Here is a 47,062-nt window from a genome sequence, read left to right as displayed (position 1 = left end):
CTGTCATGGGGGTCCCCCCTGGCCCTTAAGGCCTTGGGGGAGTTTGAGGACGAGCGCCCTTAAGGCGCGAACGGGGTCTGGGGCGGAGCCCCAGCAGCCACGGACCGCAGCCGAACGACAACCCCCGGAGGCCACGCGGCGGAGCCGCAGAGTGTCACAGCGGGAAGGGGCGGGGTGGGGCCTCCCGGGGTCTGGGGCGGAGCCCCAAGCGTGGCCCGCTCCCCCGCCCCCGCCCGCCCGCTACCGTGCAGGGTCCATGACGCCCCGCACGAACCCGGAGGTGTAAGGATGACCCTCTCCAGACGCACCCTGCTCGCCGGCACGCTCGCGACGGGAACACTCACCTCCCCCACCCCCGCCGAACCCCGGCTCCGCACCGGCTTCGCCCGCCTGGCGGCGGACGGCTACACCGCCCTCGACGGCCAGAAGGTGGGCGTCGTCACCAACCCCACGGGCGTCACCCAGGACGTACGCCACATCGTGGACGTCATGCACGCCGACCCCCGCGTACACCTGAGCGCCGTCTTCGGCCCCGAGCACGGCTTCCGGGGAACAGCCCAGGCCGGCGGCTCCGAGGGCCGCTACGACGACCCGGCGACCGGGCTCCCCGTGTACGACACGTACACCAAGAGCGGACAGCCTCTCGCCGACATCTTCACCGCCTCCGCCGTGGACACGATCGTCTTCGACATCCAGGACGTCGGCGCGCGCTTCTACACCTACATCTGGACGCTCTACGACTGCATGGAGGCGGCCGCGCTCGCCGGCAAGCGGTTCGTGGTCCTGGACCGGCCCAACCCGGTGACCGGCCGTGCGGCGTACGGCCCCGTCCTCGACCCGGCGTTCGCCACCTTCGTGGGGCGGCAGCCGATCGCGCAGGCACACGGCATGACGGCCGCCGAGCTGGCCCGCCTCTTCAACGGCCAATTCCTGGGCGGCAAGGTGCGGTTGACCACCGTGGCCATGACGGGCTGGCGGCGATCGGCCTTCTTCGACGCCACAGCGCTCCCCTGGGTGCCGCCCAGCCCCAACATGCCCACCCCGGACACCGCTCTCGTCTACTCCGGCACCTGCCTGTTCGAGGGCACCAACCTGTCGGAGGGGCGCGGCACCACGCGGCCGTTCGAGCTGCTCGGCGCGGAGGGGATCGACGGCGAGTGGGCGGCCGCGCTCAATGAGCTCGCCCTGCCCGGCGTCCGTTTCCGCGAGGCGTACTTCGCTCCGACCTTCTCCAAGTTCCAGGGGAAGACGGTCGGAGGGGTTCAACTCCACGTCCACGAGCGGGAGTTGTTCGATCCGGTACGCACCGGGATCGCACTCCTCGTCACCGCCAAGCGGGTCTGGCGCGGCTTCGCCTGGCGTCCGGACAACTGGATCGACAAGCTCACGGGCTCGGCCCTGGTACGCACGATGATCGACGCGGGCGCCGGAGTGGACGAGGTCGTGGCCGCCTGGCAGCCGGGACTCGCGGCGTTCCGGACCGTACGCCGGAAGTACCTGATGTACGGCTGAGCCGAGGCCGCCCGGACCTCCTCATGTCACGCATATGGCCAGCTCCGCAGCGCGGCGGGACGATGGGTGGCGCTCAAAGTCGAGTGGACCGGAGGTCTGGCCATGACGGACATCGGAGTCGAGCCGTACCGGGAGATCACCTTCGACGCGGACGGCGACGCGGATCCCGCCGAGCGCACGGCCCTGACCGGCGTGGACGCCACGGATCTGGTGCTGTTCTGCCACGGCTGGAACAACACCCCGTCGGCGGCCCGGAACCTGTACCAGGCCTTCTTCGCGGCGTTCCCCGCGCTGCTCGCGGACTCACCCCAGGTGCGGCTCGGGTACGGGGGCGTGATCTGGCCGTCGATCCGCTTCACCGACGAGACCATCCCGAACTTTCCGCACACCGCGGCGGCCGCCGCCGGGCCCGGGCTCGACGACGCGACCGTAGCGGCGCTCAAGGGCTTCTTCCCCGGCCAGGACGCGACCGTCGACCGGATCGCCGCCCACCTCGCCGGGCAGCCCGACTCCGAGGAGGCGTTCAACGACTTCGGGCGGTTGACCCGCCAACTGGTGACGACGGCCGCCACGAGCGGGGCCGGGGCCGTCGGGGATCTGGCGGTGGAGGACGGCCCCGGCGCTTCGCCCGCGATCCTGACCGACGACATCCTGGCGCTGTGCCAGAAGTTCACGGCCGCGCTCGCCGACACCGGCATGGCCGTACAACCGGGGCCGCTCGGGCCCTCGTTCTCGATCGGCGGCTCGCTCAAGCACCTGTGGGACGGCGCGAAGGAGGTGCTGCGCCAGACGACCTACTACGAGATGAAGCGCCGGGCGGGCAAGGTGGGGCAGCTGGGACTCGGCCCGCTGATCGGTCAACTGGCCGGGTCACGGCCGGAGTTGCGTGTCCATCTCGTCGGGCACAGCCAGGGTGCGCGCGTGGTCGCGTTCGCACTGAAGGGGCTGCCCGCGGGCGCGCGCAATCTGAAGTCGGTGACGCTGCTCGAAGGGGCCTTCTCGCACTACGCCTTCGCCGAGCACCTGCCGGACGGCCTCGCGGGGGCGGGCGCGCTGAGCGACGCGCAGAGCCGGGTCGACGGCCCGGTCGTCTCCTGCTACTCGCATCTCGACACCGCTCTCGGCGTCATCTACCCGCTGGCCTCCGCGCTGTCCGGGGACTACGCGAGCGCGCTGCCGGGCCTCGACAAGCGGTGGTGGGCGATCGGCCACGACGGCATCCAGGCCGTCAGCCCCTGCACCACGCTGACGCTGGCCGAGGCGCTGCGCGACGGGGTGCCGGACTCGGGGTGCGTCAGCGTCGACGCGGCCGCCGTGGTGAAGGACGGCGGGCCGCCGTCGGGCGCGCACAGCGACATCTGCCACGAGGAGCTCGCCCGGGTGGTGCTGGCCGCGGGCCGCATCGTCAGGACCTGAGAGCCGGCGTCCGAACCCCGCCCGGGTGCGGGCGGGGTTCGGACACAGGTCTTGGCCCGCGGCCGTTCGCGTCCTAGCGGTGGCTGGGGAATTCGACGACCTGCTGGTACGTGGGCCGGTTCTGCCAGTTGATCGCGGACTGGGTGATGCCGCCGAGCGGACGCTGCACGATGCTGTCGGCGCACCACTGGTCGCCGGCCCCGCATCCGGCGTCGCCGGGGTAGACCTGGGCCGGGGTCTTGGCGGCGGCCTGCTTGAGCGTGCCGAGCAGGCTGTCGCGGCAGGCGGTCAGTTTGCCGTCGCCGCAGTAGGCGCGGGCCAGCGGCCCCCGCACCGGCTCACCGAGGACCGTACGCAGATCCTTGTCGGCGTAGCTCCACCAGCCGTACTGGAAGGCGGACCCGGCGTGCGAGCCGGTCGGGCCGTGCCCGGCCGAGGGTGCTTCGTCGATGCCGAGGTTGGTGGTGAGGGCCTTGTAGAGCGGGTCGCCGAGCCCGGGGCGGAACTCGGCCTCGACGAGCAGCGGCCACCAGGCGTCCATCAGGCGCACCGCGTCGGGATGGGTGTAGGTGTGCGAGCCCTGCGAGGTCTCGCGGCGCTGGCTGCCGTCGGTCTGCCAGGCCTCCAACTGCTGGACTGCCGTCACCAGTTGGGGATCGGTGACGGGTGAGCTGCGCAGCACCTTGAGGAGCTCGGGCAGGACGTCCTCGCCGCGCAGGTCGGTGACGGCGGCCTGGGCCATGGCCCGGGTGAGCGAGGAGCGGGTGACGCCGCCCTGGGCGACCAGCGCCTTCACGCGGTCGTCGAGGAGGTTGGCGCGGTGCACGGAGCCGTCGCCGAACCCGGCCGTGGAGTAGTCCTTGGCCTGCTTGTTGTTCCAGGAGACGTAGTAGTCCTGGCCGATCGACTGGGGGTGCTGGGCGGGCGGAGTGTAGGTGGCCGTGTTGTAGGCCGGGTCGAAGCCCTGCCACTCGTAGGCCCGGTCCGCCTTGACGGGCAGCGAGGGGTCGACGTTCGGGTTGCGGACCGGGTTCAGGCCGCTGTTGTAGTAGGCGGCGGTGCGGGAGTCCGCGTAGAACCAGTTGAAGGTGTAGTCGACGTGCTGTGCCGCCTCCTGGAAGGTCTTGGCGTCCTTCACGTAGGAGGGGTCGTTCATCATCTGGAAGCCGATGATCGAATCGGCGTCGTGGCGGTAAGTGGAGCGCAGCGAGGTGTAGGCCACGGGCTTGCCGCCGACGGTGGCGCGGGCGGTGACGATGCCGTAGTTGGTGCGCCACACCTGCATCCGGTAGGAGCCGGCCGCCGTGTTGTCGGCGACGGTCGGCTTCCAGGAGTTGGTCTTCTCCAGCTTCTCCATCGGGGTGCACACGCCCCGGAAGAGGTAGTGGGTGGCGTCCTGGCAGAGTTCCACGGCGTACGTGTCCATGATGTCCTGGCCCGCCGAGGTGGCCGACCAGGCGTAGTCCTGGCCGCGGCCGAGCTGGACGTACATCCCGACTCCGGCGAAGGAGGCACCCCGGGCGCTGATGCCGGGGCCCTGGATCTCCTGGAGCATCAGCAACTGTGGCGCGAAATAGCCGGTTTGGGGACCGAACACCGCTACAGGGCTGCCGCTCGCGGTGTGCGAGCCGGACACCAGGAGGGCGTTGGACATGCCGCGCGGCTTGCCGAGGTCGACGCCGGGCAGCACGCCGTTGTCGTACACGCCCTTCAACGGCTTGAGCTTCTGGGGAACTTTCACGTCCGCCTTGGCATTGGTGTTCGCCGAGCCGGTGCGGTCGTAGACGAGCTGTTCGGGGACGACCGTGCCGGGGTCGGGCATCGCGGCACCCTGGGCGTCGGCGGGCTTGCCCGCGTACGGGAAGCTGGTGCCGTCGTGGACGGTGAGCACGGACTCCGGGTCGTTGCGCTCACGGAAGGACTCCCAGACCTTGGTGCCCTCGGCCACGCCGTACTTGGCCTGCGCGGCCTGGAGCGACAGCGCGGCCTGCACCTCGCCGCCCCCGCCGCCGCCGAAGAGCCCGCCCACCACGGAGGCGAGCGCGATCAGGTCGGTGAGCTTGAAGGGCTGGATCTCCCCGACGTTCGTAATGGCGTCGATCTTGCCGGTGAGGACGTACTCGCCGGGGAAGTAGCGGCCGTCCTTGGACTTCTTGGCGTAGGCGTTGATGCCGTCGACGTACGCCTGGGCGTCCGCCATGGCCTGCTCGCCACGGGCGCCGTTGGCGGTACGGATGCGGTCGACCTGCGCCTGGAGATCGGCTTCGGTGTACGGGGCCTGCGGCCAGAACTCCTGCTCAAGTCCCTGGTTGGCGAGGGCGCCGCCCGCGAAGGAGGTGAGCTCGCCGCGCCCGATGTGGCGGAAGAGGTCCATGAGCCAGAGCCGGTCCTGCCCCGCCGCGTACCCGGCGCCGTACTCGGTCCCGTACCGCGTGGTGCCCTTGATGTGCGGCACGCCCGTCGCCTTGTCGCGGGTGATGGTGACGTCGGGGCGGGGCGAAGTCGTCGACTCGGCCTGTCCGTTGGGGACTCCGAAGGAGGCGTCGTTGAAGAAGCTGTTGAGCTTGTCGTCGGTGAGCGAGGACTGACCGGCCACCAGGGCGTCGTACTTGCCGAGCTCGTCGTCGCTGTGCGCGGGGTGGGTCCCGAACGCCTTGTTCGCGAGGATCTCGACGAGGGTGGCGTTGCCGTTGGCGCCGGGCGGCAGGATGTCGGAGCACTGCCCCTGGCAGTGGTCGCCGTCCGCGGGCTCGGCCGCACCGGCCGGGACCGCGGGGCCGAGCAGGGCGGCGGACAGGGCGATGACGGTGGCGGCGCAGGCGGCGGCTCTGCCGCGTCCGATGCCCGTCAGGAGCCGAAGCCTGCCGGGTTTCCCGGCTGTTGTGAATGCTGACGTGAATGCTGTTGTGCGTGCTGTTGTGAGCCTTGCGGTGCGTCGTCGCATGCGCGCTCCTAGTGGGGGCCGATGCGCGGGAGGCTACTTGGGGTAACACCGCACCGTAAGGTGAACATGCGTCACCTTCTCCGAATCCCCACACGCCCGCCCGACGGGCTCCGCGATCACGGCGGGCCAACGAGGCATGACCGGCGCCGACCCCGGAAGCTGTCCCTTTCGGCCTCCGTCGGCATGCGTATTCCTTCCGGGCTCCGCAGGGTTATGTGGGGCGGGCGAATTCAGGCCGTGCCGATGGTGCCCAAGTGCCCATGGGGGCCAAACCGGTTGAAGGGATTCCGGATGTGGTCACGGGTCGAATCCATTGCCCGCCTCGGCACTTCCCCGGCACCGCCACAGCCTGGCCTCTTCGGCCGTTCCAGCAGGTCGGCGGGGGAGCGGTCCATACGGGCCAGGTTCTGAGGAGTTCATGAGAATCGGATTCCAACGGTTGGGACAGGGTAGGCGAATCCCCCGTAATGGACGCCATCGGAATTTCGATGGAGCCGGATCGCCTTCGGGCACGTCCATTCCTCGACGCCGAAGTACGAGCGACGGAGGTGGCAGGGCCATGGCTGGTTTCCGCAGTCTGGCGAGACAGGTGCGCGACCCGAGGAACGACCTCGCGTTGCGGCGCTATTCGCTGCGCAAGTGTCTGGAGCGGTTCGCCCCCTACGGGCATCGGGCGACCTGGGACCATCTGTGCGGCAGGCACCGCATCGGGCCCGAGGACCGGGCACCCGATCCGGCGCGGCTGGTGGCCGCACTGGAGGAGCTGGAGGCGGCCAGGGCCGTCTGGCTCGCCTACGAAGTGGAGTTCGCGGAGCGCAGGAAGCGCGAGAAGCACGCTGGGCTGCGACGCCCGGGCTCCTTCGACGACTGGCACCGGCGCACCTGGGGCGGTTTCGGGGTGGCCTGGTGCGACGATCCGACGACACATCCCACCGAGCCGCTGGCCGAGGTGCTCGGCCGCATGATCGCGGCCCTGCGGGCCGCGCCCGGCACGGTGTGCCCGGTGTGCGGGGGGAGCCGGCTGGTGTGGAGCCAGGATCTGACCCACGAGCCGTGGTTCGGGCCGGTCTGCTCGGGCTGCGGGATTTTGGTGCCGCGCCCGGTGCTGACCTCCGAGGCGGTGGCACGGGCCAAGGCGGCACGGCGCGGAGAACTGGCATCGGTGGCGTGAGCGGCGCGGGGGCGAGCCGACTCTCCCCCGCGTTGCCAGTGGGCCTTTCGTCGTCGTCAGTGGGCCTTTCGTCGGCGGTTCGGCAGGGGAGCCCACGTTGTCAGTGCACTCTGGCACCATCGAAGACATGATCCAGGTCTGCCTCAACGGCGTACGAAGTGCGAAGGACGGTGCGGCGGTGCCGCTGTCCCCGGCCGCCCTCGCGGAGTCCGCGGCAGCGGCGGTGGCTGCCGGTGCGGCCGAGGTCCATGTCCATCCCAAGTCACCCTGCGGAAGCGATTCTCTCTCACCGCACGTGGTGGGCCCGGCACTTGAGGCGATACGGGCGGCGGTGTCGGTGCCGGTCGGGGTGACCACGGGCGCCTGGGCGGAGCCGGATCCGGCCCGCCGGGTGGAGCGCGTCCGGTCCTGGACGGTGCTGCCCGACTACGCGTCGGTCAACTGGCACGAGGACGGCGCCGACGAGGTGGCGGCCGCCCTGCTCGATCGGGGCGTCGACATCGAGGCGGGCATCTGGTCCGACACTCCCGCCGCCCACCGCTTTCTCAACTCCCCCTACTCATCAAGGGTGTTGCGCATCCTCGCCGAGGTGATCGGCACGTCCACGGAAGCCGCCGAACCGACGGCCCACGCCCTGCTCGCCGAGCTGGGCACCGCACACGGCAGGCCCATACTCCTGCACAGCCATGACGGCGGCACCTGGCCGGTGCTGCGCCTTGCACGCAGGCTGGGGCTCGACACCCGAATAGGCCTGGAGGACGTACTGGTCCTCCCGGACGGCGAACGGGCCGAGTCCAACGCCCAGTTGGTGCGGGCGGCGCTGGACTGTTCGTAAGGGGGGCAGGCCGGTCAGCCGGTGCGCTCAGCCCTTGCGCTCGGCGAGCAGCCGGGAGCCGGTCAGGCTGTCGCCGAAGACATCGTCCGGGTTGGACAGCACGCAGTTGTCCAGGGACAGACAGCCGCAGCCGATGCAGTCCGTGAGGTGATCGCGCAGGCGGCCCAACTGCGCGATGCGCCGGTCGAGTTCGGCGCGCCAGTTCTCGGACAGGCGGGCCCAGTCCTCTTTCGTCGGGGTGCGCTCCTCGGGGAGTTCGGCCAGGGCGTCCCGGATCGTGGCCAGCGGGATGCCGACGCGCTGCGCGGCCCGGATGAAGGCGACGCGGCGCAGGGTGTCCCGGCAGTAGCGGCGCTGGTTGCCGGAGGTCCGGCGGCTGGTGATCAGGCCCTTGGACTCGTAGAAGTGCAGGGCGGACACGGCGGCCCCGCTGCGCGCGGACAGCTGCCCGACCGTGAGCTCGTGGATCTTCTCTGGAATCTGCGGCACCCCTCGAACCCTACTGGCCCGCACCAGGGCACCGCCCAGGTCCCCGGGCTCCGGGGAGGGGGGCTCCGGGGAGGCGGGAGGGGCGGGGCCGCGGCCCGGGTCTCCGCCTCCGCACGTCGTTGACAGGACCGGCGGCCCCAACCATGCTGAGCTAGCTGAGCAAGCGCTTGTACATCGCTTGCGCATGCGCTTTTTCATGACTGCGAGAGCGTCGCGAGAGGCAGGGACCAGGGACATGGCAGAGCCGAGGATCTTCACATCCGCCGAGGAGCTGAAGGCCGGTGTGGGCGAGCAGCTCGGGCACAGCGACTGGCTGGAGATCGACCAGAAGCGGATCGACCTGTTCGCCGACGCCACCGGCGACCACCAGTGGATCCACGTCGACCCGGAGCGGGCCGCGGCCGGCCCCTTCGGGACGACCATCGCGCACGGCTATCTCACCCTTTCGCTGCTGCCGACGCTGGTCCCGCAGGTGCTGCGCGTCGAGGGCATGAAGATGGGCATCAACTACGGCACCAACAAGGTCCGCTTCCCCGCCCCCGTCCCGGTCGGCTCGCGGCTGCGTGCCACGGCCGTCCTCACGGAGGTCGTGGAGGCGGGCGGCGGCGTGCAGGTGACGGCCAAGGTCACCGTCGAGCGCGAGGGCGGCGACAAGCCGGTGTGCGTGGCGGAGTCGGTCTCGCGCTACTTCTTCTGAGCCCGGCCGGCACGCGAGCCCGGCCGGACTTTCGAACCCGGCCGGGCTTCTGGACCCAGCCGGTCGTCCGAGCCCGGCGAATCCTTCCGAGCCCCGTAGCCCCCCGAGTCCGGCCGGGCTTTCGAACCCGGCCGGGACGGGGCCCGCTACTTCTGGACCCCCACCATCCGCAGAACGAGGTCGGCGTACAGCGCGCCGACCTCGTCGGGGGTGCGGCGGCCTTCGGTGTTGAACCAGCGGGCCACGTCGATGCAGAGCGACAGCACGGCGAGCGTGGTGCCCGGCACGTCCGGCACGTCGAACTCCCCCGCCGCCACGCCCTCGTTGAGGATGCGGCGCACCGCGGCGTCGCTCCGCCTGCGCAGTCCCACGATCTCGGTACGGTGCTCGGCGCCGAGCGCGTCGAGTTCGTACTGGACCACGCGGGCCGTCATGTGGTGCCCCGCGTGCCAGCGTACGAAGGAGCGCACCGCCGCGGAGAGCCGCTCGGCGGCGCTGCCTTCACCCTCGGCCGCGGACTGGAGGATCTCCAGGGCCTTGTCGTGGCCGATCCGGCTGATCCGGTGGAGCAGCTCTTCCTTGGTCTTGTAGTGGATGTAGAGCGCGGCCGGGCTCATGCCGGCCCGGCCCGCGATGTCCCGGGTGGTGGTGGCGTGGTAGCCGCGCTCGGCGAAGGCCTCGACGGCGGCGACGAGCAGCCTCCTGGCAGCCTCGGGCGTGACCTCGCCCCACGGCTTCTCCTCGCCGCCGGCCGTCTCCTCAGTCACGTCAGCCGTGCCCATCGCTCGCCCCTTCCGTCCGTCCGCACTTCCGTTCAGCGGGACGAACACCATACCCCGAGGGTGAGCAAGCGCTTAGGGCCTGTCCGGCGGATCTGGTCGCCGTCGCGCTCGGACGCAGGCCCGGACGGGGTTCAGACACAGGCTCTAAAGCTTCTGGAACGGGTCGTGTTCGGCCATGAGCTTCTCCAGGCGGGCCTGGTCCACGCGGCTGACGATCTGGCCGGCCTCCTGCCGGTCCCTGATCACCTTGGCCAGGGTGAAGGCGGACGTGACGAGGTAGAGGACCGCGATGCCGAGGAAGGCCCGCACCCAGGCGTCCGCCTGGAGGCGGAGGATGCCGATCGCGGTGGCGACGAGCGCGATCGAGAAGGCGGCGACGGCCTGCCCGTAGTACGCCGCGGTGTTCTGCTGCTTGACCGGTGTCTCACTCATGGCGCACAGCATGGAGCGGATGTGGCGCGCACCACATCCGCTCTCGTACTCAGTACGTACTCAGACAGCCAGGGGCTCAGAAGGCCGAAACCCCGGTCTCCGCGCGGCCGATGATCAGTTTCTGGATCTGGCTCGTGCCCTCGTACAGGGTCATCACGCGGGCGTCGCGCAGCAGCTTTCCGACCGGGTACTCGTCGATGTAGCCGTAGCCGCCGAAGACCTGGAGGGCGTTGTTGGCGGAGCGCACCGCCGCCTCGGAGGCGAACAGCTTCGCCTTGGACGCGGCGGTCGCGAACTCCTCGCCCCGGTCGATCAGGTCGGCGACCCGCCAGGTCAGCAGCCGGGCGGCGTCCACGTCCACCGAGATGTCGCTGATCAGCTCCTGCACGAGCTGGTAGTGGGCGATCGACTTGCCGAACTGCTCGCGTTCACCCGCGTACTTGACGGCCGCATCGAGGGCCGCCTGCGCGATGCCTACGCAGCCGGCCGCGACCGACATCCGCCCCTTGGCGAGCGCCGACATCGCTATGGAGAAGCCCTTGCCCTCGGGGCCGAGCAGCGCGTCGGCCGGGACCCGTACGTCGTCGAGCACCAGCTCGGCCGTGGCCTGGCCGCGCAGGCCGAGCTTGCCGTGGACGGTGCGGCGGGTCAGGCCAGGGGTGTCGGTGGGGACCAGGAAGGCGGAGATGCCACGGTGGCCCGGGGTGTCGTTGGTGCGGGCGAAGAGCAGCACCACATCGGCCCAGGTGCCGTTGGTGATGAACATTTTCGCGCCGTTGATCACGTAGTCGCCGCAAGTATCGTCCCGGACGGCCTTCGTGGTGAGGTTCCCCGCGTCCGAGCCCGTGCCCGGCTCGGTGAGCCCGAAGCAGCCGATCGCGTCGCCGGAGGTGAGCCGGGGCAGCCAGGCGCGCTTCTGCTCCTCGCCGCCCCAGGACGCGATCGTCTTGGCAACCAGGCCGAGCGAGACCGAGACGATGCCGCGGACCGAGGAGTCGCCGCGGCCGAGCTCCTCGGTGACCAGGCAGTAGGCGAGGTGGTCGCCGCCCGAGCCGCCGTACTCCTCGTCGATCGTGAGCCCGAGGAAGCCGAGGGCACCGAGTTTCTTCACGATCGACTTGTCGACGCTCTCGGAGCGGTCCCACTCGACGACGTGCGGGGTGATCTCGCGGCCGACGAATTCCTCGGCTAGCTGCCGGACGGCGGCCTGCTCCTCGCTCAGCTCCAGGTTCATTTTTCCCCTGCACCCCAGATTTAATTACCACTGCTAGTTTTTGGTTGGCAGGCCCTACTATGTGCCGCATGGCCCGACCGCGCAAGCCCCTCCTGAGCACCGACCGCATCGTCACCGCGGCGAGCGCGCTCGTGGACGCGGAGGGCCTGGCGGCCGTGTCGACCCGCCGTCTCGCCGCCGAGCTGGGGGTCAGCGGGCCCTCGCTCTACAACCACTTCCGCACCAAGGACGAGATCCTGGAGGCCGTCGCGGACGCCACCTCCGCGCAGGTCGACCTGTCGATGTTCGACGCGGACGACGACCGGGACTGGCGTACGTCCCTGCACGACTGGGCGCTCGCCTACCGCGCGGTCCTCACCCGCCACCCCAACATCGTTCCGGTCCTCGCCCAGGGGCCCGGCCGGCGCCCGGCGGGGCTGCGGCTCGCGGACGCGGTGTTCGGCGCGATGGTCGCGGCGGGCTGGCCGCCCGCCCAGGCGACCCGGATCGGCGCGCTGATGCGGTACTTCATCATGGGCTCGGCGCTGGGCTCCTTCGCCCGCGGCTTCGTGGACGACGAGGCGGCGTACGACCCGGCCGACTACCCGCACCTGGGCCAGGCGCACCTGCTCGCCGAGCGGCAGGAGAAGATCGACGAGGGCGCCTTCGAAACGGGCCTCCAGGCGCTGCTCGACGGGCTCTCGATCCAGTACGGGGCGCTGCCTCCCGAAGTCCCGCTCCCCTCCTGACCATTCGGGAGGTCCGAGCCCCCGCGCGAAAACTCGGTCGGAGCCGGGCCGCCCCTCGCCTACTGTGCATGACCATGACGAACCTCTCCCCCGAGCGCCGCTCCGCTCGGCTCGCCCTGGCCGCGGTCGCGGTCTCCGTCGTGCTGTGGGCCTCGGCCTTCGTGTCGATCCGGAGCGCGGGCGAGGCCTACTCCCCCGGCGCGCTCGCCCTCGGCCGCCTGCTCGCCGGGGCGCTCGTACTCGGCGTCTTCCTGCTCGTACGCCGCGAAGGGCTGCCGCCGCGCGCCGCCTGGCCGGGCATCCTGGCGTCCGGTTTTCTGTGGTTCGCCTGCTACATGGTGGCCCTCAACTGGGGCGAGCGGCAGGTGGACGCCGGTACCGCCGCGATGATCGTGAACATCGGGCCCATCCTCATGGCCCTGCTCGCCTCGCGCTTCCTCGGCGAGGCGCTGCCGCCGCGGCTGATCGCCGGGATGGCCGTCTCGTTCGCGGGCGCGATCGCGGTGGGGCTCTCGATGTCGGGCGACGGGCACGCCTCGGTGCTCGGCGTGGTGCTGTGCCTGCTCGCGGCGGCGACCTACGCGGCCGGCGTCGTCCTGCAGAAGCCGGCCCTGCGGCACGGCAGCCCGCTCCAAGTCACCTTCTTCAGCTGCCTGGTGGGGGCGGTGGCCTGCCTGCCGTTCGGCGGGCAGCTGATCTCGGACGCCTCGCACGCGCCGCTCCCAGCCACGCTCAACATGGTCTACCTGGGCGTGTTCCCGACCGCGCTCGCCTTCACGACCTGGGCGTTCGCACTGGCCCGTACGTCCGCGAGCCGCATGGGCGCGACGACGTACGTGGTACCTGCGATGGTCGTGCTCATGTCCTGGGCGGTGCTCGACGAGGTGCCGGCCGCGCTCACGCTGGTCGGCGGCGCGATCTGCCTCGCGGGGGTGGCCGTCTCGCGGTCCCGGCCACGGGCCGCCGGGGGCGGGGTCACTGTGGCGTCCGGGCCCACTTCCTCGGCCGAGGGTGAGCTGTCCGGGCCCACGCCCGAGGATGCGGGCGAGCCCAACCCTGGTGAGCGGGTCAACTGATCGCTCCCGCACGCCAGTTGGCCGGGTGCGGGCCGTCCGTGGCTGGTCGCGCAGTTCCCCGCGCCCCTATCAGTACTGGGGAACCCAGCTCCCGGGAGCGGGCCAACTGACAGCTTCCGCCGGTTCGTTGTCGACAGCGGGCCGCGCTGGGCTGGTCACAGCCCCGCGCCCCTGTCGGCACTGGGGCGCGAGGCCCGCCCAGAAGGCGGCCAGCACGCTTCACGAGGCCGCTGGGCCAGCCCTGCCAGGGGCGCGGGGAACTGCGCGACCAGCCCCCACCGGCCCGCGATGAAACACACCCACTCCCGCGGAGCGCCTCGCAGATCTAGAACACCACCAGCGCCCGACCCCCCTTCCCCGCCAGCATGTTGTCGAAGGCCGCCGGGATGCCGTCCAGGGCGATGCGTTCGGACACCAGCGCGTTGAGGTCCAGGCGGCCGGTGCGGATGTGGTCGGCCAGGACCGGGACGTCGGTCGCCGGGTCGGAGTTGCCGTACACGCAGCCCGCGAGCGTGCGGCCCCAGTGGAAGATCTCCAGCGCGTTGAAGGTGACCTGCTGGTCCTTGCCGCCGATGCCGACGACGGTGGTGCGGCCGCCGCGCCGGGTCGACTCCCAGGCGGTACGGATGGTCACGGCGCGGCCGACGCACTCGACGGCCACATCCGTGCCCTGACCGCCCGTGAGCTTGCGGATGTCCTTGGCCGTGGTCTCCGAGGCGATGACGAAGTCGGTCGCGCCGGCCTGGCGTGCCAGCTCCTCCTTGTCCGGGGAGACGTCGACGGCGATGATCCGCGCGGCGCCCGCGATCCGGGCCGACTGGAGGGTGGCCAGGCCCACGCCGCCCGCGCCGAACACCGCGACGGTCTCGCCCGCCCGCACCTTCGCAGAGTGGTGGATCGCCCCGTACCCGGTGAGGACCGCGCAGCCGAGCAGCGCCGCCTCGGTGAGCGGGATGCCCTCGGGGAGCGGGATCAGGCAGTTCTCGGCGACGACGGTCTCCTCGGCGAACGCGGCGACGTTCAGGCCCGGGTGCAGCTCGGTGCCGTCGGCGGTGCGCGCGTACACGGAGGCCGCGCCGTTGAGCGCGTTGACGCACAGCCACACCTCGCCGAGCGAGCAGGGGTGACAACTCCCGCAGGACGGTGCCCAGTTGAGGACGACCTCGTCACCGGGGGCCACCGACGCGACCCCCTCGCCGACGGAGACGACGGTGCCCGCGCCCTCGTGGCCGAGGACCGCCGGGACCGGGACCCGCATGGTGCCGTTGGTGAGCGAGAGGTCGGAGTGGCAGACCCCGGCGGCGGCCAGGCGGACCCGTACCTGGCCGGGGCCCGGCTCGGGCAGGTCGATGTCGGTGATCTCCAGCGGAGAGCCGACGGCGGGCAGTACGGCGGCGCGAACCATGACGGGCGTTACTCCTGAACGATCGGAAGGACGAGGGGAAGAACGAGGGGAAGAGCGGCGGGAAGAAGAGAACCGCTGCGGACGCGGGCTCGGAAGCCGGCCCAGAAGCGGGCTCAGAACTGGAGCGACTTCGTCTGGAGGTACTCGGTCAGGCCGTGCACGCCGAGTTCGCGGCCCACGCCCGACTGCTTGTAACCCCCGAAGGGGGCAAGGGGGTTGAAGCGGCCGCCGTTGATGTCCACCTGGCCGGTGTCCATGCGGCGCGCGAAGGCCACGGCCTCCGCCTCGTCACCCGCCCAGACCGCGCCCGCCAGGCCGTACACGGTGCCGTTGGCGATCCGCAGGGCGTCGTCCTCGTCCACGTACTTGATGATCGAGACGACCGGGCCGAAGATCTCCTCCTGGGCGACGGTCATCTCGGGGGTGACGTCCGCGAAGATCGTCGGCGTGACGTAGTAGCCCTGCTCCAGGGGTGCTTCGGGGCCGCCCGCGACGATGCGCGCGCCCTCCTGCACGCCCTTCTCGATGTAGCCGCGCACGCGCGCCAGTTGCTTGGCGTTGACGAGCGGGCCGACGCGGTCGCCCACGGTGTACTTGGCGGCGGCGGCCGAGGCCAGCTCGACCGCCTCGTCGTACTGGTCGGCGTGGACCAGCATCCGTGTCCAGGCGCTGCACGTCTGGCCGGAGTTGCCCATCACGTTGGCCACTCCGACGCCCACGGCCTTGGCGAGGTCGGCGGAGGGCAGGATGACGTTGGCGGACTTGCCGCCCAGCTCCAGGGCGACGCGCTTGACTGCGGCGCCCGCCGTGGCGCCGATCGTCTTTCCGACGGCCGTCGAGCCGGTGAAGGAGACCAGGTCGACTCCTTCGTGCTCGGCGAGCGCCTGGCCCGCGACCGGGCCGAGGCCGGTGACCAGGTTGAACACACCGGCGGGCAGGCCGGCTTCGTGCACCGCCTCGGCGAAGAGCTGCGCGGTCAGGGGCGTGTCCTCGGCGGGCTTGAGGACGACCGTGCAGCCCGCCGCCAGCGCGGGAGCCACCTTGTTGACGATCTGGTGCAGCGGATAGTTCCAGGGCGTGATCGCGCCCACGACCCCGACCGGCTCCTGGTAGACCGTGGAGTTCCCGATCTTCTCCTCGAAGGCGTACGTGGCGGCCAGTTCGGCGTACGACCCGGCGACGGCGATCGGCAGGCCCGTGTGCACGGCCTGCGCGAAGGCCGGCGGTGCGCCCAGTTCCGCGCTGATGGTCGCGGCGATCTCGTCCTTGCGGGCGACCAGGCGGTCCCGCAGCGCCGCGAGCCCGGCCGCGCGCTCGGCCGGCGGGGTAGCGGCCCAGGCCGGGAGTGCCGCGCGGGCGGCGTGTACCGCGCTGTCGACGTCCTCGGCCGTGCCCGCCGGGACATGGGCGATGACCTGCTCGTCGACCGGGTTCACCACCGCGATGGCGTCCTGGCCGGCGGCAGCTCGCCACTCGCCGCCGATGTACATCCCGTCGTGGGCGTTCATGTCATTCCTCCCGAGCCGAGGCAGTGTCGTACGCCGCTCAAACTAGCGCCGTTAGTTTTTGGGCGCCAGGGGCGCCCGGCGCGACCGGTGGCCCGGGCGCCCGTGGCGGTCACCGCCGCCATCCTCCTGGTCCCGGGCAACACCGCGCCAGGCACCCCCTTCGGCCACGACGGCCCCGCCCACCACGAACGCCGGTGCGGCACGCAGAACGTGCCGCACCGGCGGAGTCGGCCGAAAGGGAGCCGAAAGGGAGGGGTCAGATGATGCCGAACAGGATGCCCGACCCGAGGACCACCAGGCAGGTGAGCGCCGCCCACTTCACGGTGAACCGGGTGTGGTCGCCGAACTCGACCTTGGCCATGCCGACCAGGACGTACACCGCGGGAACGAGCGGGCTCGACATGTGCAGGGCCTGGCCGACGAGCGAGGCACGGGCGATCTCAAGCGGGGAGACCCCGTGCGCGGCGCCGGCCTCGGCGAGGACGGGCAGGACGCCGAAGTAGAAGCCGTCGTTCGACATGAAGTAGGTGAGCGGCAGGCTGAGCAGCCCGGTGACCAGGCCCATCTGCGAGCCCATGCTGTCCGGCACCACGCCGACCAGCCAGTCGGCCATGTGCTTGACCATGCCGGTGCCGTTGAGTACGCCCGTGAAGACGGCGGCCGCGAAGACCATGCCGGAGACGTTGACGACATTGTCGGCGTGGGCGGCGATACGGGCCTTCTGGTCCGGGATGCGCGGGAAGTTCACGGTCAGCGCGAGGGCCGCGCCGATCAGGAAGAGGACCGGGATCGGCAGCCACTCCATGATCATGGAGGTGAGCAGCGCGACGGTGAGCAGCGCGTTGAACCAGTACAGCTTGGGCCGCAGGGTCTCCCGGGCGGAGTCGAGCCCCTGGAAGTCGTCGCCGTCGGGGGCGTCCGTCCCGGCGCCGCCGCCACTCGCCTTGCTCGCAGCGTCGACCGAGCCCGAGCCGGAGCCCGACTCCGCGCCACCGGCCCCGACCAGGACGGTCTCCGACTCCGGCTCCAGGACCTTGTCGAGGGACAGGTAGCCGACGCGCCCCCGCTCGCGCATGCCGAGCACGTACGACAGGACGAAGACGGCGACCAGGCCGACCGCGAGGGCGGGGATCATCGGCACGAAGATGTCGGAGGCGTCCAGCTTGAGCGCGGTCGCGGCGCGGGCGGTCGGGCCGCCCCAGGGGAGCGTGTTCATGACGCCGTTGGCGGTGGCCGCGACGCCCGTCATCACGACGAGGCTCATGCCGAGCCGCTTGTAGAGCGGGTACATCGCCGAGACGGTGATCATGAAGGTGGTGGAGCCGTCGCCGTCGAGCGAGACGATCGCGGCGAGCACCGCGGTGCCGACGACCACGCGCATCGGGTCTGCTTTGCAGAAGCGCAGGATGCCCCGCACGATCGGGTCGAAGAGGCCCACGTCGATCATCACGCCGAAGTAGATGATCGCGAACATGAGCATCGCGGCGGTCGGCGCGAGCGAGCCGACGCCCTTGATGACGTAGTCGCCGAGATGGGCTCCCTTGCCGACGAAGACGCAGAAGAGAGCGGGGATCAGAACCAGCGCCGCGATCGGCGACATCTTCTTCAGCATGATCAGGACCAGGAAGGTCGCGATCATGCCGAAGCCGAGGATGGTCAGCATGGAGGACACCTAACGTTCACCCTTGAACTCCCACCAGGGGCTGGCGGTGCGGATGACGTTAGGTCGCCGTTTCAATCCTTAACAAGATGTTGACACCTGAGCAATACGAGCAAAACTCCAGGTCACGATAGGGGTACGAGTTCGACGGGGAAGCCGTTGAGCACGGACGTCCCCGACAGCGGGTCGAGCCGCGAGCCGTCGAGGAGCTGGTTGACGTTGACGCCGGGCCGCCCGGCGGCCACCGCGAGCCGGCTGCCGGGCCGGCTGTGGCCCCACCCGTGCGGCAGGCTCACGACGCCCTCACGCACGCTGTCGGTGATCTCCACCGGGGCCGCGACCTCGCCCCCGTCCGACTTGATCCGTACGTCGGTGCCGTCGGCGAGGCCGAGCCGGGCCGCGTCCTCGGGGTGGATCTGGAGGGTGCAGCGGTTGGAACCGCCGTTCAGGGCGGGGATGTTGTGCAGCCAGCTGTTGTTGGAGCGCAGGTGGCGCCGGCCGACCAGGACCAGGGAGGCGGGCCGTGCGTCGAGGGCGGCGCGCAGCCGGGGCAGGTCGGCGGCGATGGGCGCGGGCAGCAGCTCGATCCGCCCGCTGCGCGTCCTGAGCACCTGAGGGAGGCGGGGCTGAAGCGGTCCGAGGTCGATGCCGTGGGGCTGGGCGAGCACGCGGTCCAGGGTGAGTCCGTCCGGGTCGGCGCCGAAGCCGTCGCCGTACGGGCCGAGCCGGAGCATGAGGTCGAGGCGCCGCTCGGGGCCGTTGGTGCCGGTGAGCCGCCCGGCGAGTTCCCCCGCGTTCCGGCCGTGCACGGGGGAATGCGGGTCGGCGACGGCCTTGGCCAGCGTGCTGTCGACGACCATCGCGTCGACGGCGGCCGGGTCGGCGCCGTGCATGCCGGTCGCGGCGAGTACGAGGCGGGCGTGGATCTCGCACTCGTCCATGCGCCCTTCGGCGAGCGGCACGGCGGGCCGGGTGTAGCGGACCTGGTTGCGGACGGCGAAGCCGTTGAAGGCGAAGTCGAAGTGCGCGCTCTGGGAGGGCGGCGGCGGGGGCAGCACGACATCGGCGTGCAGCGACGTCTCGTTCAGGTACGGGTCGATGCTGACCATGAAGTCGAGCCCGGCAAGGGCCCGGTCGAGCCGGTCCCCGTCGGGCGCGGACAGGACCGGGTTGGCGGCGGAGGCGATGACCGCGCGGATCTGCTCGTCCCCCGGCGTCTCGATCTCCTCGGCGAGGGCCGCGAGCGGCAGTTCGGACTTCACCTCGGGGTGCCCGCCGACCCGGCTGTGCCAGCGCCCGAGCGCGAAGCCCTTGCCGGGGCCCGCCGGGCGGGGGGTGCGGTCGGTGGCGGAGAGCGGGAAGAGCGCGCCGCCCGGCCGGTCGAGGTTGCCGGTGAGGACGTTGAGTACGTCGACGAGCCAGCTGGCCAGCGTGCCGTGCTCGACGGTGCAGCTGCCGATCCGCCCGTATACGGCGGCGGTGGGTGCGGCGGCGAGTTCGCGGGCGATGACCCGGATGTCCTCCGGATCCACGTCGCATACGGGCCCGACGGCTTCGGGCGTGAACTCCCTTACGGCGTCGGCCACTTCGCCGAGACCTTCGAGGTGCACCTCGGCCCCGCCCGGCGCGGTGAGCTTCTCCTCGAAGAGCACCTGGGCGATCGAGGCGAGCAGCAGGGCGTCGGTGCCGGGCCGGATCGCGACGTGCCGGTCGGCGAGTTTCGCGGTACGGGTGCGGCGCGGGTCGACCACGGTGAGGGTGCCGCCGCGCCCCCGCATCGCCTTCAGCTTGCCCGGGAAGTCGGGGGCGGTGCACAGGCTCCCGTTGGACTCCAGCGGGTTGGCGCCGAGCAGCAGCAGGTGGTCGGTGCGGTCGAGGTCGGGCACCGGGATGGCGAACGGGTCGCCGAACAGGAGCCCGCTGGAGACGTGCTTGGGCATCTGGTCGAGGGTGCTCGCGGTGAAGAGGTTGCGGGTGCGCAGCGCGCCGAGCAGGACGGGCGGGTAGAGCGCGCCGGCCATGGTGTGGACGTTGGGGTTGCCGAGCACGACGCCGACCGCGTTCGGCCCGTACTGCTCGACTATGGGCCGCAGGCGGGCCGCGATCAGGTCGAAGGCCTCGCCCCAACTGGCCTCCTCCAGAACGCCGTTGCGGCGCACCAGGGGGCCGGTGAGCCGGTCGGGGTCGGCGTCGATCTCCCCGAAGGAGGCACCCTTGGGGCAGATGAACCCCTGGCTGAACACGTCGTCCGCGTCCCCCCGGGCGCCGGTGACCCGGGTGCCGTCGATGGTGAGGCTCAGCCCGCAGGTGGCTTCGCAGAGCGGACAGATACGCAGGGCGGTGCGGGACATTCGTCCTCCCAGGGCGGCGGCGCGCGGGCCCTTCGAGCATACCGACCGGTAGGCATGCCGGGGAGGGGTCGACCCGGGGCAGTCCAGGGTGCGACCGGAGTCAGTCCAGGGTGCGGGCGAGGTAGGCGTGCAGGAGCTGCCGGGTCTCCGCGACGATGCCCGGGTCTCCCTGCGGGTCCGTGCGGAAGGCGAGGCGCAGCGTGGCGTCGGCCGCCTCCACCGCGACCAGGATGACCCGGCGCAGATCGGCGTCCAGGGTGCGGCCGAACTGGGACGGGAGGAGTTCGGCGAGGCGGTCGGCGAGCAGGTGGTTGGCGTCGGAATCCGGGTCGGGCACCGGCTGGGGGCCGCCGAAGTCGACCAGGTTGAACCCGGGCACCGTCTGTTTCAGGACGAGGTACTCGTCAAGGACCGCGTCGACGGCGGCCCGCCAGTCGGCCGCGTCGATCGTTTCGAGCCGGGCGTTGATCATGCCTGCGTAGCGGTCGAGGTTGCGGGCGGCGAGCGCCTCGGCCATGGCGCGCTTGTTGCCGAAGAAGCGGTAGACGGACCCGATGGGCACGCCCGCGCGCTGGGCGACGGCCCTGGTCGAGAGGTCTTCGTAGCCGGTTTCGTCGAGGAGTTCGGCGCAGGCGTCGAGTATCCGGGACAGCCGCTCGGCGCTGCGCTGCTGCACGGGCGCCCGACGGAGGTTCGCGTGGAGATCAGGGGCAGGAGGCACGCGCCCATCATGCCCCGCCCGGCCGGTTTTCCCGTTGACGCGACCGCATCGTAATCCTACGGTTGAGCATAGGATTCCGGCACGGGAGCACACGGGAGCAGGAGAGCGGACGATGACGACACCTACCGGCGAACAGGCGAGGAAGATCGCGGAGGGCCTCGGCTACTCGTGCGGTTTCGGCAATGAGCACAGCTCGGAGGCCGTCCCCGGCGCCCTTCCGCACGGTCGCAACGCACCCCAGCGCGCCCCGCTCGGCCTGTACGCGGAGCAGCTGAGCGGATCCGCGTTCACCGAGCCGCGCGCCGACAACCGCCGCTCCTGGCTGTACCGGATCCGGCCATCGGCCGCGCACCCGCCGTTCACCCGCGCCGACAACGGCCGGCTCCGCTCGGCCCCCTTCACCGAGACTGTCCCCGACCCGAACCGGTTGCGCTGGAACCCGCTGCCCGCGCCCCCGGCGGACACCGACTGGCTGGCCGGTCTGTGGACGCTCGGCGGCAACGGCGACGTGGCCCAGCGCACCGGCATGGCCGTGCACCTCTATCACGCCAACTCCTCGATGAACACAAGGGTGTTCAGCGACGCCGACGGCGAGCTGCTGATCGTCCCCGAGCACGGCGGCCTGCTCCTGCGCACCGAGCTGGGCCTGCTCGCCGTCCGCCCCGGCGAGGTCGCCCTGATCCCGCGCGGCGTCCGCTTCCGCGTCGAGCTGCTCGACGAGAGCGCCCGCGGATACGTCTGCGAGAACTACGGCCGCCCCTTCGAGCTGCCCGAGCTCGGCCCGATCGGCGCCAACGGCCTCGCCAACGCACGGGACTTCCGGGCGCCGGTAGCGGCATACGAGGACGTGGAGGGGCCGGTCGAAGTCGTCAACAAGTTCTGCGGCAACCTCTGGACCGCGACGTACGACCACTCCCCGCTCGACGTCGTCGCCTGGCACGGCACGCACACGCCGTACGTCTACGACCTGCACACCTTCAATGTCATCGGCACCATCAGCTACGACCACCCCGACCCGTCGATCTTCACGGTGCTGACCTCGCCGTCCGACACCCCGGGCCTGGCCGGCGTCGACTTCGTGGTGTTCGCGCCGCGCTGGCTGGTCGGCGAGGACACGTTCCGCCCGCCGTACTTCCACCGCAACGTGATGAGCGAGTACATGGGCCTCATCGAGGGCGCCTACGACGCCAAGGCCGAAGGCTTCGTGCCCGGTGGCGGCTCGCTGCACAACATGATGTCGGCGCACGGCCCGGACCGGGAGACGTTCGACCGGGCGAGCGCCGCCGAGCTGAAGCCGCAGAAGATCGACGACGGGCTTGCCTTCATGTTCGAGACCCGCTGGCCGGTCACCGCCACGGAGCAGGCGGCGACGGCCGACCACCTTCAGCGGGGCTACGACGAGGTGTGGCAGGGTCTTCAGCGCCACTTCCGCTCCTGAGCACCGCCTGATACGGAGTCCCTGTGACCTCCTCCTTCGCACCCGACTCCCTGGTCCTGAACCGGAAGCTGCCGCTCTGGTACCAGGTGTCCCAGTCGTTGCGCGCCTCGATACTGGGCCGCTCCCCCGACGCCTCGCTGCGCCTGCCCACCGAGGAGCAGCTCGCGGCGCACTACGGGGTGAGCGTGCTCACGATGCGCCAGGCGCTCAAGGAGCTGGAGGAGGAGGGCCTGATCAGCAGGCACCGGCGGCGCGGCACGTTCATCGAGCCGGCTGCCCGGCGGGCATCGCCGGTCCGGCTGCTCGGCTCGATCGACGCGATCGTGGCCCAGCAGTCGGGCGAGCGCACCACGATCCTGGGCCACGGCCCGGAGCCGGTCCCCGGCGACCTCGCCGAGTACTTCCCGGGCTGCCCCGAGGTCGTGACGTACCGGCGGCTGCGGTGCGACGAGGAGAGCGGCGAGCCGACCAACTGGGCCTGCAACGCGGTGCGTCCGGAGGTGGCCGCCGCGATCGAGCTCGCGGATCTGGAGCGCTGGCCGATGACCAAGGTGCTGCGCGACGCGGTCGGCGTGGACATCGCGCGCATCACGGACACGGTGGAGGCCCGCCTCGCCGACCCGGTGACCGCCGAACTGCTCCAGGTCCCGCTGCTGTCGCCGATCCTGCACTACACGGGCGTGGCGTACGACGGAAAGGGCCAGGTCGTCGACGTGGCCAGGATCCACTACCGCGGCGACCGCTTCTCGTTCTCGGTGACGGTCGAGGCGCGCTGATCCGCCCTGAAGGGGCGCGGGGCGGCCACGGCCGGTCCGCAGCCGAAGACCGCCGCTCCCGCGGCACGCTTAGCATGCTGGCTGTGAGCGATGACGTGCCTCTCCTCGACGACCTGATGCCCTGGTCGGTGGCTGCGCTGCGGCTGGGGCGCGACTGGGTGGTGGCGCCGGACGAGCGCAGCCTGCGCTCCCGCTGGGATCTGCTCGTACGCTCCGAAGGGGCCGAGCGGGAGCGGCTGTTCGGCCCGAGCAGGGCCCGTACCCTCCGCTCGGCGGTCGCGGCTCTGCCCGGCCGGGCCGCCGGAACCGGCCCGTTCGCCCAGGAACAGGGCCCGTGCCCGGCTCCGGTCCGCTTCCGGTACGGGCCTTTCGACGAGCAGTGGCTGATACCGGACCAGCGCCTGATCGACGCGGCGCGGCCCGAGTTGTGGCGGGTGGCGGACGAGCACCAGCTCTTCGCGGTGGAGCAGGGGTACCTGCCGAAGGACGACGGGCCCGCGCTGACCGTCTCCGCCCTGCTGCCCGACGGCCGCTCCCCCGCTGGGCGCCCGGGTCGCATCCGCCCGCTGTACCGCCGCCCGGGCGGCCTCGAACCGAACCTCGCGCCGGGCCTGGCCCCCTTCCTCTCCGAGAGGTACGGGATCGAGGTCATGCCCGAGGACGTGCTCGCCTGGGGCGTGGCGGCCGCCCGCCCGAGTGCCGCGGGCTGCCTCGTGCCACTGCCCCGGGATCCCCGACTCTGGTCCACCGGCGTCGAGTTGGGGGGCCGGATGAGTGCGCTGATGGTGCGCGGGGCGCGGGGCGGCGAGAAGCCCCGGCTGCCCGGCGGACGGCGGCCCTATGTGCGGGCGACGCTGCCGGCCCGCCCGCGGGAGCTGCGCTACGACGCCGAGGAGGAGACCCTGCACGTGGGCGACGGCGGCCGGATCTCCCCGGTGCCCCGCGAGGCGTGGGAGTTCCAGGTGGGCGGGGTGCGGATGCTTGAGCTGTGGTTCCAGCGGCGTACGGAGCCCCGGGAGCCGGGCACGCTGACCGCCGTGGGCCCGGCCGACTGGCCCCAGGAGCGGACCTCCGACCTGCTCGAACTGATCACGGCGCTCGCCCTGCTCGGTGAACTGCGCCCGCGGCGGGCGGAGTTGGCCGATGCCGTCACGAAGCCGGTGACGCGGGGCGAGCTTCGCGCCGCCGGTGTGCTGCCCGTACCGGACGGGGCGCGGCACCCCGCGTCCGTACTCGATCACCACGAGGAGGGACCCGGGGGCCAGTTCGCCCTCATCTGAACCCGACGGGAACCCCCAGGCCTCAGCCCTGATACTCCGTCAGGTCGATGGAGTGGATGTTGAGCGCGTGCCCGAACTCGGGGTGGACCGTCTCGCGCTCCAGCTTCATGCCGAGCTTGCGCATCACGTTCTCGGAGGCGTCGTTGCCCACCCGGGAAATGCTGATGACCCGGTCGAGCCCGCGGTCCTGGAGCGCGAACTCCAACGAGGCATGAGCCGCTTCGGACGCGTACCCCTGGCCCCAGAACGGCCGGCCGAGCCGCCAGCCGATCTCCACCTCGTGGGCCGCCTCGGGGAGGAAGTACGGCACGGACAGGCCGGTGAAGCCGATCAGCTCGCCGGAGCCGAGGAGCTCGACGGCGAAGAGCCCGAAGCCCTCGTCGTCCCACTCGTCCTCCCAGCGCTCGATGTCCCGGGCGGTCCGCTCCAGATCGCGGACCGAGCCGTCGCCGATCCAGCGCATGACCTCCGGGTCGGCGTTGATCTCCGACATGGGGACGAGGTCGTCGTCGGTCCAGCGGCGCAGCAGGAGGCGGGGGGTGCGGATCTCGGTCATGGGGCCATCCTGCACGGGCGGGGGCCGAGCCGGAAATCCGCCCCCGCCTCCCGCTATGTGGCGAACCCGTCGAGCGTCCGGCCCAGCGCCCGTTCGAAGACCGCGTCCAGGTCGATGGGCCCCGAGTCCTCCGCGAAGGCCGCGGCAAGGCGCGGGTAGCGGCCCGTGGAGACCTGACTGAGGAGGTAGCCGATCCGCACGCCGTGTTCCTGCTCCGCCGACCAGGGCAGCGACCGGGTGCGCTCGGCGGTGGCGATCTCGTTGGCGACGTACGTGGTGACGACGCCGTTCACCGAGGCGATCAGCTCCATCTTCGTGCCGTACTTCGCCTTGAGCGGGTCGAGGCAGGTCATGCAGTGCTCCAGGTACCGCAGCGCGTTCGGGCTGAAGCCGTACACCGGGGACATGAGGCCCGGCACCCACGGGTGGCGGTGCATGAGTGCCCGCGTCTGGTGGGCGAGGCCGAGCATGTCGGCCCGCCAGTCGCCGGTCGGATCGCTCAGCTCGTACTCGGCGCTGACCGCGTCCACCATCAGCTCGTACAGGTCCTCCTTGCGCGGCACGTAGTTGTACAGCGACATCGTTCCGCAGCCCAGCTCGGTCGCGACACGGCGCATGGAGACCGCGTCGATACCGTCCGCGTCCGCGATCCGCACGGCGGCGGCGGCGATGTCGGCACGGCTGAATGCGGGCCTGGGGCCCCGTCCGGCGCGCTCGGGGCGCGCCCAGATCACTTCTGGTTCAGCAGGTCGCCCTGCCATGGATCATCACCTCGCCCCCCATCGTAGTTACGTACGCCGTACGTAGTGCGCTATGGTGTGCCGCATGACAACTACGTACGCTGTACTTAGTGAAGGTCTGGAGAAGCGCTTCGGCGAGGTCCACGCGCTGCGCGGCCTCGATCTCGCGGTCGCCGAAGGCACCGTCTGCGGGGTGCTCGGCCCCAATGGCGCGGGCAAGACGACGGCCGTACGCCTGCTGACGACGCTGCTCGCGCCGGACGCGGGCTCGGCCCGGGTCGCCGGGTACGACGTGGTGCGCGAGCAGGACGCGGTGCGCCGGCGGATCGGCGTGACCGGCCAGTCGACCTCGGTCGACGTCGAACTCACCGGCCGGCAGAACCTCCAGCTGTTCGCGAAGCTGCACGGCATGCGCGGGGCGGCCGGACGCGAGCGCGCCGGTGAACTCCTGGGCCGGTTCGCCCTGTTGGACGCGGCCGACCGGGCGGCCGGCACGTACTCCGGCGGCATGCGGCGCCGACTCGACCTCGCCGCGAGCCTGCTCACCCGACCCCGGGTGCTCTTCCTCGACGAGCCCACCACCGGCCTCGACCCACAGAGCCGCAACCAGATCTGGGCCGCCGTGCGCGCGCTGGCGGCCGAGGGCACGACCGTGCTGCTCACCACCCAGTACCTGGAGGAGGCCGACCAGCTCGCCGACACCATCGTCCTGATCGACCAGGGCCGGGCCGCCGTCACCGGCACCCCGGCCGAGCTCAAGGCGAGGATCGGCTCGTACGCGCAGGTGGTGGTCGCCAGTGAGGCGGGAATGGCTCAAGCCGCCTCAGTTCTCGACCAGTTGACCGGCGCCGAGCCCCAACTCGACGCCGCCGAGCGGACGGTGGGCGCGGTCTCCATGGACCCGACGCTCACCCTGCCCCGCATCGTGCGCGAGCTGGACGCCGCCGGGGTCCCGATCCTCGACGCGAGCCTGCGCCCGCCCACCCTCGACGAGGTGTTCCTGCGCCTCACCGACGCCGCCAACTCCCGCAAGGAGCTTGTGACATGAGTTCGCTCGCGTACGACAGCACGGCCCTTCTCGGCCGCCAGCTCCAGCGCATCAAGCACGCGCCCGGCGTGCTGATCCTCACCCAGACCATGCCGATCACGATGCTGCTGTTCTTCGGTTACGTCTTCGGCAGCGCGCTCGCCGTGCCGGGCGAGCAGTACCGGGCCTATCTGGTGCCGGGCCTCCTGGTGGCCACCGCCGCGAACGGCCTGATGACCGGGATGTTCCAGGCCGCGCAGGACTCGCACCGCGGCGTGATGGACCGGCTCCGCACCCTGCCGATGAGCCGGGCAGCGGTCCCGGTCGGCCAGAGCGCGGCCGACCTGCTGACCACCGCGCTCGGCATGATTCCGCTGATGCTCGTGGGGCTCGCGGTGGGCTGGCGGATCGAGAGCGGGCTGGGCGCACTCGGCGCCTTCGGGCTCCTGATGCTGCTCCGCCTGGCGACGACCTGGATGGGCTCGTTCCTCGGGCTCCTGACGCAGAGCGAGGAGGCCGCGGGGCAGCTCGGCTCGGCGACGTTCATCCTGCCGCTGCTCTCCAACGCGTACATCCCCACCGACAAGCTCCCCGGCTGGCTGCGCACGATCGCCGAGTGGAACCCGATCAGCGCGGTCGCCTCGGCCGTCCGCGATCTCTGCGGCAACGCCTCACCGGCCGCGGACGCCGCCTGGCCGGTCGCCCACCCGGTGGCCGGCTCGCTCGCCTGGTGCGCCTTCCTGCTGCTGGTCTTCGTGCCGCTCGCGGTACGCCGCTACGCGCATGCGGGCCGCTGATCAGCGCCAAGAGGTGACAAGGGCGGCCCGTACGCGATAGGTACGGCTATGAGCACTCAGCCGCTGCCCCTCGCGGGCCTCACCGTCGTCGCCGTCGAACAGGCCGTCTCGGCACCGTTCGCGACCCGCCAGCTCGCCGATCTGGGCGCCCGCGTCATCAAGGTCGAGCGCACCGACGGCGGCGACTTCGCCCGCGCCTACGACACCGCGGCCCGCGGCCTCGCCTCGCACTTCGTGTGGTGCAACCGGGGCAAGGAGTCGGTGGCCCTGGACCTGAAGGACCCGCGCGGCCTGGACGTACTGCACCGGCTGATCGCGGACGCCGACGTCTTCGTGCAGAACCTCGCGCACGGCGCGGCCGCCCGGCTCGGCCTGGACGCGGCGACCCTGTGCGCGGCGCACCCGAGGCTCGTCGCCGTGGACATATCGGGCTACGGCTCCGAGGGCCCGTACGCGCACAAGCGGGCCTACGACATGCTGGTGCAGTGCGAGGCGGGTCTGGTGTCGGTCACCGGGACGCCCGAGCAGCCCGTCAAGGCCGGAGTCCCGGCCGCCGACATCGCGGCCGCCATGTACGCCTTCTCGGGCGTCCTGGCGGCCCTGGTGCGTCGCGGGACGACCGGACGCGGCGGGCCGGTGGAGATCTCCATGCTGGAGGCGCTCGCCGAATGGCTGGGGCATCCGCTGCACCACGTGATGCACGGGGGCACCGAACCGGCGCGCACCGGAGTCGCGCACGCCGTGATCGCGCCGTACGACGCCTATCCCACGGCCGACGGCGGGCAGGTGCTGCTCTCGGTACAGAACGACCGGGAATGGCGACGGCTCGTCCAACTGGTGCTCCAGCAGCCCGAGTTGGCGGATGATCCGGCCTTCGCGACCAATGCGGCGAGGGTCGAGAACCGGGCGAAGACCGACGAGGTGGTGGCGCGGACGCTGGCCGGACTCACAGCGGCCGAGGCGGTCGCCGGCCTTGAGCTGGCGGGGATCGCCTGTGCCCGGCTCAACACGGTCGGGGATGTCGCCGCGCATCCGCAGCTGGCGGCACGGGGCCGCTGGCGGGAGGTGGATTCACCGGTGGGGCCGCTGCGGGCGCTGCTGCCGCCCATCAATCTGGGCGGCAGTCAGGAGGCGCTCATGGGTGCGGTGCCCGCGCTCGGCGAGCACACCTGCGCAACGTTGCGGGCCCTGGGAATGACGGACGAGCAGTTGGCAGAGCTGCGCCGGGACGGCGTGATCGCCTGAGCGCGGTGCGTGCGGTGTCGGGAGTGGGTTCAGCCGCGGCTACCGAAGAGCGAGCGGCGCAGCCGCCGCAGCGGCGCGAAGAGCGAGACGCGAGCACTCTTGCTCTTGCGGGTGTGCGCAACATCACGCGAGGTCAGCTCGCGCATCAGCAACGTCGCCTCGGCCGCCTCGCGCTGCGGGACGGCAGGGCCGCCGAGCACCGAGAGGTGGCGGTCGAGCCGCGAGCTGGTCGCACTGCTCCCGCAGGTGATGGCAGGCACTCGCGCCCTGCTGCGCACTGTTATCTGTTCCATGTCACTCCCCACCCGTACGAGGGCACCCGGCCCCGGGCAGGGTAACCCTATCGCCCCCGCATCACACTCGTGTATCCCGGTGGCAGGATTCACCTTGAGGGGCCGAAGGTTGACAACTACGCTCCGAATTCCGCTGATTCCAGGGCGAGTTGGACACATCCTTGACATGCCATCACACAGAGTCGCGACCTGTGTTCGCACGGGGTGCGGATTGCCGTTCAAGGGGGCGGCAGCGGCCCGGCCCTGAGCTAACTTGGAAGGGTTTCTCCGCCGCGGATGGGGGGCTCGCCAGTGAGCGAAGTGCCGGGCAGTGAGCAGCGATTGATCGCGGGGCGCTACCGGCTCCTCTCACCGCTCGGCCGGGGCGGCATGGGCGTCGTGTGGCGTGCCCGGGACGAGGTCCTGGGCCGCGAGGTCGCCGTCAAGGAGGTCCTGGCCCCGCCCTCGCTCGACTCCCCCGAGGTGCGACGGCTGTACGCGCGCCTGGAGCGGGAGGCCTGGGCGGCGGCCCGGATCTCACACCGCAACGTGGTGACCGTGTACGACGTGGCCACCGAGGACGGCCGGCCGTGGATCGTCATGGAGCTGGTGCGCGGCCTCGCGCTGTCCGACGTCCTGGACGCGGAGGGTCCGCTGGGTCCGCAGCGCACCGCGCGCATCGGCGCCGAGGTGGTCGCGGCGCTGCGTGCCGCGCACGAGGCGGGTGTGCTGCACCGCGATGTGAAGCCGGCGAACGTGCTGCTCGCCAACGACGGCCGGGTGGTCCTGACCGACTTCGGCATCGCGACGGTGGCGGGGACGCAGACGCTCACGATGACCGGCGAGGTCGTCGGATCGCCGGAATTCCTGGCCCCCGAACGGGCGTTGGGGCGCACGCCGGGCCCCGCCTCGGACCTGTGGTCGCTCGGCGTGCTCCTGTACGCGGCGGTCGAGGGCAACTCGCCGTTCCGGCAGGACACCCCGCTCTCCACGCTGCGGGCGGTGGTCGACGACGCGCTGCCGCCGCCGCGCCGGGCGGGCCCGCTGACGCCGGTGATCGAGGGACTGCTGCGCAAGGATCCGGCGGAGCGATGGCCGGGCGAGGAGGCCGAGCACCAGTTGCGGATCGTCGCGGCGGGCGGCTCGGCGCGAGCCCCGCTGGGAAGCTCCGAGGCCACGACGGTAGTGGCCGGATCGGCGGGACTGGCGCCGACTCCGCCGATGCCGGTCCCCGCGGCCGCACCCGGCGGCGGCACGATGACGACGCGGGACGCCGAACCGTCCCGGCACACGGGGGCCGTCCTGCTCGCCGGGATCCTGGTGCTGCTGCTCGCGCTGGGATGGCTCGTGTACGTGCTGGTGCGGGACAACGGGCAGGGCGGCGACGGGGGTTCGTCGAGCGGCGATTCGCCCGCGCCCTCGGTGTCACACTCCTCCCAGGCGCCCGGAACGTCCGGCGCCACGAGCGGGAAGAGCAGCCCTTCCCCGTCGTCCAGCACGAGTGCGAGCCCCTCCGCCTCGGCATCCTCCTCATCGCCGCCCGCCCAGTCGGTGGAGGTCAACCTCCAGGTGGTGCGCGGGAGTTACGAAGGGGCGTGCCCGGCGCCGAACGCGCAGGCGCCCTCGATGGTGGCCGTCTTCACAGTGGGGCGTACGCCGGCGGATGTGGAGTACCGGTGGGTCACGAGGGACGGCCAGTCATCGGATCCGGGCTGGAAGACGCTCTCGTTCGCCTCGGGCGGGCCGCGGACCCGGCAGGTGGTGCACACCGAGTCGCCGGAGCGGAGCGGCTCCAACGAGGTTCATGTCGAGGTGCGCGGGCCGGTGAAGGCATCGTCCAACTCGGGTGCGTACAAGGTCACTTGCAAGGAGGAGACCCCGACGGGCGGGGCCTCCTCCTCGTACTCGCCGCCGGGCTCGTCCTCGCCCGGCGGGTGAGCGAAAGGATCAGGCCGCGTTGGTGAAGGTCGGCAGGTAGGCGCCCGCCTGGCCGGCGGCGGTGGGGTGGTAGGACTCGCCGATGTTGGTCCATACGACGCTGTTCAGCCACGGGCTGCCGGAGCAGATCTCGTGTCCGGTGAAGCCCGGGACGACGTCCGCGAAGCTGAAGCCGTGGTCGGCGGCGCGCTTGGCGGTCACCGAGTTGAGCTCGTCGGCCGCCCCGTTGATCGCGGAGCGGGAGTTCTCGCTGAGGCCTGCGACGCAGTTGCCGCCGATCTTGTAGAAGTGCGGGTATCCGATGACGACGACGTGGGCGTTGGGGGCCTTGGATCTGATCGCCGAGTACACCGAGTCGAGCAGGCCGGGCAGCGTCGAGTCGACGTAACCGCGGGCCGCCGCCACCTTGCTGAGGCAGGTGGACTCCGAGTACAGGACGCAGCTGGTCATGACGTCCGAGAAGCCGGCGTCGTTGCCTCCGATGGTGATCGAGACGAGGTCGGTGGTGGAGCTGAGCGGGCCGAGCTGGCTCGACGTCACATCACCCGTACGAGCGCCGGAGCACGCGGTGAAGTTGAACGAGGCGGGTGAATGCGCCGCCGCCCACAGGGCCGGGTAGGCCTTCGTGGAGCGCTTGCAGCTGCCGCTCGAACTGTCGTAGCTGCCGGCTCCCACGCCGGAAGAGTACGAGTCGCCGAGGGCCACGTAGTGGGATCCGGCCGCCTGGGTTGCCGCTGCGGCCACGCCGGCCCCGGTGAGGGAAAGCGCGACAGCCAGCACGAGCGCCCATGCATATGCCGCGATTCGGGACAGTTTCATGGAACCTCCTTGTAGCGGGTTTTCCGCCACGGCAGTGGTACCAGCCCCCACAGATCACGGGAAGTGTCCATGCCAAGAACAACCGACGGACATCTGCGGCTACATGATGATCTGTCAGCAACTCGCGAGTAATCCTTCACCGGAGCCCCACACTCCGCTGATGGACCGTCAATGTCCGTTCAGAGCAAGCGAATCGGCGTCTTGACGGAACTGTCCGAACTGCGTCACATTGAAGCCTCGCATCCGGCGCATCGGGGGGAACCGTCGCCAATGCAGACCATCAGTGACAGATCGGCAGCGGGCACGTTCGTCGTCGCCGACCTGCCGCCCGTCCTCGCGGGAGCGGCGCTCGGCGTCTCGACCGTGGGTGCCGTCCTGGCCTTCGTCGACCTGGACTCTCCGCTGCGCGCTCCGCTCGCGCTCTTCTACCTGGTGGCCGCGCCCGCGGAAGCGGCCGTATTCGCACTGCGCCGACTGGAACCGCTCGCCCGCATGGTGGCGTCTTTATCAGGAGCAGTACTCATCGATCTGCTGACCGCCGAAAGCATGGCAGGTCTGCACCTTTGGTCGACCCGTAACGGCATCACAGCCGTGGGCGTGATCAGCCTTCTTCTCTTCCTGCTGGGTACGGGGGTGAATCGCTCCGGATGCGACCGTGAAAGTCCGGTCAAAAACTGAGAAACGTGAGGCCTCGACTGAGGTCTTGCCATACAGTCCCAATCATCAATACCGTCTTACATCCACCCGCAACGGTCCATCATGCAAAGCAACGCTGGGGGAGGGCTCAAGCGTCGCGATGGATACCGGAGCGGGGCGCGGTAGGGGGGTGCCGTGCTCGGTCTTCGCCATGCGTGGGCCGCAACACGGGCCGCGCGGCCAGCAAAGCCAGCTCACCCAATGAGTGCGGTGCGCCATGCCGTCATGACCGGGGTGAGAACCCCCCTTTCGTAACCGGAAACTCATCCGGACTGCCCGGGGGCGGGCGGTCCACCGGACGAGAGGGACAGAGACTCATCATGACTCCTTCCGTGCGCCCGGCTGTCCCGGGCCAAGATCAATTAATTGCGGAATCGCCGGACAGCCACCCGGATTCCGTCGCCACCAGCCGAATATCCGCTGCGTATCGACCGGTTTCGGCGAATCTCGCCATTGCGCCGCCCGTGAGCGTCGTGATCCCGGCCATGAATGAGGCCGAGAATCTTCCGCACGTGTTCAAGACACTTCCGGACTGGATCCACGAAGTCGTCCTGGTCGACGGGAATTCCACCGACAACACCGTGCAGGTCGCCCGTGAACTGTGGCCCGACGTCAAGGTCGTCAAACAGGTCGGCAAGGGCAAGGGCGACGCCCTGATCAGTGGCTTCGCGGCCTGCACCGGCGACATCATCGTCATGGTCGACGCGGACGGCTCGGCGGACGGCGAGGAGATCGTCAGCTACGTCTCCGCGCTGGTCGGCGGCGCCGACTTCGCCAAGGGGTCCCGCTTCGCCAACGGCGGCGGCACCGACGACATGACCCCGATCCGCAAGCTCGGCAACGCCGTCCTGTGCGGCATCGTGAACCGCAAGTTCGGCGCCCGCTACACCGATCTCTGCTACGGCTACAACGCCTTCTGGAAGCACTGCCTGGACAAGATCGTGCTGGACTGCTCCGGGTTCGAGATCGAGACCCTGATCAACATCCGGATCGTCAAGGCGGGCCTGCGCGTCCAGGAGGTCCCCAGCTACGAGTACAACCGGATCCACGGTGTCTCCAACCTCAGCGCGGTGCGCGACGGGATCCGCGTCCTGAAGGTGATACTCCGGGAGAAGGCGGTCCCCCGGGCGCGTCGGCGCACCCAGGCCGTCTTCCTGAACACACGGCGGGGAGAGGTGTCTTGACGGAGCGTCACTTCTCCGTGGTGATCTGCGTGTACACCGAGGACCGCTGGGAGGACATCCTGGCGGCGGTCGCCTCGGTGCGCACGCAGTCGCTGCCGGCCCTGGAGACGCTGCTCGTGGTGGACCACAACGAGCGGCTCCTGGAACGGCTCACCAAGGAGTTCAAGGAGTACGCGGCGTCCGGGGAGGTGCGGGTGCTCGCCAACGCGGGCCCCCGCGGCCTCTCGGCCGGCCGCAACACGGCGATCTCGATGGCCCGGGGCGAGTTCGTGGCCTTCCTCGACGACGACGCGGTGGCCGAGCGCGACTGGCTGCGGCACTTCGCCGAGGGGTACGAGGACCCGCGCGTGATGGCGGTCGGCGGCCGCACGATGCCCGCCTGGGCCTCGGGCCGCAGGCCCTCCTGGTTCCCCGAGGAGTTCGACTGGATCGTCGGCTGCACCTACCGGGGGCTGCCGCCCGGCCGCGTCGAAGTCCGCAACGTCCTCGGCGGCAACGCCTCCTTCCGTACGTCCGCCTTCGACGCCGCGGGCGGCTTCGCGACCGGCATCGGCCGCGACGGCGACAAGCGGCCGCTGGGCTGCGAGGAGACGGAGCTGTGCATCCGGCTCAGCAAGGCGCTGCCCGACGCCGTGCTGCTCATCGACGACCGCTCGGTGATCCACCACCGGGTGCCCGCGGCCCGCGAACGCTTCGGCTACTTCCGCACGAGGGCGTACGCGGAGGGTCTCTCCAAGGCGCTGGTGGCTCGAAGTGTCGGTTCCGGCAAGGGACTTGAGTCCGAGCGGCGCTACACGACCCGGGTCCTGCCGGCCGGTGTGGTGCGGGGCGTGCGGGACGCGGTGCTCGGCCGGGCCGGGGGCGCGGGCCGCGCGAGCGCCATCGTGGCGGGCGTCGCGGTGGCGACCGGCGGCTATCTGCTCGGCACCGTACGGGCGTTGCGGGGCGGGGTCACCTTCACCGTCGCCCCCATCGAGCGCGTACCGGCCGCGGATCCGAACGAGGAGGGCGAGGCGGCATGACGGCTGCGCGGACGGGGCCCGTGCCCGTCCTCATGTACCACTCGGTGGCGCACAGCCCCGCGAAGGCGGCGTTCGGGCTCTCCGTCGCGCCGGACGCCTTCGCCGACCAGATGGAGCTGCTCGCGGAGCTGGGGCGCACACCCGTCACCACGGCCCAGCTGGCGCACGCCTGGCGCACGGCGGGAGCGCTTCCACGCCGTCCCGTCCTGATCACCTTCGACGACGGCTACGAGGGCGTGCACCGCCACGCCCTGCCGGTCCTCACCAAGCACGGCTTCGCCTCCACGCTCTTCGTCTCCACGGGCTGGCTGCGCGGCCCGTACGACGACGGCAACGCCCTGGACACCATGCTGGACTGGGACCAGGTGCGCGAGCTCGCCGAAGGCGGCTGCGAGATCGGCGGGCACAGTCACAGCCATCCGCAGATGGACCAACTCGGCGATGAGCGGCTCTGGTTCGAGACGCTGCGCTGCAAGGAGATCCTCACCGACGAGCTCGGCCGCCGCCCCGTCTCGTTCGCCTATCCGTACGGCTACTCCAGCCGGCGGGTGCGGCGCACGGTGCGCTCCGCGGGCTTCGCCCAAGCACTCGCCGTGGGCAACGCGCTCGCCGAGCGGCGCCAGGGTCCGTACGCCCTGGAGCGGGTGACGGTGCGGCGCACCACCGGCCTCGACGAGTTCGAGCGGCTCCTCGTGGGCACCGGCCGCGACATCGCGCGCACCTTCGCCGGTGACCGCGTCCTGACCAAGGGCTACGCCCTGGTCCGCGCGGCCCGGCGGGCCCGGCGGGGGCTCGGCGGCGACTGAGAGAGCCCCTATCCGGACCGGCCCGGCCACAGGCTCTGACGACCGGCCAGAACCAGAAGGTGAGCGGTACCCGTGGCTGACGTGAGCACCGCCCAGGACCTCGGCACTTCGACCTCGGACAGGCGCCGGGGCACCCCCCTCTTCCGCAACGCCTACGCCCTGATGCTGAACACGGGCATCAGCGCGGTGCTCGGGCTCGGCTTCTGGCTGGTCGCCGCCCGGTACTACACCGATGACGCGGTCGGCCAGGGCTCGGCGGCGATCGCCGCGATGAAGTTCCTCGCCGGGATCACCGCGCTGACCCTGACCGGGGCGATGGCGCGCTTCATCCCCGTGTCGGGCGCCGCCACCGGCCGTCTGGTCCTGCGCACCTATGCGCTGAGCGCGTGCGTCGTCGGGGTGGCCGCGCTGGTCTTCATGGAGACGCTCGACTTCTGGGGGCCCTCGTACCGGTTCCTGCACGGCCCGTTCAAGGGGCTCGGCTTCATCGCGGCGGTCATCGCCTGGTCGATCCTCACCCTGCAGGACGGCGTGCTCACCGGGCTGCGCAGTGCGTTCTGGGTGCCGGTCGGCAACACCGCGTTCTCGGCGGTCAAGCTGCTGCTCCTGGTGGCGATCGCGGCCGCGCTGCCGACCAGCGGCGTCTTCGTGTCGTGGGTCGCGGCGATCGCGGTGTCCGTGGTGCCGCTGGGCTGGCTGGTGTTCCGGCGCCTGGTCCCGCGCCATGTGGAGCTCACCGTGCGCACCGCCCGGCCGCCGAGCTACCGGGAGCTGGGCCGCTTCCTGGCCGGCGACTACACGGGTTCGCTGTTCGCGCTCGCCGTGGTCTACCTCGTGCCGGTGATCGTGGCCTCGCAGATCAGCTCGGCCGACAACGCGTACTTCTACATCACCGCGACCATCGGCGGCACCGTCGAACTGCTCGCCATCAACATGGGCGCCTCTTTGACCGTCGAGGGCGCGCACGATCCCGAGCGGCTGGGCCGCAACGCGCGGGCCGCACTGTTGCGGATGATCAAGATCGTGGTGCCGATCTGCGCTTTCCTCTTCGCCTTCGCGCCGCACATCCTGCACGTCTTCGGCGAGGGGTACGCCCGTCATGCCACGGCGCTGCTGCGCTGGCTGGTGGTCGGGGCGCTGCTGCGGGTGGTGATCGAGCTGTACTTCGCGGTGCTCCGCGCACAGAGCCGGACGGCCGGACTCGCCTGTCTCCAGGGCGCGTTGTGCGTTCTGGTGCTGGGTTCCACGCTCGCGTTGCTGCCTCCCCTCGGCCTGACCGGCGTGGGCATCGCGGAGGCGGCGAGCCTGTCGGTGATCGCGGCGATCGCGGCGGTGAAGCTGTTCGGGGTGCTGCGCTCGGCCTAGGGTCCGCCCGGCGGACAGGCCCTGGCGTCAGCGGGTCAACGCGTCAGCCAGCGCACCTCGTAGGCGGCCATGGGGAACGACTTGCCGTCGACCTTGGCGTCGATGGCACGGTCGATGGTGTTGACGACGAGCACGTCCTTGGCGCTCGCGAGCACCCGCACGTTCGGCACGTCATCGGCGGCGACGCTCACCGTGGTGAGGCCGGTGCCCGGCGGGAACGCCTTGGCGAACTTGGCGATCAGCGCGTACATGGGCAACTCCCGTCCCCCGCCGCCCTGTTGGGTCGGCGTCCACAGACAGCCGGGACACGGGCCGCTCTGCTCCTCGGGGCTCCAGTAGAAGGCGGTGGCGGCACCGCCGCGCGCCAGGGCCATCAGGCCGGCGGCCTGCGTGGCGACGCGCCGCTGCTCGTTCCAGCCGGACTTCTCGGGCTCGACATAGTACTCGGCCCACCACACCGGCAGGCCGGACTGCTCGCGCACCCACTCGCTGACGGCGGTCAGCTTGTCGGTGGCGCCGAAGGCATCGGGAATCAGCTGGTTGGTACGGGTGAAGCCGGCGCCGTCGACCACCGCGAAGTCGGCGCCCTTCCTGTGCTTGTTCCAGTACGTGAAGGCGTCGAGCACCCGCTGGTCGACCGAGCCCCAGGGGCCCTTCAGGGCGGACGCGTAGGACTGGTCCTGCGGCCCATAGCTGTCCATGACCAGGTAGGGGCCGCCGACCAGATTGTTCCTGTCGACCTTCTTCAGGGCGTCGTACACCTGGTTGTAGAGCTGGGTGTAGCCCTCGTAGTTCCAGCGCTGGGCGGTGTCGTCGTAGAAGCCCTTGAGCTCGTTCCAGACGATGAAGTGCCGTACGTCCGGATAGCGTTGAGCCACCTTGGCGGCCAGCGCCGCGAAGTCCTTGTAGTGGGTGGGCAGCGGCGCCGACTCCAGCGCCTTCACGCTCCAGTCCGTCCTGCTCGCCCCGGTCCGGCCGCCCTTCATCCAGTCGGGCGCGCAGCACAGGGTGATGACGGGGGTGGCGCCGGTGGAGCGGATGTAGTGGACGCGCCGGTCGAGATCCGAGAAGTCGTACGTGCCCGGTGACGGTTCGGGGTTGCCGGCGCCCCAGCCCATGATCGCCTGGTTCTGCGGCAGGCCCTGCGCCGAGAGCAGGTCGCGGGCGCGCTTCACGGCATCGTCGTCGCCGGTGTCCGCGCTGTACTGGGTGTGGGTGAAGCCCCAGCCGAGCGCGGTGTCGGTGTTGCTCGCACCGGTGCGGCCGGGTCCGGCCCCGCCCGCGTTTGTGTTCGTACCGCCGCACATGGCGAGGACGAGGGCGAGTGCGGCGAGGAGGACGGCGGCCAGGACCGCCGAGGTCCGGTGCCGGGGCGCCCTGGAGTTCCGGCTCCGGACGGCGGTTCCTCGATGACGTTCCATCACGGGGCAGCGTATCGGCGGCAGTTGGCATTCCGGCCAGTTTTACCGGAACAGGGACAGAACGTCCCCCAACCGTCAACGGGACAAAACAGGTGCACGCGCGGGCGCGGTGCCGGATCATGGGCGGCATGTCTACCCCAGAAGCCGCGCTGCCGATCCGGCTGACCGTGGACGACAGCGATTCGCCCTCCGATGTCGTCGACGCGCTCTTCCTCGGCCGCTTCGCCACGGGCGAGCAGCCGTTCTCGCACAGCTCGTCCATCGACCGGGTCAAGAAGGGCTTCAGCCTGCTGCCTCCCACCGCGAAGGTGCTGCGCGCCGCCCACGACGACGACCGCAGCGCGACCCTCGCCGAGGGCGAGGGCTGGACACTGCTCGTCTCGCGCTGGAACCGGGGCGCGGACGTGACCGTGACCGCGACCACCGAGGAGCTCGCCGCGCAGGTGCTGAAACAGGCCACCGAGGGCGCCGAGGACGAGCCGGAGCCGCAGCCCGAGAACGTCACCATGGGCTTTTGGTACGTGTCCCCGCGGCGCGGCCCGCACCGCACGACCCGGCAGATCGCGGCCGGCACCTGGGACGAGGTGCGGCCCAACTACACGGCACCGGTGGCCGATGCGATGGACCGCCTGATGAAGGTGACCCCGGACGACATCGCGGGCCGGCTGCTCCTGCTCCACGGGCCGCCGGGCACCGGAAAGACCTCCGCGCTGCGCACCCTGGCCCGGTCCTGGCGCGACTGGTGCCAGGTGGACTGCGTGCTCGACCCGGAGCGGCTCTTCAACGACGTCGGCTATCTGATGGACATCGCGATCGGCGAGGACGACGGCAGCGCGAAGGGCCGCTGGCGGCTGCTCCTCCTGGAGGACTGCGACGAGCTGATCCGCGGCGAGGCCAAGCACACGGCGGGCCAGGCCCTTTCGAGGCTGCTCAACCTCACGGACGGCCTGCTCGGCCAGGGCCGCAACGTCCTGGTGGGCGTCACCACCAACGAGGACCTGGAGCGCCTGCACCCCGCGGTGGTACGCCCCGGCCGCTGCCTCGCCCGCATCGAGGTCGGCCCGCTGACCCGGGCGGAGGCGGTCGGCTGGCTGGGCACGGAGGAGGGCGTCGCCCGGGACGGCACCACGCTGGCCGAGCTGTACGCCCTGCGCCGCGGCACGTCCCCGGCGTCGGTGCCGGATCAGCGGGCGGGGGCGGACGAGGGGCTGTATCTGTAACTCCCCGCGTCTTGTGATCCCCTGTGCCCCCCAAAGGGGCGCGGGGCTGTGACATTGTGCGGCTCCGCCGCGATGGGGGTCCCCCCTGTTCGAGCGAAGCCGAGAACTTGGGGGAGGGACCAGCCACCCACAGCCCGCACTCGGAACCCTCACCGCCGGAGGCTTTGGGGGAAGGGGCGGGGTGGGGCAGAGCCCGGCGCAGGCGTCTACTTCCCGTACGCCGCCCGCAGCGCGTCCTCGACCGCCGCGCGCGCGGCATCCCGCCCGAGCCCGAGCCGGTGGACCTCCCCCGCGTACGCCGCCGCGGCCGCCGCGGCGAGCCGTTCCGACGCGTCCCCGGCCGCCGCGATGAACGTCCCGTTGCGGCCCCGGGTCTCGATGACCCCGTCCGCCTCAAGGGCCCGGTAGGCCTTGGCCACCGTGTTCGCGGCGAGCCCGAGATCCTCCGCGAGGCCCCGGACGGTGGGCAGTTTGTAGCCCACCGGCAGCTTCCCGGACCGGGCCCGGTCGGCGATCTGGGCGCGCAGTTGCTCGTACGGCGCGGTGGCCGCGCCCTGGTCGATCACGATCTTGAGGGTCACAGCCCGATTGTCCCCCGCGGAACCGGCTCCGCGAAAACGGGCGGCGCCGTGGGTGGGCCGTAGATGGGGCCGCGGATGGTTCCGGCTCACCCCAGGGAAGCGGAGGGCACTCGGCTCGCCCTCCCTCGAAAATGGGAGGCACCCGATCTGCGGCCCCGCGTACCGTGCGAATCCTTCCGCTACGAGATATGTGCCACGGAGGTACGTCATGTCCACGAGTTCGGCCGAGGCCGGCACCCGTATCGAGGTCGTCCTGGTCAAGGCCGGGCGTACGAAGCTGCGTTATCCGGCGTCGGTGGTGTCCGACGACGGCACCCGGCTGACCGTGCGCGCCCCTTGGGCGGCGGAGGGCATCCGCGACTTCGGCTTCGTACGCTTCGAGCCCGGCGACGTGTTCACCGAGCACTACTGGCGCGACCGGTGGTACGCCGTGAAGGAAGTCCGCGACGCCGACTCGGTGCTCAAGGGCTGGTACTGCGACATCGCCCGGCCCGCGGTGGTCCAGGACGGCGAGGTGATCGCCGAGGACCTCGACCTGGACCTCTGGCTCTCGGCCGACGGCGCGACCGTACTGCGCCTGGACGAGGACGAGTTCGCCGCGAGCGGCCTGGCCGAGCGCGACCCGCAGGCCGCCGCCCGCGCCGTGGCCGCCCTGGAGGAGCTCGAACTCCTCGCGAAACTGGGCCAGTTCACGGCACTGATCGACTGAGGACCGCCGGGCCTGCGGGGACGCACCCCCTGCGGGCCCGCCGCTCCAGCCCGTGGGCGGCACGTATCCCGCACGCCTGCGACGACCGTGCGTCGGGAGAGTGCATCGCGCGAACTCGTGACGACCGCGCCTCGGGAGCGCGCATCCCGAGTGCCCGTGACGACCGCGCGTCGGCCGTGCCCATTGCACCGGCCCGTGGCGACCACGCCTCGGGAGTGCGCATCGCGCGAGCCCCCGAAGCCCGCCCGCTGACGGCGCGCAACCCCCGCTCTCGCGACGGCGACTCCGGTCAGGCCGCAACCGGGCGATCATCGCCCGCCACCGCGGCCGCCGTAGCGACCACCACATACCGTTCATCGTCCACCTCGCGTCCCCACAACCGCGCGTCCCCGGACAGCCGTTCACAGCGCGCCTCGGCCGTCAACTCGCCGAGTGTGCCCATGAGTTGCTCGGCGGGTATGCCGGCGTTGCCCCACACCCCCTCGACCAGGATCAGCCGGCCGCCCGGCCGCAGCAGCGACCACCAGTGCCGCAGCGCCGCTTCGTGGTCGGGCAGGGCCCACACCACGTGGCGGGCCAGGATCACGTCGAAGGTGCGCCCTTCGACGGGCGGCCGCGCCGCGTCCCCGGTCAGCACCTCGGCGCCGGTGCCGGCCAGCTTGGCGCGGGCCCGCTCGACCATCCGGGGCGACAGGTCGACGCCCGTGATCCGGTGGCCCCGCCCGGCGGCGAGCAGCGACAGGCTCCCGGTGCCGCACCCGAGGTCGAGCAACTCGCCCGCCCGGTCCGGCAGCCACCCCGCGAGGCGCTCGTCCCACGCGGCCCGCACCGAGGGGTCGAGCAGGCCGTGATCGGGCTCCTCGTCGAACGTGTCAGCGGCTTCGTCCCAGTTGATGTCCATGCCCCGATCGTGCCAGGCACCACTGACAATCGGCCCGGCGATCAGCTTCGGCCCGCCTCGCCACCGGCTCGCGGGCAGAGCACCTTGCGGTAGTGCAGGCGGTCGTACGGCCCTTCCACACGCCGCTCGACGAGTTCGTACCCGTACCGCGGATAGATCTTCTGGTTCTCCCACATCATGGCGTTGGTGTAGAGCCGGACCTCGGGCAGGCCGAGCGTGCGCGCGTGCTCGTCCACGAAGTGCAGCAGCCGGCGCCCGAGGCCGGTGCCCTTGACGTCGGGGTGGACGGAGATCGAGTCGAGGAAGAGGTGGTCCGGCTCCGGGACGAGGACCAGGACCCCGACGACCGGGTCGCCGACGACGAAGACCCGCCCGGCCGCGACGTTCGCCGCGTGGTCGGCCTCCATGGGGACGGGCACGACGCCGATCCGTTCGACATAGGGGTGGTAGGCGGCGTCGGTGACCTCCTTCACGCGCGGTACGTCGTCGGGGTTCGCGAGCCGTATCTCATCGTTCATGGGGCCACGGTACGTCTCGGGCGGGCCTGTTCTTAATCAGTTCTGAGTGGCTCCTTAAAGCGACCATAAGGATCGCCATCACCCGCTCCCAGCAGGGGATTTCATGGTTTCTCAGGGCTAGCGTGCTGATCGCCGGACGGGACATCCGGCCGTCACGAACCCCCCACTCCCCCCATGCCCGCGCACCGTCGAAGGAGTACGCCACGATGACCTTCCCCAAGCTCTCCACCGCGTTCGAGCAGCGGGGACCCCGTCGGCGCAGGGCCGCCGTCGTCGCCGCCCTCGGCTTCACGCCGCTCACCCTGACGGGGCTCGCGGCCGGGCCCGCCGCGGCCCACGGCTCCATGACGGATCCGGTCAGCCGGGTCTCGGCCTGTTACGCGGAGGGTCCCGAGAGCGCCAAGTCGGCGGCGTGCAAGGCGGCCGTCGCGGTCAGTGGTGCGCAGGCTTTCTACGACTGGAACGCGGTGAACATGGCCAACGCCGCGGGCAGGTCGAAGGAGATCATCCCGGACGGCAAGCTGTGCAGCGGCGGCAACGACAAGTACAAGGGCCTCGACCTGCCGCGCGGCGACTGGCCGGCCACCAAGTTGTCGGCGGGCAACCACACCTTCCACTACAAGGGAACAGCCCCGCACAAGGGCTCGTTCGAGCTGTACGTCACCAAGGACGGCTACGACCCGTCGAAGCCGCTGAAGTGGTCGGACCTGGAGGCGACGCCGTTCGTCAAGGTCACCGACCCGCCGATGCAGGGCGGCGACTACGTCTTCGAAGGGAAGATCCCGGCCCGTTCGGGACGTCACCTGATCTACTCGATCTGGCAGCGCTCGGACAGCCCCGAGGCCTTCTACACCTGCTCCGACGTGGTGTTCGGCAAGGACAGCGGTGCAGCGGGCCCCCCCGCTCCGGCGGCCTCCGCGCCGACCGACCAGGAGATCGCGGACGGCGCGTCCAAGTCGACGGTCCAGCATCACCACGGTGGCGCCACCACGGGTACGCAGCCAAGCACCGCGCCTGCGCCGGCGGCCAAAACCGGCAACAAGCCGCAGGAAAACGGGGCCGCTGCCACTCCGGTCGCCGCGACCGGCACGCAGAACCTCGCCGAGACCGGGGGCGACAGCAGCACCCCGTACCTCGCCATCGGGGGTGCGGGCGCCATCGCCGTCGGCGCCGCGGCGCTCTTCGCGACGCTCCGCCGCAAGGCCGTGGCGGCGGGCCGCCACAGCCGCTGACCCGCACGCGGAGGCCGCCCCTCCCGGACACCGGGAGGGGCGGCCGCGTACGGTCGCACGGCCCGAACGGCGGTCAGCCGATCACGGAGGCGCAGGTGGTGGGGGTGGCGTGCGCCGGGTCCAGCGCGTTGGCCACCTCGTGATAGGCGACGCGGTCGGTGAGACCGATCGCCACGTGTTCGGACAGGTCGAGCGAGCACTTGTCCTGGATGAGGACGTTGTTGACGTCGGGACCGTCCAGGAACTGCGAGCGGTAGGGGGTGACCACCTCGTCGTACTTGGTCGCGATGACCGTGTAGTGAACTCCGGGGACGGTGTCGCCGCCCTGGTTCAGCTTGGTGACGAAGGGGGATCCGGCCATCTGGTCGGCGAGTCCCGGCGTGGCGAGGGTCAGCAGGTCCTGGGCGCCGGGGAAGTACGGCAGGAGCTGGGTGAGGCCGTCGAGGGTGGTGCCGTGGTTGTCGGGGGCGATCCCGACGAGGGCGTTGACCTTGGAGGCGCCGCCGAGGAACTTCAGGTACCAGCGCGGCATCAGGCCGCCCTGGGAGTGGCCGACCAGATCGGCCTTGGGTGCGCCGGTCGAGGCGAGCACCTTGTCGACGAAGGTCGAGAGTTGGGCCGCCGACTTGTCGAGGGGGCCGAGGCCGTCGAACAGGGGCACGCCGGGAAGCTGGCCGTAGTCGAGGGAGAAGACGCAGTACCCGCGGTTGACCAGATAGGGGGCGAGGGCCAGCCAGTTGTCGGTGCCGTTGCCGAAGGTTCCGTGTACGAGGACGACGGGCCGGGGGTGGGCGGCGGACGGTTTGCAGGAGTAGTTGTTCCAGCCGCTGCTGGGCGCGGACTGGGCATGCGCGGCGGTTGCCGGGGCGAGGGAGGCCGCGGCGGCGAGCAACAGCGCCGACAGCGGTCTGAGCACACGTTTCCAGGGCAGCATCGGGTGATCTCCTTGCGGCTCAAGGGAGTTGCGATGGGGGGTTTCGCCCTGCGGCCCGGACCACAAGTGAGGTGCCGTACTGGGTGCGTACGGGGCGTGCTCACGCCAAATTACGCACGAGTAGCGTAGGAGTGAAGTTACGCGTCAGTAAAAAGTGTCGTGTCGTGGTGTGACGGGCTCACGTCGCGCTGAACTTCTGGGTGCTGTCCGCTCGGGCCGCCTGGGTCTGCCACGCCGTGATTCGCCTGATGATGACGATGACCAGCACGCCTGCCATCACAAGGAGCGCCGCGAGCAGAGTCGAGACGTTCGCGTTGTTCAGCAGGTCCTGCTCGGAGGTGGCCTCCTCCGTGGCCAAGCGCCATTGGATTGGCCTGACGACGAGGGCCCCCACGAAAGCAGCCCACCAGGCGCTGATCACGGCGATGGAGGCAGGCAGCCGAGGAGCGCTGGCCCTCCAGATGTCCGTCACGACCTGGTACGGGTACCACAAGTTGGCCGCCGGGACTGTCCAGGCACCGATGACCCAGCCCCGGGATCGGCGTTGTGAGTCAGCACCGCTCATCAGCTCGACGTTGATCCGCGCCCGCCACAGCCAGACGAGGAACGCCACGCCTGCCGCGAACCACACCACCAGGCTCGGCCATGAAGCAATCTTCGCGAGGGCATCGGAGTCGGCGGCCCGGAGGTCGGCCTCCGTCGCCGCCCCGGTCAGGTAGTCGTGAACGACGTAATAGCCACGCCAGTTGCCTACCGAGACCAGTACCTCGCGCACGAGCTCCAACAAGATCAGCGCTGTCGCGACGGTGGCCGCGCCGGTCAGCGGCCTGTGCCCCTGCGTATTGGCCGGGCTCACGCTCGCAGGCACACCTTGCTGTTGGCTGTCCATGGATCCTCCTGAAGAAGTCGGACTTCGGGATCGCGCTACCGGATGGCGGCGGCTAGCTGCACCGCCCGGAATGCCAGGGCCAGGGCGGCAGCCGCCAGGAATCCCTTGCCCAGCGTGGCCAGCTGGCCGGTGTCGGCCCGCATGACGACCATGCGCCCACGGACCCCCACGGATGCCAGTGCGTCCTTCATGGCGCCGGCCGCACGGCGCGCCGACGAAGCCACCGACGTGGGGCCCAGAGTCGCCTTGATGGCGGCGCGCACGCCTTTGCCTCGCGCCCCATCGGTGCCGGGAGCGGTCTTCACCGGGTGCACATGCGGCATCCAACCGGGGCCGAAGGTGATGGCGGTGGAGATCCAGGGGTCGCCCGCGGACACCGTCTCCAGCCGAGCCGGGATGGGCAGCACCTGGTCCAGCCGTTCGGCCACGCCCGCCGGTTGACCGGGTGTCAGCAGGATCAGTTTGCCGGGGGGCTGGGTTGCGATTGCCTGCCCGAGCTCCCACCACAGTCCCTCGCCCACGCCCACGCGCAACACGATGAACCGGGACAGGTGCATCAGCTGGAGGATCACCGGCTGCCAGTCGTCGAGCGGCAGGTAGAACCGCGCCGCGCCGAGGTGCGGCATCGGCTCCCCGGGCCTGCCCACCGCGATCACGGGGCCGAAGGCCCGCAAGGTACCGGCGAGTTGCTCCTCCCGCGAATGAATGTTGAGAGCCACCCCGTCGTCGACCTGGGCCGAAGTGTGGTCGTCGGCGAAGCTGCGCAGGTAGAGCACGGGCTGGCGGCCGTCGGCGAGCAGGGCACGGGCGGCGCCGCGCGCCGAGCGCGGGCGGGAGTAGCGCAGGATCAGGAAGCCGGCCCCCAGTGCGACCAGGCCGACCGGCACCAGGAGCACCTGCACCACCAACGGCATCGTGAAGGTGGATTTCTGCCGTTGAGCCGCGCTGGTTGCCAGGAGACCCGTCGTGAACAGCATGTACCCGCTCGCGCTGGCCGCCAGGAACACCGGCCGCCACCACCACGGCCGGCGCGGGGTGAAATGGCTGACCAACTCGGCAACCTCCGAGGCACGCGCCCGGCGGCGTCGCCGCAGCCACAGCGCGGGCACGGCGAACACCCCGGTGGCCAGCGCCAACCACAGCGTGGCGGCGTCCAACGAGTCGAGTTCGTCGTCGAGCGCCGCCTGATCGTGCTCGGCCTTCTCCGCCAGGTTGCCCGCTTGCTCGCGGGCGGCGGGAAGGTCGCCCTTCTCGACACTTCCGGCGGAGGAGGAGACCGCGGACCGGCTTTCCCCGGACCGGGCGTTCTCCTTGAACCACGCCTCGCCCTCAAGGATGTCGGCGCGCTCGGACGCGTCCCCGGCGCCGTAGCGGTCCAGCGCGGCGACGAAGGCCTCGGCCCGCGCCGGGGCATCGTGGAAATCGTGGCGGGCGCGCAGGTCCAGACCCGCGGTGATCGCCACATGCAGCGTGACGTAGGCGGTGAGAACCACGGTCGCGGTAATCAGCCGAGCAGACGTCCGTAAACCAGAAGACACCTCAATGCACCCCCGTGACATTGCTGCAGCAGCGGTCGTCAGGCGCGGACGCCCGCTCCTGGCACGCCGGTCCACAGAACGTGACCGCAGGCCGGCGAATTCAGAGCCTGTGTCTAAACCCCGCCCGGGCCCGCGGCGCCTGGCACGCACGCTCGCGGCGTTGCCGAAACGCCCTAGTAGCTCCGCTACGAGGACCT

Annotated in this window: 41 protein-coding genes and 2 pseudogenes; 22 read left to right on the top strand and 21 right to left on the bottom strand. The window is 71.1% G+C overall.

What is annotated here, in order from left to right:
* Positions 1-288 precede the first annotated feature (288 nt).
* Both ACWC2B_RS34900 and ACWC2B_RS34895 read left to right on the top strand, forming a co-directional pair.
* Positions 289-1,512 carry an exo-beta-N-acetylmuramidase NamZ family protein gene (locus ACWC2B_RS34900; protein ID WP_450723826.1) on the top strand — a complete coding sequence of 408 codons (1,224 nt, stop codon included), beginning with the start codon at positions 289-291 and terminating at the stop codon, positions 1,510-1,512.
* A 102-nt stretch (positions 1,513-1,614) separates the two neighbouring features.
* Positions 1,615-2,928: a serine-threonine protein kinase gene (locus ACWC2B_RS34895; protein WP_450723824.1), complete on the top strand. Its 1,314-nt coding sequence runs from the start codon at positions 1,615-1,617 to the stop codon at positions 2,926-2,928.
* Positions 2,929-3,001: 73 nt separating this feature from the next.
* Here the strand turns inward: ACWC2B_RS34895 and ACWC2B_RS34890 are convergent, their stop codons facing one another.
* On the bottom strand, positions 3,002-5,872 hold the full coding sequence (locus ACWC2B_RS34890; protein ID WP_450723822.1) for a penicillin acylase family protein: 2,871 nt from the start codon (positions 5,870-5,872) through the stop codon (positions 3,002-3,004).
* Between the two features lie 559 nt (positions 5,873-6,431).
* Here ACWC2B_RS34890 and ACWC2B_RS34885 point away from each other — a divergent pair.
* Together ACWC2B_RS34885 and ACWC2B_RS34880 are read left to right on the top strand one after the other, a co-directional pair.
* Positions 6,432-7,043, top strand: a complete 612-nt coding sequence (locus ACWC2B_RS34885) for a hypothetical protein (protein ID WP_450723820.1) — start codon at positions 6,432-6,434, stop codon at positions 7,041-7,043.
* Positions 7,044-7,170: 127 nt separating this feature from the next.
* Entirely contained in the window at positions 7,171-7,878 is a 708-nt protein-coding gene (locus ACWC2B_RS34880) for a 3-keto-5-aminohexanoate cleavage protein (RefSeq protein ID WP_450723818.1), read from the top strand.
* A gap of 27 nt (positions 7,879-7,905) precedes the next feature.
* Here ACWC2B_RS34880 and soxR read toward each other — a convergent pair whose 3' ends face one another.
* A complete protein-coding gene (gene soxR, locus ACWC2B_RS34875; protein WP_450723816.1) occupies positions 7,906-8,367 on the bottom strand; it encodes a redox-sensitive transcriptional activator SoxR in 462 nt (153 codons plus the stop codon).
* Between the two features lie 235 nt (positions 8,368-8,602).
* On the opposite strand from soxR, the gene ACWC2B_RS34870 reads away from it, so the two are divergent.
* Positions 8,603-9,064, top strand: a complete 462-nt coding sequence (locus tag ACWC2B_RS34870; protein WP_450723814.1) for a MaoC family dehydratase — start codon at positions 8,603-8,605, stop codon at positions 9,062-9,064.
* 146 nt (positions 9,065-9,210) lie between these two features.
* Here the strand turns inward: ACWC2B_RS34870 and ACWC2B_RS34865 are convergent, their stop codons facing one another.
* The 3 genes from ACWC2B_RS34865 to ACWC2B_RS34855 all read right to left on the bottom strand — a co-directional run bounded on the left by ACWC2B_RS34865 (position 9,211) and on the right by ACWC2B_RS34855 (position 11,512).
* Positions 9,211-9,846 (bottom strand): TetR/AcrR family transcriptional regulator, encoded by a 636-nt coding sequence (locus ACWC2B_RS34865; protein ID WP_450723811.1) that lies wholly within the window; start codon positions 9,844-9,846, stop codon positions 9,211-9,213.
* Between the two features lie 144 nt (positions 9,847-9,990).
* Positions 9,991-10,278: a YiaA/YiaB family inner membrane protein gene (locus ACWC2B_RS34860; protein WP_450723809.1), complete on the bottom strand. Its 288-nt coding sequence runs from the start codon at positions 10,276-10,278 to the stop codon at positions 9,991-9,993.
* A gap of 76 nt (positions 10,279-10,354) precedes the next feature.
* Entirely contained in the window at positions 10,355-11,512 is a 1,158-nt protein-coding gene (locus ACWC2B_RS34855; protein WP_450723807.1) for an acyl-CoA dehydrogenase family protein, read from the bottom strand.
* A gap of 59 nt (positions 11,513-11,571) precedes the next feature.
* Here ACWC2B_RS34855 and ACWC2B_RS34850 point away from each other — a divergent pair, with 59 nt between their 5' ends.
* Together ACWC2B_RS34850 and ACWC2B_RS34845 are read left to right on the top strand one after the other, a co-directional pair.
* Entirely contained in the window at positions 11,572-12,240 is a 669-nt protein-coding gene (locus tag ACWC2B_RS34850) for a TetR/AcrR family transcriptional regulator (RefSeq protein ID WP_450723828.1), read from the top strand.
* A gap of 68 nt (positions 12,241-12,308) precedes the next feature.
* On the top strand, positions 12,309-13,316 hold the full coding sequence (locus ACWC2B_RS34845; protein ID WP_450723805.1) for a DMT family transporter: 1,008 nt from the start codon (positions 12,309-12,311) through the stop codon (positions 13,314-13,316).
* 325 nt (positions 13,317-13,641) lie between these two features.
* On the opposite strand, the gene ACWC2B_RS34840 is transcribed toward ACWC2B_RS34845, so the two are convergent.
* The 5 genes from ACWC2B_RS34840 to ACWC2B_RS34820 all read right to left on the bottom strand — a co-directional run bounded on the left by ACWC2B_RS34840 (position 13,642) and on the right by ACWC2B_RS34820 (position 20,961).
* Entirely contained in the window at positions 13,642-14,721 is a 1,080-nt protein-coding gene (locus ACWC2B_RS34840; RefSeq protein WP_450723803.1) for a Zn-dependent alcohol dehydrogenase, read from the bottom strand.
* A gap of 113 nt (positions 14,722-14,834) precedes the next feature.
* Positions 14,835-16,229 carry an aldehyde dehydrogenase family protein gene (locus tag ACWC2B_RS34835; RefSeq protein ID WP_450723801.1) on the bottom strand — a complete coding sequence of 465 codons (1,395 nt, stop codon included), beginning with the start codon at positions 16,227-16,229 and terminating at the stop codon, positions 14,835-14,837.
* A 256-nt stretch (positions 16,230-16,485) separates the two neighbouring features.
* The gene (locus ACWC2B_RS34830) at positions 16,486-17,892 is read right to left on the bottom strand and encodes a CitMHS family transporter (RefSeq protein WP_450723799.1); all 1,407 of its coding nucleotides are present in this window, start codon (positions 17,890-17,892) and stop codon (positions 16,486-16,488) included.
* Between the two features lie 122 nt (positions 17,893-18,014).
* Positions 18,015-20,240, bottom strand: a complete 2,226-nt coding sequence (locus ACWC2B_RS34825) for a molybdopterin oxidoreductase family protein (protein ID WP_450723797.1) — start codon at positions 20,238-20,240, stop codon at positions 18,015-18,017.
* Positions 20,241-20,340: 100 nt separating this feature from the next.
* On the bottom strand, positions 20,341-20,961 hold the full coding sequence (locus tag ACWC2B_RS34820; protein WP_450723795.1) for a TetR family transcriptional regulator: 621 nt from the start codon (positions 20,959-20,961) through the stop codon (positions 20,341-20,343).
* Between the two features lie 112 nt (positions 20,962-21,073).
* Here ACWC2B_RS34820 and hmgA point away from each other — a divergent pair, with 112 nt between their 5' ends.
* From hmgA to ACWC2B_RS34805, 3 genes are all read left to right on the top strand, one after another.
* Positions 21,074-22,399 carry a homogentisate 1,2-dioxygenase gene (gene hmgA, locus ACWC2B_RS34815; RefSeq protein ID WP_450723793.1) on the top strand — a complete coding sequence of 442 codons (1,326 nt, stop codon included), beginning with the start codon at positions 21,074-21,076 and terminating at the stop codon, positions 22,397-22,399.
* A 23-nt stretch (positions 22,400-22,422) separates the two neighbouring features.
* Positions 22,423-23,175 carry a GntR family transcriptional regulator gene (locus ACWC2B_RS34810; RefSeq protein ID WP_450723791.1) on the top strand — a complete coding sequence of 251 codons (753 nt, stop codon included), beginning with the start codon at positions 22,423-22,425 and terminating at the stop codon, positions 23,173-23,175.
* A gap of 74 nt (positions 23,176-23,249) precedes the next feature.
* Positions 23,250-24,455 (top strand): type ISP restriction/modification enzyme, encoded by a 1,206-nt coding sequence (locus tag ACWC2B_RS34805; RefSeq protein WP_450723789.1) that lies wholly within the window; start codon positions 23,250-23,252, stop codon positions 24,453-24,455.
* A gap of 22 nt (positions 24,456-24,477) precedes the next feature.
* On the opposite strand, the gene ACWC2B_RS34800 is transcribed toward ACWC2B_RS34805, so the two are convergent.
* Entirely contained in the window at positions 24,478-25,011 is a 534-nt protein-coding gene (locus ACWC2B_RS34800) for a GNAT family N-acetyltransferase (protein WP_450723787.1), read from the bottom strand.
* A gap of 53 nt (positions 25,012-25,064) precedes the next feature.
* Positions 25,065-25,772, bottom strand: coding sequence for a TetR/AcrR family transcriptional regulator C-terminal domain-containing protein (locus tag ACWC2B_RS34795; protein WP_450723785.1), 708 nt, complete (start codon positions 25,770-25,772; stop codon positions 25,065-25,067).
* A 64-nt stretch (positions 25,773-25,836) separates the two neighbouring features.
* On the opposite strand from ACWC2B_RS34795, the gene ACWC2B_RS34790 reads away from it, so the two are divergent.
* From ACWC2B_RS34790 to ACWC2B_RS34780, 3 genes are read left to right on the top strand one after another with little or no spacing between them, the layout of a single operon-like run.
* A complete protein-coding gene (locus ACWC2B_RS34790; protein WP_450723783.1) occupies positions 25,837-26,799 on the top strand; it encodes an ATP-binding cassette domain-containing protein in 963 nt (320 codons plus the stop codon).
* Positions 26,796-27,575 (top strand): ABC transporter permease, encoded by a 780-nt coding sequence (locus ACWC2B_RS34785; protein ID WP_450723781.1) that lies wholly within the window; start codon positions 26,796-26,798, stop codon positions 27,573-27,575. The genes ACWC2B_RS34790 and ACWC2B_RS34785 overlap by 4 nt, the downstream gene beginning before the upstream one ends.
* A 48-nt stretch (positions 27,576-27,623) precedes the next feature.
* A complete protein-coding gene (locus ACWC2B_RS34780) occupies positions 27,624-28,820 on the top strand; it encodes a CaiB/BaiF CoA transferase family protein (protein WP_450723779.1) in 1,197 nt (398 codons plus the stop codon).
* Between the two features lie 29 nt (positions 28,821-28,849).
* On the opposite strand, the gene ACWC2B_RS34775 is transcribed toward ACWC2B_RS34780, so the two are convergent.
* Positions 28,850-29,113, bottom strand: coding sequence for a hypothetical protein (locus ACWC2B_RS34775; RefSeq protein WP_344375730.1), 264 nt, complete (start codon positions 29,111-29,113; stop codon positions 28,850-28,852).
* 276 nt (positions 29,114-29,389) lie between these two features.
* Between ACWC2B_RS34775 and ACWC2B_RS34770 the strand changes: the two genes are divergently transcribed.
* Positions 29,390-31,030 (top strand): serine/threonine-protein kinase, encoded by a 1,641-nt coding sequence (locus tag ACWC2B_RS34770; RefSeq protein WP_450723777.1) that lies wholly within the window; start codon positions 29,390-29,392, stop codon positions 31,028-31,030.
* A gap of 9 nt (positions 31,031-31,039) precedes the next feature.
* On the opposite strand, the gene ACWC2B_RS34765 is transcribed toward ACWC2B_RS34770, so the two are convergent.
* On the bottom strand, positions 31,040-31,849 hold the full coding sequence (locus tag ACWC2B_RS34765; protein ID WP_450723775.1) for an SGNH/GDSL hydrolase family protein: 810 nt from the start codon (positions 31,847-31,849) through the stop codon (positions 31,040-31,042).
* A gap of 171 nt (positions 31,850-32,020) precedes the next feature.
* On the opposite strand from ACWC2B_RS34765, the gene ACWC2B_RS34760 reads away from it, so the two are divergent.
* The 5 genes and pseudogenes from ACWC2B_RS34760 to ACWC2B_RS34740 form a co-directional block, all read left to right on the top strand.
* On the top strand, positions 32,021-32,527 hold the full coding sequence (locus ACWC2B_RS34760) for a hypothetical protein (RefSeq protein ID WP_450723773.1): 507 nt from the start codon (positions 32,021-32,023) through the stop codon (positions 32,525-32,527).
* A 338-nt stretch (positions 32,528-32,865) separates the two neighbouring features.
* Positions 32,866-33,729, top strand: a complete 864-nt coding sequence (locus ACWC2B_RS34755; RefSeq protein ID WP_450723771.1) for a glycosyltransferase family 2 protein — start codon at positions 32,866-32,868, stop codon at positions 33,727-33,729.
* A complete protein-coding gene (locus tag ACWC2B_RS34750; RefSeq protein ID WP_450723769.1) occupies positions 33,726-34,751 on the top strand; it encodes a glycosyltransferase family 2 protein in 1,026 nt (341 codons plus the stop codon). Before ACWC2B_RS34755 ends, ACWC2B_RS34750 begins: the two co-directional genes overlap by 4 nt.
* Complete coding sequence (locus tag ACWC2B_RS34745) at positions 34,748-35,557, top strand: polysaccharide deacetylase family protein (RefSeq protein WP_450723767.1); 810 nt, start codon at positions 34,748-34,750, stop codon at positions 35,555-35,557. The genes ACWC2B_RS34750 and ACWC2B_RS34745 overlap by 4 nt, the downstream gene beginning before the upstream one ends.
* A 162-nt stretch (positions 35,558-35,719) precedes the next feature.
* A pseudogene (locus ACWC2B_RS34740) lies at positions 35,720-36,919 on the top strand (lipopolysaccharide biosynthesis protein); the annotation flags it as partial.
* Positions 36,920-36,957: 38 nt separating this feature from the next.
* Here ACWC2B_RS34740 and ACWC2B_RS34735 read toward each other — a convergent pair.
* A complete protein-coding gene (locus tag ACWC2B_RS34735; RefSeq protein ID WP_450723765.1) occupies positions 36,958-38,343 on the bottom strand; it encodes a xylan 1,4-beta-xylosidase in 1,386 nt (461 codons plus the stop codon).
* A 128-nt stretch (positions 38,344-38,471) separates the two neighbouring features.
* Between ACWC2B_RS34735 and ACWC2B_RS34730 the strand changes: the two genes are divergently transcribed.
* A complete protein-coding gene (locus tag ACWC2B_RS34730) occupies positions 38,472-39,563 on the top strand; it encodes a DUF5925 domain-containing protein (RefSeq protein ID WP_450723763.1) in 1,092 nt (363 codons plus the stop codon).
* A 206-nt stretch (positions 39,564-39,769) separates the two neighbouring features.
* On the opposite strand, the gene ACWC2B_RS34725 is transcribed toward ACWC2B_RS34730, so the two are convergent.
* Positions 39,770-40,144: a GntR family transcriptional regulator gene (locus tag ACWC2B_RS34725; RefSeq protein WP_450723761.1), complete on the bottom strand. Its 375-nt coding sequence runs from the start codon at positions 40,142-40,144 to the stop codon at positions 39,770-39,772.
* A 208-nt stretch (positions 40,145-40,352) separates the two neighbouring features.
* Between ACWC2B_RS34725 and ACWC2B_RS34720 the strand changes: the two genes are divergently transcribed.
* A complete protein-coding gene (locus ACWC2B_RS34720) occupies positions 40,353-40,853 on the top strand; it encodes a DUF402 domain-containing protein (protein ID WP_450723759.1) in 501 nt (166 codons plus the stop codon).
* Positions 40,854-41,181: 328 nt separating this feature from the next.
* Here the strand turns inward: ACWC2B_RS34720 and ACWC2B_RS34715 are convergent.
* Both ACWC2B_RS34715 and ACWC2B_RS34710 read right to left on the bottom strand, forming a co-directional pair.
* Positions 41,182-41,754 (bottom strand): annotated as a pseudogene (locus ACWC2B_RS34715) (class I SAM-dependent methyltransferase); the annotation flags it as partial.
* Between the two features lie 41 nt (positions 41,755-41,795).
* Positions 41,796-42,272: a GNAT family N-acetyltransferase gene (locus tag ACWC2B_RS34710; RefSeq protein WP_450723757.1), complete on the bottom strand. Its 477-nt coding sequence runs from the start codon at positions 42,270-42,272 to the stop codon at positions 41,796-41,798.
* A 206-nt stretch (positions 42,273-42,478) separates the two neighbouring features.
* On the opposite strand from ACWC2B_RS34710, the gene ACWC2B_RS34705 reads away from it, so the two are divergent.
* Entirely contained in the window at positions 42,479-43,504 is a 1,026-nt protein-coding gene (locus tag ACWC2B_RS34705; protein ID WP_450723755.1) for a lytic polysaccharide monooxygenase auxiliary activity family 9 protein, read from the top strand.
* A 73-nt stretch (positions 43,505-43,577) separates the two neighbouring features.
* Here ACWC2B_RS34705 and ACWC2B_RS34700 read toward each other — a convergent pair whose 3' ends face one another.
* From ACWC2B_RS34700 to ACWC2B_RS34690, 3 genes are all read right to left on the bottom strand, one after another.
* Positions 43,578-44,438 (bottom strand): esterase/lipase family protein, encoded by an 861-nt coding sequence (locus ACWC2B_RS34700; RefSeq protein ID WP_450723753.1) that lies wholly within the window; start codon positions 44,436-44,438, stop codon positions 43,578-43,580.
* 178 nt (positions 44,439-44,616) lie between these two features.
* Complete coding sequence (locus tag ACWC2B_RS34695; RefSeq protein WP_450723751.1) at positions 44,617-45,327, bottom strand: DUF4328 domain-containing protein; 711 nt, start codon at positions 45,325-45,327, stop codon at positions 44,617-44,619.
* Positions 45,328-45,362: 35 nt separating this feature from the next.
* On the bottom strand, positions 45,363-46,820 hold the full coding sequence (locus tag ACWC2B_RS34690) for a transferase (protein ID WP_450723749.1): 1,458 nt from the start codon (positions 46,818-46,820) through the stop codon (positions 45,363-45,365).
* Between the last annotated feature and the right edge of the window lie 242 nt (positions 46,821-47,062).

Source organism: Streptomyces sp. NPDC001415 (genome assembly GCF_053597395.1).
Note: the sequence above shows the minus strand (reverse complement) of the source record. Positions and strands in the feature narration are given on the sequence as shown.

Excerpts from the sequence above, each read along its gene's own strand:
- ACWC2B_RS34900 (WP_450723826.1), top strand. The coding sequence starts at position 289 with ATGACCCTCTCCAGACGCACCCTGCTCGCCGGCACGCTCGCGACGGGA.
- ACWC2B_RS34895 (WP_450723824.1), top strand. The coding sequence starts at position 1,615 with ATGACGGACATCGGAGTCGAGCCGTACCGGGAGATCACCTTCGACGCG.
- ACWC2B_RS34890 (WP_450723822.1), bottom strand. The coding sequence starts at position 5,872 with ATGCGACGACGCACCGCAAGGCTCACAACAGCACGCACAACAGCATTC.
- ACWC2B_RS34885 (WP_450723820.1), top strand. The coding sequence starts at position 6,432 with ATGGCTGGTTTCCGCAGTCTGGCGAGACAGGTGCGCGACCCGAGGAAC.
- ACWC2B_RS34880 (WP_450723818.1), top strand. The coding sequence starts at position 7,171 with ATGATCCAGGTCTGCCTCAACGGCGTACGAAGTGCGAAGGACGGTGCG.
- ACWC2B_RS34870 (WP_450723814.1), top strand. The coding sequence starts at position 8,603 with ATGGCAGAGCCGAGGATCTTCACATCCGCCGAGGAGCTGAAGGCCGGT.
- ACWC2B_RS34865 (WP_450723811.1), bottom strand. The coding sequence starts at position 9,846 with ATGGGCACGGCTGACGTGACTGAGGAGACGGCCGGCGGCGAGGAGAAG.
- ACWC2B_RS34860 (WP_450723809.1), bottom strand. The coding sequence starts at position 10,278 with ATGAGTGAGACACCGGTCAAGCAGCAGAACACCGCGGCGTACTACGGG.
- ACWC2B_RS34855 (WP_450723807.1), bottom strand. The coding sequence starts at position 11,512 with ATGAACCTGGAGCTGAGCGAGGAGCAGGCCGCCGTCCGGCAGCTAGCC.
- ACWC2B_RS34850 (WP_450723828.1), top strand. The coding sequence starts at position 11,572 with ATGTGCCGCATGGCCCGACCGCGCAAGCCCCTCCTGAGCACCGACCGC.
- ACWC2B_RS34845 (WP_450723805.1), top strand. The coding sequence starts at position 12,309 with ATGACCATGACGAACCTCTCCCCCGAGCGCCGCTCCGCTCGGCTCGCC.
- ACWC2B_RS34840 (WP_450723803.1), bottom strand. The coding sequence starts at position 14,721 with ATGGTTCGCGCCGCCGTACTGCCCGCCGTCGGCTCTCCGCTGGAGATC.
- ACWC2B_RS34835 (WP_450723801.1), bottom strand. The coding sequence starts at position 16,229 with ATGAACGCCCACGACGGGATGTACATCGGCGGCGAGTGGCGAGCTGCC.
- ACWC2B_RS34830 (WP_450723799.1), bottom strand. The coding sequence starts at position 17,892 with ATGCTGACCATCCTCGGCTTCGGCATGATCGCGACCTTCCTGGTCCTG.
- ACWC2B_RS34825 (WP_450723797.1), bottom strand. The coding sequence starts at position 20,240 with ATGTCCCGCACCGCCCTGCGTATCTGTCCGCTCTGCGAAGCCACCTGC.
- hmgA (WP_450723793.1), top strand. The coding sequence starts at position 21,074 with ATGACGACACCTACCGGCGAACAGGCGAGGAAGATCGCGGAGGGCCTC.
- ACWC2B_RS34805 (WP_450723789.1), top strand. The coding sequence starts at position 23,250 with ATGCTGGCTGTGAGCGATGACGTGCCTCTCCTCGACGACCTGATGCCC.
- ACWC2B_RS34800 (WP_450723787.1), bottom strand. The coding sequence starts at position 25,011 with ATGACCGAGATCCGCACCCCCCGCCTCCTGCTGCGCCGCTGGACCGAC.
- ACWC2B_RS34795 (WP_450723785.1), bottom strand. The coding sequence starts at position 25,772 with ATGGCAGGGCGACCTGCTGAACCAGAAGTGATCTGGGCGCGCCCCGAG.
- ACWC2B_RS34790 (WP_450723783.1), top strand. The coding sequence starts at position 25,837 with ATGACAACTACGTACGCTGTACTTAGTGAAGGTCTGGAGAAGCGCTTC.
- ACWC2B_RS34785 (WP_450723781.1), top strand. The coding sequence starts at position 26,796 with ATGAGTTCGCTCGCGTACGACAGCACGGCCCTTCTCGGCCGCCAGCTC.
- ACWC2B_RS34780 (WP_450723779.1), top strand. The coding sequence starts at position 27,624 with ATGAGCACTCAGCCGCTGCCCCTCGCGGGCCTCACCGTCGTCGCCGTC.
- ACWC2B_RS34775 (WP_344375730.1), bottom strand. The coding sequence starts at position 29,113 with ATGGAACAGATAACAGTGCGCAGCAGGGCGCGAGTGCCTGCCATCACC.
- ACWC2B_RS34770 (WP_450723777.1), top strand. The coding sequence starts at position 29,390 with ATGGGGGGCTCGCCAGTGAGCGAAGTGCCGGGCAGTGAGCAGCGATTG.
- ACWC2B_RS34765 (WP_450723775.1), bottom strand. The coding sequence starts at position 31,849 with ATGAAACTGTCCCGAATCGCGGCATATGCATGGGCGCTCGTGCTGGCT.
- ACWC2B_RS34760 (WP_450723773.1), top strand. The coding sequence starts at position 32,021 with ATGTCCGTTCAGAGCAAGCGAATCGGCGTCTTGACGGAACTGTCCGAA.
- ACWC2B_RS34755 (WP_450723771.1), top strand. The coding sequence starts at position 32,866 with ATGACTCCTTCCGTGCGCCCGGCTGTCCCGGGCCAAGATCAATTAATT.
- ACWC2B_RS34745 (WP_450723767.1), top strand. The coding sequence starts at position 34,748 with ATGACGGCTGCGCGGACGGGGCCCGTGCCCGTCCTCATGTACCACTCG.
- ACWC2B_RS34735 (WP_450723765.1), bottom strand. The coding sequence starts at position 38,343 with ATGGAACGTCATCGAGGAACCGCCGTCCGGAGCCGGAACTCCAGGGCG.
- ACWC2B_RS34730 (WP_450723763.1), top strand. The coding sequence starts at position 38,472 with ATGTCTACCCCAGAAGCCGCGCTGCCGATCCGGCTGACCGTGGACGAC.
- ACWC2B_RS34720 (WP_450723759.1), top strand. The coding sequence starts at position 40,353 with ATGTCCACGAGTTCGGCCGAGGCCGGCACCCGTATCGAGGTCGTCCTG.
- ACWC2B_RS34710 (WP_450723757.1), bottom strand. The coding sequence starts at position 42,272 with ATGAACGATGAGATACGGCTCGCGAACCCCGACGACGTACCGCGCGTG.
- ACWC2B_RS34705 (WP_450723755.1), top strand. The coding sequence starts at position 42,479 with ATGACCTTCCCCAAGCTCTCCACCGCGTTCGAGCAGCGGGGACCCCGT.
- ACWC2B_RS34700 (WP_450723753.1), bottom strand. The coding sequence starts at position 44,438 with ATGCTGCCCTGGAAACGTGTGCTCAGACCGCTGTCGGCGCTGTTGCTC.
- ACWC2B_RS34695 (WP_450723751.1), bottom strand. The coding sequence starts at position 45,327 with ATGGACAGCCAACAGCAAGGTGTGCCTGCGAGCGTGAGCCCGGCCAAT.